The organism is Pseudomonas sp. GW822-FHT06D10 (assembly GCF_058799535.1).
This window is the reverse complement of the sequence record NZ_JBXALN010000013.1, coordinates 1-56,456: the sequence shown is the minus strand read 5'-3', so window position 1 is coordinate 56,456 and position 56,456 is coordinate 1. Positions and strand designations below refer to the sequence as shown.

Genomic DNA, 56,456 nt, shown 5'->3' with positions numbered 1-56,456 from the left:
GGTGATCGAGCAAGACCCGCGAGCCTATATCCCGATGATTGAAACCGCCGAGATCGTCGCCCAACGCTACGGTATCTCGCGCCAGGCCCAGGATGCCTACAGCCTGGAGAGCCAACTGCGCACCGCCCGTGCCCAGGAGGCCGGGCGTTTCGATCGGGAGCTGGCGCCGATGAGCAGCCGCAAGGCGATCTTCGACAAGGCCAGCGGCGAAACCCGTTACGAAACCCTGACCCTGCAGCGTGACGAGTGCAATCGCAGCGACACCAGCCTGGCCAGCCTCAGCGCCCTGGAGCCGGTGTGGGGCGGTGGCGAGTGGTCCGGGCCCGGAAGCTTCATCACCGCCGGTAACGCTTCGCAGTTGTCCGACGGCGCTTCGGCCTCGGTGCTGATGAGTGCGCGGATGGCCGAGCGCCGCGGGCTGGAGCCCCTGGGTATCTACCGGGGGTTGGCGGTGGCCGGCTGCCACGCCGATGAAATGGGCATTGGCCCGATCTACGCGATTCCCAAGTTGCTCAAGCGTCACGGCCTGACGGTGGATCACATCGGCCTGTGGGAGTTGAACGAGGCCTTTGCCTGCCAGGTACTGCATTGCCGCGACACCCTGGGCATTCCCATGGAACGCCTGAACGTCAACGGCGGCGCCATTGCCCTGGGGCACCCGTTCGGCATGTCCGGGGCGCGCATGGTGGGTCACGCCCTGATCGAGGGCCAGCGCCGTGGCGTGCGTTATGTGGTGGTCAGCATGTGCATTGGTGGTGGCATGGGGGCCGCCGCCCTGTTCGAAGTGGTCTAGGAGGCAGTAATGATCAGTAGCGAACGAATCCAGGCGATCATGGCCGGCTACGTGCAAAAGGTGGATGCCGGCGACATCGAGGCGATTGTCGCGCTCTACGCCGAGGACGCCGTGGTGGAAGACCCGGTGGGCCAGCCAGCGTTGCGCGGCCTGGCTGCCATTGGCGACTTCTATCGCCAGGGGCTGGGCCAGATCAAGGTCGCAGCGACTCTCACCGGCCCGGTGCGGGCCACCCTCAATGGCTGCGGGGCAATGGCTTTTCGCGTCGATATGCTCTGGCAGGGCGAGCCCTGCTCGTTGCAGGTGATCGATGTCATGGAGTTCGACGAGCAGGGCCTGATCCGCTCGATGAAGGCGTACTGGGGCCCCGTCAACATCCAGCCGCAGGGCTGAAGGCCAGGGCGGCGGGGCGCCGTGTGCCTGCCTCGCCGCAACCTGCTACTTGAAGTCCGGATTCTGGGTGCGCCCGGTCTCGTAGAACGCCTTGAGATTCTCGGCGATCTGCCTCACTACCTGGTTCATGGCTTTGCCCAGCAAGCGTTCCACCAGGCGGCCGCCGTGCATCTGGTAATGCAGGCTGGTGATGACCCGGGTCGCGGGCCCGTCGCCCAGCAACTGATAGTGGAAGCATGCCTGGCGAAAGGGAAAGGGCGCACCGGCCTGTTCCCGGTGCAGACGCAGGGCAAAACCCTGGCCCTCCTGCCACTGCACCACGCTTTCATCCAGCCATTGCCCGCCTTTGCGAAATACCCGGCGGCTGGCGCCCACCTGCTGTTCCGGCCCCGGGTGCAGGCGGCAGCCGGTCAGCCCTGGAACATAATGCGGGGCCAGGCGCAGATCGCGCAGGATGGCCCAGGCAGTGGCGCTGTCGAGGTTGAGCAGGACACTGTGGCTGGCAATTGCGGACATTGATGCCTCCTGGAAACGTTGAGCGATCTGCCGCCAGCGGCGGCAGCGTTTGGCATACGGGGTTCAGGCCCGGGCCTGGGCCGCATCGAGAAAGGCCGGCCGCTCGCCGCCGCCATGCACCAGCAGATCGCTGCCGCTGACATAGCGGGCCAGGGGCGAGGCCAGGTACAGGCAGGCATCCCCGATGTCTTCGGGGCGGGCCAGGCGTTGCAGGGGAATGCCGGCGGCGACCCGTGCCAGGCTGGCGGCGTCGCCATAGTGCAAGGCTGCCTGCTCGGTGAGAATCAACCCGGCACTGAGGCTGTTGAGGCGCACCTTGGGGGCCCACTCCACCGCCAGTGAACGAGTCAGGCTCAACAGCCCCGCCTTGGCTGCGCCGTAGGCGGCGGTGCCGGGGGAGGGGCGACTGGCGCTGACACTGGCGATATTGATGATGCAGCCGCCTTCGGCCTGGGCCTGCATCACCCGATTGGCCTGCTGGCAGAGGTTCAATGGTGCCAGCAGGTTGAGGCGGATGATCGCCTCGCTGAAGCGCGGCGAGGCGCTGGCGGCCTCGGCATGAGGCGCACCCCCGGCATTGTTGACCAGCACATCGAGCCGGCCACAGCGCTCCAGCACCTGGTCGATCAGCGCCTGGGACTGCTCTGCCTGTCGCAGGTCGCAGGTGATGAACAGGGCCTTGCGTGCGGCGCAGGCGGGCACCTGCTCCGGAGCCTGGCGCCCGCAGATCAGCACCGTGGCGCCACAGTCCAGAAAGCGCTGGCTGATGCCGCGCCCAACGCCCTTGCCGCCGCCGGTGACCAGCACCACGCGGCCCTTGAAATCCATCGGATCGTGCATGCCTGCCTCGTTCTGGGCTGTTGTCGAGGCGTTGATCCTAGAGCGCGTGCCCTGGCCCTCCAACGTCCAAAGGGACTAGGTGGGCTAGTCCTGTCGGACGATGTTGCAGGCCCGTGGGCTGCCCACAATCGGCCCACTACAACAGGCCGGAGGACCGGAGATGAAGGCTTCAGCACAGGGGCGGACAGTGACGCTGCCTAACGGTATGCAACTGCATTACCAGGACATGGGCAGCGGCGATCCGGTGGTGTTCATCCACGGTAGCGGCCCGGGTGCCAGCGGCCATAGCAACTTCAAGGGCAACTACCCGGCGTTCGCCGCCGCCGGCTATCGCTGCATCGTTCCCGACCTGCCGGGCTACGGCGCCTCGGACAAACCGCTGGCCCAGTACACCCTGGACTTTTTCGTCGAGGCCCTGAGTGGCTTGCTCGATGCCCTGGACATTGGCCGCTGCGTGCTGATCGGCAACTCCCTGGGTGGCGCGATTGCCCTGCAACTGGCGCTGGACCAGCCACGGCGGGTCAGCCGCCTGGTGCTGATGGCCCCCGGTGGGTTGATGGACAAGGAGCAGTACTACCTGCGCATGGCCGGTATCCAGCAGATGGCCGCAGCGTTTGCCCAGGGGGAGTTGCGGAACGCCGCCGGCATGCGTCGCCTGCTGAGCCTGCAACTGTTCGACCCGAGCCTGATCAGCGACGAAACGGTCGCCGAGCGGGTCGCGGTGGTGCAGGAGCAACCCCAGGAGGTGCTGTCCACCATGCAGGTGCCGAACCTGACGGCGCGCCTGGCCGAGCTGAGTTGTCCGATCCTCGGTTTCTGGGGCGTCAACGATCAGTTCTGCCCGGCCTCCGGGGCGCAGACGTTGATGGAGCATTGCCGGCAGATCCGCATGCTGCTGCTCAGCGAATGCGGGCACTGGGTGATGGTTGAATACCGCCAGCTGTTCAACCGCCAGTGCCTGGACTTTCTTGCGGAGCCGCAGCCATGAGCCAGACCCTGCAACAGCAGTACGGCGAAGAGCTGTACCAGGCCCTGCGCCAGGGCCGGACCCTGGCACCGCTGACTGAACGCTGGCCGGCCATCAGCATCGAGGACGCCTACCAGATCTCGTTGTACGGCATCCAGCGGCGGGTGGCGGACGGCGATCGTATCGTCGGCAAGAAGATCGGCGTGACCTCGGCGGCGGTGCAACAGATGCTCGGCGTGCACCAGCCGGATTTCGGCTTTATCACCCAGGGCATGGCATTTGCCGACGGCGCGAGCATTTCCCTGTCGGGCAACCGCCTGATCCAGCCCCGGGCCGAGGGCGAGATCGCCTTCAAGCTCAAGCACGACCTGCTGGGCCCCGGCGTCACCGAGGCCCAGGTGCTGGCCGCCACCGAATGGGTGGCGCCGTGCTTTGAAATCGTCGATTCGCGGATTCACGACTGGCGCATCCGCATCCAGGACACCGTGGCCGACAACGCTTCCTGCGGGGTTTTCGTGCTCGGGGAGGAGCGGGCCGACCCACACCACCTGGACCTGCCCAACCTGCGCATGCAGGTGTTCAAGAACCGGTGCCTGATCAGCGAGGGGCTGGGTTCGGCAGTGCAGGGCAACCCCCTGACCGCGGTGGCCTGGCTGGCCAACACCCTGGGCGCTTTCGGGATTGCCTTCAAGGCCGGGGAAATCATTCTCTCCGGGTCCCTGGTGCCCCTGGAACCGGCCCGGGCCGGCGATCACTTTTCCTTGACCATCGATGGCCTGGGCAGTGCCCGGGTGTCGTTCTGCGCCTGACCCAAGGGGGTATGTGAATGAGCAAGAAACTCAAGGCGGCCATTATCGGCCCGGGCAATATCGGTACCGACCTGTTGCTCAAGATGTGCCGTTCAGAATGGATCGAACCGGTGTGGATGGTGGGTGTCGACCCGCAGTCCGCGGGCCTCGAACGCGCCCGGGAGCTGGGCATCAAGACCACCTCGGACGGGGTGGCCGGTTTGCTGCCTCATGTCCTGGACGACGATATTCGCATCGCCTTCGACGCCACCTCGGCCTATGTCCACGCCGAGAACAGCCGCCAGCTCAATGCCCTGGGGGTGATCATGATTGACTTGACCCCGGCGGCCATCGGCCCGTTCTGCGTGCCGCCGGTGAACCTGCAGCAACACGCCCAGAGCCTGGCGCTGAACGTCAATATGGTCACCTGTGGCGGCCAGGCGACCATCCCCATGGTGGCCGCGGTGGCCCAGGTGCAGCCGGTCAGCTACGGCGAGATTGTCGCCACCGTGTCTTCGGCCTCGGTGGGCCCGGGCACCCGGCAGAACATCGACGAATTCACTCGCACCACCGCCGAGGCTGTGCAGCGCATCGGTGGTGCCCGGCACGGCAAGGCGATCATCGTCATCAACCCGGCCGAACCTGCACTGATGATGCGCGACACCATCCACTGCCTGACCGACCAGGAGCCCGACCAGGCGGCGATCCGCGCCTCGGTGCTGCGCATGGTCAAGGAAGTGCAGCGCTATGTGCCGGGCTACAAACTGATCAACGGCCCGGTGTTCGACGGCAACCAAGTGAGCATCTACATCGAGGTCGAGGGGCTGGGGGATTTCCTTCCCAAGTCCGCCGGCAACCTCGACATCATGACCGCCGCCGGCTTGCGCACCGCCGAGATGTTTGCCGAAGAAGCCCACCGGGGCGCCCTGCAACTGCCTGTTCGTTGACCGGAGAATTGCCATGAATCTGCAAGGTAGAAGCGTTGTTCTGCACGACATGAGCTTGCGTGACGGCATGCACGCCAAGCGCCACCAGATCAGCCTGGAACAGATGATCTCGGTGGCCACCGGGCTCGACGCGGCGGGGGTGCCGCTGATCGAGATCACCCACGGCGACGGCCTTGGCGGCGCGTCGCTGAACTATGGCCTGCCGGCTCACAGCGACGAGGAGTATTTCGCCGCGGTGATTCCGCAGCTCAGACAGGCCAGGGTCTCGGCACTGCTGCTGCCGGGCATCGGCACCCTCGACCACTTGCGCATGGCCCACGAGCACGGGGTGAGCACGGTGCGGGTGGCGACCCACTGCACCGAGGCCGATGTCTCCAGCCAGCACATCGGCATGGCGGCGAAGATGGGCCTGGATACGGTGGGGTTCCTGATGATGGCGCACATGCTCAGCGCCGAGAAACTCCTGCAGCAGGCGCAACTGATGCAGAGCTACGGCGCCAACTGCATCTACTGCACCGACTCGGCGGGCTACATGCTGCCCGATGAAGTCAGCGAGAAGATCGGCGTGCTGCGCCAGGGGCTCAACCCCGGGACCGAGGTCGGTTTCCACGGCCACCACAACCTGGGCCTGGCGATCGCCAACTCCCTGGCGGCGATCGAGGCCGGGGCGGCGCGCATCGATGGTTCGGTGGCGGGGCTCGGTGCCGGGGCGGGCAATACGCCGTTGGAGGTGTTTGTGGCGGTGCTGGAGCGCATGGGTGTCAGCAGCGGGGTGGATCTGTACGCGATCATGGATGTCGCCGAAGACCGGGTGGTGCCCATGCTCGACCAGCCGATCCGGCTCGACCGTGATGCGCTGACGCTGGGGTACGCCGGGGTCTACAGCTCGTTTTTGCTGTTCGCCAAGCGTGCCGAGCGCAAGTACGGCATCTCGGCTCGCGAGCTGTTGGTGGAGCTGGGCCGGCGCGGCACCGTCGGTGGCCAGGAAGACATGATCGAAGACCTGGCGCTGACTCTGTCCCGGGCCCGTGGCGTACTGCCCACCTGATGCACAGGGCGCACCCTGGACGCCCACACCGGGGGTTCAGGGCAGCAGGCCGCGTACCTGGGGCGGATAGCAGGGATTGGCGGCGCACTGGCTGAGCATGCTGGCGGCACGGTAGGCCGGTTTCTTGAAGACCTGATAGGCGCCGGCACTGGTGCCGATGATGATGAACAGCAGCAGGCAAAGGGTGGATTTGCGCATGGCGAGCCTCCACGGCGGTGTTGTTCTTGTAGGTCGACCTTATGTCGTAGCCCTGGGTCCGGCCTCGTCCGATTGGACTAGCCGGCGGGACGCGAGCCGAGTGGTGCAGCGTCAGCCGGCGAACCTTCTTCGGGCGCTCAGCCCAAGGTGGCCACACTGCGCAGGATCAGGCGCACCAGCATGGTCTGGCGGGTGACTCCGGTCTTGGAGAAGGTCGAGCGCAGGTGGGCGCGGGAGGTGTTGCGGCTGATGCCCAGCTCCTGGGAGGCTTCGTCCAGGGTCAGGCCGTTGGCCAGGAGCATGGCCAGTTGGGTTTCGGCCGGCGTGAAGTCGAAGAGCACCCGGACGATCTCCTGGGGCGCGCAGGACTGCTGCTCCGGGTCGCTGATGAAGATCACTACCGTGGGGCAGCGCTTGCCTTCGCTCCAGGCAGAGAGCGGTACCGAGCGTACGATGATGCCCAGGTCGGCGCGCCCCGAGGGCCGTTGCACCCGCAGCGCCTCGACCACCGAAGGGTTGCTGCGTTTATGCGACAGCAGCGACTGTTTCACCAGGCGGCGAAATTCCTGGGTGTCGCGGGCGGTACCGACCTGCAGGCCGTCGTTGACCAGTTTGATGCCGTCCTTTTCCTGGATCAGCCGCTCGGCCACCTGGTTGGTCTGCAACACCTTGCCGGTCTCGTCGAGGATGATGGTGCCGACCGCCATCTGGTCTACGGCGCCAGCATAGAGATTGCGCTCGGTTTCGATGCGGTTGAGCTTCATGTGCATCTTGATCGAGCGTTCCAGGTGCGGCACGAACTGCGCCAGCAGCTCCTTTTCCTGCTGGTCGAATGGCTGGTCGTCGCGTCCGCGGCTGATGCGCAGGCGACACTGGGCGCCTTCACTGGTGTTGATGTCGGCGCCCAGGATATGGAACACCCCCACCGGCTCCAGGAAGTTGCGGTAGAACTCCGATTGCAACCAGTCGTCGTTGGAGACGAACTCCGCCAGGGTCACCACCTGGCGGTTGGGCAGGTCGACGAACGGATCGAGGCTGAAGAAGTGAGTGTTGTAGGAGGTGGTGACCTCGCTGGAGCTGCCGGTGGTGTTGACCATCAGCCCATCCACCTGGGCGCTGGGCGGGCGCAGGATAAAGGTCACGTATTTGCTGTTCAGATGGAGGTTGAGCTGGTTGAGGAAGGTGGCCCATGGAATGTTTTCCATGGGCCCCTGGTAGAGATTGCCGATCAGGTCACTGAACGTCTCAAGGCTGAGGTTCTTCTGCATGGCGAAAACCGTTTTTATTATTGTTTGGGTAGTAGCGGTGGCCGAGAGTAGGGTCGGCATCGCTGGCGCGCAATGGTTCTTGCAAGGCATCTGATCGGCAGCTCTCCGGGGCGGATCAGGGGTGAAAAAGGTCCTGTGTCAGAGGTTCTGGCCCTCGCGTACGATGAAGTCCCGTGCCTCCTGGGTGCTGGCCGGCAAGGCTTCGATATCGGTGTAGAACTGCTCGTACCATTTGCGCAACTGGTACACCGGGCCGTCACCGTCGCACAGCAGCGGATTGTCCACTCGGGTCTTGCTGTGCCAGATCGCCACGTCCTCGTAGAAGGCTTCCTGGGCCTGTTGCACATAGGCCTTGGCCATCGCTTGGTTCTGTTCTTCGCTGAGGCCGGGGATCTTCTTCACCAGCACTCCGTAGCGCAGGGTGAAACTGTCCAGGTCGATGGGTACGTGGCAGTTGAGCAGGATCGAATGGATCGGCTGGCCGTTCATCGCGCCGGTCATTTCGGTGATCTGGTAGGCCGGGCCGAAGTAGGTGGCGGTGGTGCTCAGCTCGCTGTCGCCGGACAGGCGTTCGCTGCGGGCGCGCATTTCCTGGGTGGCCAGATGGCCTTCGAAGCGGTTGCTGAAGGCCTGCACCGGGGCACCATGGACTGTGCCGAAGTGCGCCATGTCGGCGACGTTGTCGATCAGTTCACGGCAGTTGGTCTCGATCTTCAGCTCCGCCACTTCCCAGTTGGCCCATTGTTCGTCGAAGCAGGCGTCGATCCGCGGTATGCGCTGCTGCTCGATGGGCGGGTTGCCTTGGGGGTCATTCCAGACAAACAACAGTTGGTTTTCCTCCATCAGCGGCCAGCTCTTGATTCGTGCGCGTGGCGGAATCCGCTTGGCGTAGGGAATGTCGTCGCAGACGCCGTCGGCGCCCCAGCGCCAGGCATGAAAGGGGCAGCGCAGCGCGTTGCCTTCGATGCAGCCGGTGCTCAGGTCAGCGCCCATGTGCGGGCAGTAGCCGTCAAGAATGTGCAACTGGCGGTCTTCGCCCTCGAACGCCACCAGCCGGGTGCCGAACACATCCAGGCGGTGGGCCTTGCCGTCGCGGTACTGGGCCGCCAGCCCCAGGCAATGCCAGCCTCTGGCGTAGCGTGATTGCAGGGGTTGAGTCTCGATTCGGTGCAGGGTGTTCATCTCTTGTTCTTCTCCGGGTCACGGTGGGGCCGCCGTGGCCTCAGGCCGAAGCCCGGCGGTGCTTGCACTCCTGATCGATTCTGCCGCCCCTGTGCCTTGGGGCATCGTCTGAATGGACGATGGCCAGTGCCGGCCAGCCGGCTCTACTGAGGCCTTTGACCACCGCAGGAGTTTTCGATGAGCAGTCAAACAGGGCAGGTAGCAGTGATTACCGGCGCCGCCAGCGGGATTGGCCGGGGCCTGGCCGAAGAGGCCGCACGGCGTGGCATGCGCCTGGTGCTGGCGGACCTGGATGCCCCCGGGCTGGCTCGGGTCTGTGACGCCTTGCGGGCCAACGCAACCGAGGTGGTGAGCCGGGTTACCGATGTTGGGCAACTGGCCCAGGTCGAGGCCTTGCGCGATTGCGCCGTCGAGTCTTTTGGTGGCGTCGACCTGCTGTTCAACAATGCCGGGGTGATGCAGACCGGCTACAGCTGGGAGATCAGCCAGGCCCAGTGGCAGCGCATGCTCGACATCAACCTCAACGGAGTGATCCACGGCATCCGCAGTTTCCTGCCGCTGCTGCTGCGCCAGGGCCGTGGTGGCCATGTGATCAACACCGCGTCCCTGGCCGGCTTGCTCAGCAGCCCGTTGCTGGCGCCTTACAACGTCACCAAGCAGGCGGTGGTGGCGCTTTCGGAAACCCTGCATTACGAACTGGCGCTGCTGGGCGCGCCCATCGCGGTTTCGGTGATCTGCCCGGGCCCCGTGGCCAGCGCCATCATGGGTTCGAACCAGCACAGCGATGCCGCTGGCGATGGCTTGAGCCAGTTGCTTGATGGACGCATTCGCGAGGGCATGAGCCCCGCCGAACTGGCCACGCTGGTGTTCGATGCCATCGATGCCAAGCGTTTCTGGGTTTTGCCCCACAAGGATTTCAAGGAGGCCCTGCAGCGCCGGGTGCGCAGCATCCTCGACGAAACCAATCCGCAGTTCCGTATGCCTGACACCGAGGGGGCCGACCATGTCTCTTGATCCGCAGATCGCCGCTGTACTGCAATCTCTGGAGGGCTTGGCGCCGCCGGACTTCAGCCAGCTGGACGCGACCCAGTACCGGCAGTTCGCCGATAACCTGATGGCCATGCCCCCTGGCGCGGCCGTGCATGAAGTGCGCGAGTTGCGCGTGGCTGGCGATGCCGGCGAACTGGATGCCCGGCTCTATCGTCCGCTGGATCAGGAGCGCCTGCCGCTGCTGGTGTTCTTTCATGGTGGCGGTTTCATCATGGGCACCCTCGATACCCACGATTACCTGTGCCGGGCCCTGGCCAGCCAGACCGGGGCCGTGGTGGTGTCGGTGGCTTATCGGCTGGCACCGGAGGCGGCTTTCCCGGCCGCGCCGCTCGATTGCTACGCGGCCACGTGCTGGCTGGTGGAGCACGCGGCCGAGCTGGGTATCGACGGCTCACGCCTGGCGCTTGCCGGGGACAGTGCCGGTGGCAACCTGGCCTTGGCAGTCAGCCGCCTGGCATCGCAGCGCCAGGGACCGAAGATCCGCCACCAATGCCTGTTCTATCCGGTACTCGACGCCGCGTGCGACAGTCCTTCCTACCGCGACTTTGCCGAAGGCTACATGCTGACGGCCGCGATGATGAGGTGGTTCTGGAGCCTGTACGGTGCCGGAGCCTCCTTGGTCGATGAACCGCTGGCCTCACCGTTGCGCGCGCAAGATCTGGGCGACCTGCCGCCCACGACCTTGATCACCGCCGGGTTCGACCCGCTGCGCGATGAGGGCGAAGCCTTCGCCAGGCGCTTGCAGGCAAGCGCTGTACCGGTTCGGTTGCAGCGCTGCGAGGGGATGATCCACGGCTTCATCAGCCTGTCGCCCTTTGTCGAACGCGCCGCCCAGGTGCTGGCACAAGCAACGGCAGAGCTGCGCAAGGCGCTCGGCTGAAGCGACAGCGTCGGCCTTTGGGTGGCGAAGCCCGATACCAAAGCCCGACGCCTGGCGTCGGGCTTTGGCGTTGCGCAAAAGTGCCCGGCCAGGCGTCAGAATCGATATTGGCTGGTGGGTAGTACATCGATCTTGTCGAAGTCGATAAAGCGCGCACAGCTTTGCATCATGGCCGCCAGGTTTTTCTCGAACCGTGCTTCGTCTCCCGTTGCGTCGAAGAAGGCCTGGGGGTCGGTCATCGCCGCGGGCGGGAAGCATTCCTCGACAATGGCGTCGATGGGCGGCGCGTCCGGGGTCAGGGCCGCCACCACCAGGTTCTGCACGTACTGGAAGTTGGCCTGGGTGACGATGGCAACCTCTGTGTGCTGGTTGCGCCATATCTCCAGCCAGGTCTGCGGGGTCAGGCGCGGCGGGCGTGTCAGCAGGGCCACCTGGGCGAAGCCGTAAGTCCGCTCACCAGGTGAGGGGGGGAAACGGGTGTTGCGGATCGCTTCGGACTCGCACACCAGATAGGCCGCCAGGCGGGTCGTGGCCTGTGCCAATACCCGGTCGAAAGGCGCCCGGGGAGCGGCGTTGGCGCTGTCCAGCCACAGCGACAGGCAGGCATCCGGCAGCCGTGGCCGGTTCTCCTGGCGCAGGGCCGCAGCGGGAGCGACTTCGCTATCCGCCAGGTTCAACTGCAGGCCCTGGGCGCCCAGGGCTTGCAGTTGCCCTATGACCTCGTGGCGCACGTGCCGGGCGAATGTTTCATCGGTGCTGCTGGGGTCACGCCAGAGCAGATAGATGACTTTTTCCATGGCGGGCAGATTCCTCTGTTGATGGTCGACGGCAGGTGGGTCCTGCGAAGGACAGGGTCGGGCCTGAGCCACTTTGCCGAATCCACCAAACGGACTAGTGCCCGTGGGGCAACCGCTTCGTGAGTGGGGTCGAGCGCCAGGGGCTAGTCCCAACAGACGATCAGCCGGCGCCGACCGGTCGATACACTTCCTGGCATGTGCGGCTGGTGAATAAGCACGCACGATGACCGCCACCCGGCGTCGATCCACGATGATTGCGAGGCCTGTGCCATGATTCTTGAACAACGTATTGCCCGCCTGGAGGCGCTAGAAGCGATCCGCCAGTTGAAGCATCGCTACTTGAATGCTTGTGACTTGAAGCAGGTGGAGGTGATCCGCGACTGCTTTGCTGAGGGCGAGATACTGATCGACTACGGCCCACTGGGCAGCTTTCGCGATCGCGACAGCTTTCTCGCGCTGTATCAGGAACTGGCTTGCCAGCCACGAGTGATCGACATCCACCATGGCGCCAACCCGGAGATTGAATTGCTCGGCGAGGATCAGGCCCGGGGGCGCTGGGCGCTGTACTACTTCAACCTGGATGCCGAGAGTGGCGCCACGCGCCAGTTGGGGGGGATCTACCAGGACCGCTACCGGTGTATTGCCGGGCAATGGAAGCTGGTCGAATGCTGTTTCAGCGCGCACTCGATGGTGGCAGGGCAAGTACCAGCCTGAGCCTGAAGCGCCGCAGGCAGGCGATTTTGCAGCCTGCCGGGCATGGCTGGCGGGCTGGCCCGCCAGCCGGCGCGATAGCCAGCCCGGGAGTGTGAACCGCCCGGGCCAGCCGGGTTCAGCGGGTACCGAGCTTGCGCAGGTTGCCCGGGGTGAAGTCGTCATCGACAAAGTTGCTGGCATTGAGCTTGGCCGGTTTCTGGTCCACCAGCAGTCGGTCGACCAGGTAGGAGCCGGCGATCAGGTCCTGGTAGATCCCCAGGCGCGCCTGGTAGCGCTGCATCTCATAGGCGTAGACCGAGGTTTGCATGTTGGTGCGCCACAGCTGGCCACGGCTGTCGTAGTTGTCGGCCAGGGTGGCGGCCCAGGTGTCCTCGTCAAGGTAGAGCACGCGCTTGGCATAGATATGCCGTGCACCTTCCTTGAGGGTCGCCTGCAGGACCCAGACCCGGTGCTTCTCGTAGCGCATGTACTGCGGGTTGACGTGGCCGGTGGTGGCGAGAATCTGCGCAAGATTCACGCTGGAATCGTCGATCCGGTAGTTGTGATAGGGAATGTAGATCTCTCGTTTGCCGATGATGGTCCAGTCGTAGCGGTCCGGAGCTCCGTTGAACAGACGGTCCTCGTCCTGCACGCGAAAGCCTCCGGCGCCGGTGGGCGAGTCATAGGCAACCGTTGGTGCGCGTCGCACCCGGCGTTGCCCGGGGCTGTACTGCCAGGCCTGGCGCGGCGCGGCGGTGGGGGTGATGAACTCGCGACCGACGATGATCTCGCCCTTCTTGCGGATCGGCTCCAGGGTGGTCAGAAGAAAGTTGGTGAGCACGCCGTTGGCGCTTTCCGGGGTCTTGTCCGGGGCCGACCAGATCGAATAGATCTTGTAGTTGACCTGCTCCAGCACCTGCTCCTTGTTGGAGTACACCACCGCCTGCTGGTAGTTGGCCTCCTCGGTGTAAGCGCGGCCGGCCAGGGTGTGGTTGAACATCAGTTCACTGCCGTTTTTGGGGATCGGGAACGGCGAGGCGGCCCAAGCGTTGCGGGTGTCGTTGCCGTCGTTGATCAGCTCGGCGTTGACGGCGTTTTTCCTGATGGCGTCATACAGCCGCTGGTCGAGGCGAAAGTCCCGGTGGCTGGGGTATACCGGCATGGTGAAGGTCTGCGGGTAGCGTTTGAACAGCGCCTTCTGCCCATCGGTGAGGTTGGCGGCGTACTGCTGCATGTTCGCCGCGGTGATCACGAACAGCGGTTTATCCGCCGCATAAGGATCGGGGTAGGGGCTGCCGGGGCCGTCGTACTTGAGCTGAGGGGGCAGGCCCAGCCACTTTCCCGACCATGCAGGAATGCTGCCGTCGGCGTTGCCGGCCCGCTCCGCACCCATGGGGGTCAGGTCCCGGTCTAGCCGGGCGGCTTCCTCGGGGCTGACCTTGGCCTGGGTTGCCAGGCTTGCGGCCAGCAAGCTGGCGGCCAGGGTCGTGCGCAACAACTGAGTGTAGATAGTGCTCGACATGCTGTGCTCCTTGGGGCAGGGAATCAGAACCGGTACTTGAAGTTGAGGGCGAGGTTGTCGCGGTCCGCCAGCGGGCTGTTGTTGGCGTTGCCCAGGTAGGCGTTGTAGCGGGCCTCGATGGTGAAGTTGCCGAGGTAGCGCCAGGAGCTGCCGATGCTTGCGCGGTCGTCGCCCTGGCCCGAGTTGATCGAGCCCACCAGGGAGCTGTCGTTGTGCGCGGCGGTGCTGAAGGTGATCGGGACCGAGAGGTCCCAGCCGGTGAACACGTCGTTGTAGTCAAAGCTGGCCTGCACTGTGTAGCCCCAGGCTGAGCGGTCGTAGAGCAGCTTGTCGGTACCCGGAAGGCTGAACCCCGGGGCCAGCTGGGTCGGCTGCGAGCTGTCGTTGCTCAGCACCTGGTTGTACACCAGCTCGCCAGTCAGGGTGGTGTTGTCGGCCCAGGAAGTGGGCCCCAGCACTTCGATCACCGAAACCTGGGCTTGCAGGGTCTTGGCTCGCACCGGGCTGGCGAAACCGTTGTCCACCATCACCGGCTGGCCGTCGCGGTAGCTGACCTCGCCGGCGATGCTGGTGTCGCCAAGCACCGTGGAGAAGCTCGCTCCGTACTGATCGATGTTGTCGAAGTAGATTGCCCGGTAGCTGCCCAGCTGGCTCTGGAAGTCCAGGGACGGGGTCTTGTCGTGGTAGCGCGAGTAGTACAGGCCGAACTCGGTGTTGTTCAGCGATTCGGCGGCGTAGGTGAAGGCCAGGCCGTATTGGCCGCTGTTGCTCGGGGTGTCGTTCTTCAGGCGGTGGACAAAGCCTGTGGCGTCGTTTTCCCCTCCGCGATCGATGTAGTCGGTGGTGGAGAAAAAGCTGCCCACGCCGAACAGGTCGGTCTTCTGCCACTGGTACTGGTAGTAGGCCTGGACGTCCAGGCTGTCGCTCAGGCTGAACTGGGTGAACAGCTGGCCCACCGGCAGCAGCACTTCCTTGACCTCGACCCCGGGGGTGGTCGACTTGGTGGCGTCCACCGGGCTCTGGGCCGCGGAGATCCCCGGGTAGAACAGGCTTTCGCCCCAGCTCACCACCTGCTTGCCCAGGCGTACGTTGAGGTTGTGCCCGGACAGGTTCCAGGTGCCATAGGCATAAGCGTCCAGCAGGCGCAGGTCGTTGCGGTGCTGGTCGATGGTGTCCTGGGAAAAACGGTCGGGACGGCTGCAGTTGCCGCCGGCAAAGCAGTTGGAGGTGCCACTGGGGTTGTCGTTGTCGCGGTCGTAGACGTTGTCGTAGAAGCCGTCGGCGCGAATGAAAAAGCCGTAGTCGTCACGCCAGCGCAGGTTGGCTTCGGTAAGAAAGCCGCTGCGATTGTTGATCAGGCTGCCCCTGGCGAAAGCGTTGTCGCCATCGTTGCCGTTGGCATTGGCCACCAGCTTGTGGCTCCGGGATTCGGTACGCCAGGCCAGGCTGTAGGTCAGGGTGGTGTCCCAGTCGACAGTCAGATCCTCGTTGGGTTGGAAGGTCATGGCGCTGGCCGGTCCGCCCAGCCCGCCGGCAAGTATCAGCAGGGCAGTGTGCAGTCGGGGGAGTAGCGATGGTGGGGCGATTATTGTTTTTGTCATCTCGTCCTCGTGCCCAGGTCAGGCCCGCCCGACCTGCGATGTAAGGGGGGGGAAGTGCAGCAGGAGCGACTATGGAAGCAGCGGCCCGCCCGGACATCGTCCAACCAGACTAAGTGTTTTGGCCGTGGCGGGCGCTAGTCCCATTGGACGATGCCCGGGCCTTGAGGCTGCCGAACAATCCCGGGACCGACTGCGCCGGAGTCCGGGCCGGTGGCGGCGGCTTCCTGCCTGTAGGCGCCTTGCGGAGATGCGCGGATGAAACACGCCAAGATCAAATGGGATGAGTGCTGCGATGTATTGGTGATAGGTTCCGGCGCAGGAGGCATGACCGCCGCGCTGCGGGCCCATGACCTGGGGTTGAACACGTTGCTGATCGAGAAGAGTGGCGAATACGGCGGCACCTCGGCGGTGTCCGGCGGTGGCATCTGGATTCCCGACAACCACCGGATCCAGGCCCTGGGCGGTAGCGATTCGGTGGCCGAAGGGATCGCCTATGTCCGCGCGGTGACCCACGGTGAGATCGACGACGGGCGCATCGAAGCCTATGTCGAGCAGGGCCGGGACATGGTCCGCTACCTGGAGGCGCAGACCCGGGTGCGCTTCGAGGCCCAGCCCGCTTACTCCGACTACTACCCGCAGGTGCCCGGCGGCAAGCCCGGCTATCGCTCCATGGACCCGCAACCCTTCGATGCCGCCGAGCTGGGCGAGGAGTTCCTGCGCATGCGTGCGCCTTCCCCCGGCACGCTGATGATGGGGCGCATGGCGATGACCATGAAGGAGGCGCAGGTGCTGCTGTGTCGTGGCCCCGGCTGGCTGCGCCTGACCCTGCGAGTGATGTGGCGCTACTGGCGTGATCGCGAGGGGCGGCGGCTGTCGCGTCGCGACCGTTTCCTGACCCTGGGCAATGCCCTGGTGGGCGCCTTGCGCTGTTCGCTGCAGGATCGCCAGCGGCCGCTGTGGCTCAACTGCGCCTTGCAGGAACTGCTGATTGTCGGTGAGCGAGTCGGCGGCGCGCGGGTCTGCCGCGACGGCCAGACCCTGAACATCAAGGCGCGCCACGGGGTGATCATCGCCGCCGGTGGCTTCGAGCGTAACCAGGCCATGCGCGAGCAGTACCTGCCGCAGCCGTCCCAGGCCCAGTGGAGTGCCACGCCACCGCACAACACCGGCGACGGTATTCGTGCCGGCCAGGTGATTGGCGCCCGTACTGCCTTGATGGACCACGGCTGGTGGGCGCCCACTACCCGGGTTGCAGGTGAGGAAAAGCAGCGTGCGCTGTTCGTCGAGCGCACCTTGCCTGGCTGCGTACTGGTGAACTCGGCAGGGCAACGCTTCGTCAACGAGGCGGCGCCCTATACCGATATTGTCTATGCGATGTATGAGAACAATCGGGCCGAAGCGGTCAGCGTGCCGTGCTGGATGATCTTCGACGCCGAGTTCCGCCGCAAATACCCCTGCGGCGCGCTGTTGCCCGGTTATGCCCAGCCCGACTGGCGGCTGCCCGAACACCTGCAGGACTACTTCTACAAGGCCGCCAGCCTGCCGGACCTGGCGGCGCAGATCGGCATCGACGGCCCGGGCCTGATGCGTAGCATCGAGCGTTTCAACATCATGGCCCGGGAGGGCCGGGACCAGGATTTCAACAAGGGCGAGTCGCTGTTCGATCGCTACTACGGCGACCCCCACGTCGGCCCCAACCCTTGCCTGGCGCCCTTGCTCAAGGCGCCGTTCTACGCGGTGCGGGTGGATGCCGGGGACATTGGCACCAAGGGCGGCCTGCTGACCGATGCCAACGCCCGGGTGTTGCACGAGGACGGCCATCCGATCCTCGGCCTTTACGCAATCGGCAACAGCGCCGCATCGATGATGGGGCGCACGTATCCGGGAGCCGGCTCGACCATTGGCCCGGCGATGACTTTCGGCTATATCGCCGCCAATCACATCAAGGCGCAAAGCCTGCGCCAGTCGCAGCCGGCGTCCTTTCTGGCAAGGAGCAGTCAATGAAGAGCAAGCAACCCCAGGTGGCCCTGGTCACCGGTGCCAGTCGCGGCGTGGGCCGTGGCATCGCCCTGGCCCTCGGGGCACAGGGCATGACCGTCTACGTGACCGGGCGTGCGCCGGAAAAGGCCGGGGCACGGCTTTATGAACAGGCGCTGCAAGGTTCATTGGCGGACACCGCGGCAGCCATTACCGCCGCCGGTGGCCGGGGCATCCCGGTGGTCTGCGAGCATGCCGACGACGCCCAGGTGCAGGCACTGTTTGCGCGGATCGCCGAGGAGGCCGGCCACCTCGATCTGCTGGTCAATAACGTGGCCGCCATCCATGAGCGCTTGATCGAGCCCGGGCCGTTCTGGAACAAGCCCCTGGAGTTGGTGGATATCCTCGATGTCGGCTTGCGTTCGGCCTACATCGCCAGTTACTACGCCGCGCCGTTGTTGCTGCGCAGTGCCCAGGGGCTGGTCTGTTTCACTTCGTCGTTCGGCGCCGGCTGCTACATGCACGGCCCCGCCTACGGAGCGCAGAAGGCCGGTTGCGACAAGCTGGCGGCGGACATGGCAATCGATTTTGAAGGGCGTGGCGTGGCGGCGCTGTCCCTGTGGCTGGGGCCGCAGTTGACCGAGCGCACGCGGATTGTCGGCGAGCACCACGGCGAGCAGTACCAGGCTTTTCTCGCGGACGCCGAGACCCCGCAGTTCAACGGCCGGGTCATTCATGCGCTGCTCAATGACCCCGGGCTGATGAGCCTGTCCGGGCAGACCCTGATCACCGCGGAAATCGCCCCGGGCTATGGCATCAGCGAGGATCAGGGGCGCCAGCCGCCGTCCCATCGCTCATTGCTGGGCGAGCCCCGGCGCCAGCATCCGGCGCGGGTGATATAAACCCCGGCGCAACGAGCGCAAATTAGCCGGTGGCTAGGGAGCTTGCTCCCGCGGGGGGCGGAGCCGCCCCAATGCCAGCCACCGGGTTTCGGCACTCGCACATTGATTCAGGCGTTCCACAGGCACCGCGCAAAGCGGCGGCAAAAACGCGGCAGTCAGGCTCCGCAGGCTGGCCCGTCCCCAGGAGGGACGCGCCTCGCCAGCCGCACTTGGCACCCTGTGCCAGCCTCAATTGCGGCTTTCGGCCCACTGGCGCAACACCTGCTTGGTCACCTTGCCCGCCGCGTTCAGCGGCATGGCTTCCAGTACCTGGAATCGTCGCGGCACCTTGTAGTTGGCCATCTGTTCCCGGCACCAGCCCAGCAGTGCTGTCGATTCCAGGAGTTGTCCCGGCGTGGCCAGGACAAAGGCCATGGCCACTTCGCCGAGGCGCTCGTCCGGTATACCTATTACCGCCGCCTGGGCCACCCCGGGAAACTTCAGCAGGCACTGCTCGATTTCCGCCGGATAGACGTTGAAACCGCCGGTAATGAACATGTCCTTGAGGCGGTCGGTGATACGCAGGTAGCCCTGCTCGTCGAGGACCCCGACGTCACCGGTATTGAGCCAGCCATCGGCGTCCAGCACTTCCTGGCTGGCTTGCGGGTCGTTGAGGTAGCCCTGCATCAGGTTGTAGCCGCGAATCTGTATTTCCCCGGGGACATTGGGCGGTTGGCACTGGCCGTCGGCGGCGACGATCCGCACCTCTACCCCGGGCATCGCCCGGCCGCTGGTCTGGGCGACTCGCAGCGGATCGTCGCCGGGGCGGCAAATGGTGGCGAAACCGCAGACTTCGGTCAGGCCGTAGGCCGTGACGATGGTGGCAAAGCCCAGCTCGTCGCGCATGCGTCCGATCATGTCCACCGGGATTACCGCGGCACCGGTCACCGCCACCCGTAGTGAGGACAGATCGTAGGCATCGCGCCGGGGGTGAGCCAGTAGCGACTGATAAAGCGTCGGCGGGCCGGGCAGCACGCTGATGCGCTGGCGCTGCACGCATTCGAGCACCGCGTCGACGTCGAACACCTGCTGGGGAATGATGGTCGCACCGCGCATCAGCGCCGCCAGCCATCCCGCCTTGTAGCCGAAGGAGTGGAAGAACGGGTTGACGATCAGGTAGCGATCGCCTTCGCCCAGGCCGACCACGTCGCTCCAGTCGCGCACTATCCGCAGATTCTGCCCATGGCTGGTCATCACGCCCTTGGGCTTGCCGGTGGTGCCGGAGGTGAACAGTACATCGGACAGGGTTTGCGGGCCGAGCTGTTCCTGACGCAGGCGCAGGCTGCTGCCGGGCACTCGGCCGGCCAGGGCCATGAAACTGTCCCAGTCCAGGGCCGCCGGCGAGGGCGAGCGCAGGCTGATGATCTGGCGCAGTTCAGGCAGGCTTTCGCCGGCGAGCATCTGCGGATAGTCGACGCCGAGGAACTCACCGATGGCGAACAGCACGCAGGCGCCGCTCTGGCGCAGGATATAGCCGGCCTCGTTGCCCTTCATCCGGGTGTTGAGCGGCACCAGGGCGGCGCCGACGCTGTGCAGGGCGCCGGCGGCGACAATCCACTCCCAGGTATTGGGGGCCCAGATCGCCACCCGGTCCCCGGCCTTGACCTCCAGGGCCAGCAAGGCCCGGGCGGCCTGCTGGCGCAGGCGGTCGAGCTGCAGGTAACTGATGCTGCCGGCGTCCTCGATGGCCGGGCGGTCGCCGTAGGCCAGGGCTGCCCGGGCGAACAGATGAGCGATGGTGGGAGCGTTAAGCGCAGACGGCATGGTGCCTCCTCAGGCAGAGGATTGTTGAACGAAGGGGGAGGCGGCCTGGCAGAGAGCCAGGCCGCTAAGAACCTGTTCACGATCTGCTGCGCTTAGCTCATGCGGCGTTAAAAATGCCTGAGCGTCGCTCGCTAGATCGTGAACAGGCTCTAACCACTCAGGCTGGCGGTGGCGCGAAGCGGCGGCCGGCAGAGAAGCCGCCGTCCACGGCGATCATCTGGCCGCTGACGAAAGAGGCCTCGTCGGAGGCCAGAAACAGCGCCACGGCGGCCACTTCTTCCGGTTGCCCGGAACGGTTGAGCATGTGCTGGGAAGCGAAGTAGGCGTGGAATTCGGCCTGTTCGCGGACCATGCTGGTCATCGGCGTTTCGATCAGCCCCGGGCACAGGCCATTGACGCGGATGTTGGCGTAACCGTAGTCCACCGCCATGGAGCGGGTCAGCTGGTTGATACCGCCCTTGGACACGTTGTAGGCGACATTGCCGTCGCAGCCTTGCAGGCCGAAGATCGAGCCAATGTTGATGATCGAGCCGCCGCGTTGCGCCTCCATGGCCCCCAGCAGGTACTTGCTGGTGAGCATGCTGCCGGTCAGGTTGATGTCCAGCACCCGTTGCCAGTTGGCGGTGCTGGTCTGGGTCACGCTGCCCTGGTCGGCGACGCCCGCGGCATTGACCAGCACATCGACCCGGCGATAGTGGCCGATGATTTCTTCCATCACCTGCTCGACCTGGGCCTCGTCGCGCACGTCGAGGGTCATGAAGCGCCCGGGAAAGTCCGCCGGTGCGTTGCCGATGTCCAGCCCCACCACCTGGGCACCCTCCGCGGCGAAGCGCCGGACGCAGGCCAGACCGATACCTGAAGCCGCGCCGGTGACCACCGCGACCTTGTTTTGCAACCGAGCCATGCATACACCTCTTTTATTGTTGTAGGCCAATCCTGGCGGTCGAGTCTAATCGTTGCCCGGCGCTGCCGGGTCGTCCGTTGAGACTAGAGGCGCAGGCGCCCCTAATCCGGAAAGCGCACCCGCACCACCGGCGTGTCGGGGTGGCTCTGGCAGGCCAGCGTCCAGCCATCGGCCAGCTCCTGGGCACTGAGCACGGCGTTGTGGGCCAGCCGTGTGCGGCCCTGTTCCACCCGGCACATGCAGGCGCCGCAGATGCCTTCCTCGCAAGACGCCGGCACCTCCAGCCCGGCGGCCCGGCAGCTTTGCAGCAGAGTCTGCCCCGGGTGCCACGCCAGGCTGTGGGCCTGGCCGTCGAGTTCGACGGTCAGGCCCTGGCAGGACTGCCCGGCGGCGTGCTCGACCTGCTGCTGTGCCTGGGGTTGCGGGTCGGGCGGCGACAGGAAACGCTCGACATGGATCGCCTGGCGTGGCTCACCCAGGTCTAGCAGGGTGCTTTCCACAGTGTCCATGAAGGGCGCCGGGCCGCAGATGAAATACTCGCCGCCCCGGCGCGCATGCAGCAGTTGGCGAACCTGGGCCGCAGTGACGAAACCCTGAACCGAGTCCAGCAGGTGCAGGACTTCCAGACGCGGCTCGTGGGTCCGGGCCAGCTGTTGCAGTTCGTCCTTGAAGATCACCGAGGCTTCGTCGCGGTTGGCGTAGACCAGGGTCACCGGCCGGCGCCCGGCGTGCAGCACTGACTTGAGGATGGAGAATACCGGGGTGATGCCCGAGCCGCCGCCGAACAGCACCAGCGGACGCTGCTCGTCGCTATCGGCATTGCTCTCCAGGCAGAAGTGCCCGGCCGGGGGCAGCACCTCCAGCCAGTCACCGACCTGCACCTGCTGGTTCATCCAGTTCGATACCCGGCCCCCGGCCACACGCTTGATCGTGACCTTGGGCTGTGGATCGCACAGGGGCGAGCTGGCCATGGAATAGCAGCGGATCAGCAACTGGCCCGCGCAGGGCACGCGAAAGCTCAGGAACTGCCCCGGTTTGTAGCGAAAACGCTCACGCAACTCGCTGGGGACATCGAGCACCAGGGAGCGGGCGTCGGCGGTTTCCTCGATCACCGCGGCCACCTGCAGGCGATAGCTGCCAGCGGCCGATGCGGCGCTGTCCGATACGCTGGCGTTGAACATTGGCGTGCCCATCTTCACCTCGGCTCATAGATCCCGCTGATCAGTTGCGCGTTGTCGACGAGTATCTCCGCGCCATTGACGAAGCGCGATTCGTCGCTGGCCAGGAACAGCACCGCGTTGGCCACATCACGCGGCGCGCACATGCGGTTCATCGGGTCCTGGTCGAGGGTTTCCTGGGGCACCGACTGGCCGCCGATGAGGGCCTGGGTCATCGGTGTGTTGATGCCGTCCGGGTGCACGCTGTTGCAGCGGATGCGGTAGCCCTGCAGCTTGCAGTGCACGGCCACGGAGCGAGTCAATGCCGCCACCGCGCCCTTGGAGGCGGAGTAGGCGCAGAACAGCGGCAGACCGCCCAGGGCCGCCACCGAGGACATGTTGATGATCGAACCGCCGCCGCTGTGCTTCATCGCTGCGATGGCGTACTTGCAGCCCAGGAAATAGCCGTCGCTGTTGACGGTCAGCACCTTGCGCCACAGCTCCAGCGACGTGTCCTCGATATTGGCCATGGCCAGGATCGCCGCATTGTTGACCAGCACATCGAGGCGACCGAAGTGCTGCACGGTGGTTTCCACCACCCGCTGCCAGTCGTCTTCGCGGGTGATGTCGTGGGCCAGGAACAGGGCGTTTTCGCCGATCTGCGCAGCCACTTGGTGGCCGGCTTCCTGGTTCACGTCGGTCAGTACGACCTTGGCGCCCTGGCTGGCCAGCAGCAGGGCGTCCTCACGGCCGACACCGCTGGCGGCGCCGGTGACGATGCAGACTTTGCCTTCTACACGTTGCATGGTGATTCTCCTGATGGTGCGGGTTGAGCCGCGGTTTGCCCGGCCACATGACGGGCGGCCCGGCGCGCGGAATAGATGCAGTCGGCCAGAGACAGGCCCGACACATAGAGGTTGGAAGCGACGCCCACGGCGTTGCGCCCGGCGCTGTAGAGGCCGGCGATCGGTGTGCCCTGGGCATCCAGCACCTGGCTGCTTCGTTCGCAGACCCTGAGGCCGCCGAGGGTGATCACCGGGCAAGGGAACAGGCGGCTGGCAAAGGACAGGTCGAGGACATACCAGGGGCCCTGTTCCAAGGAGGCGAGCATGGCCGCGGACTTGCCAAACGGATCGGCGCATTCGCCCCGGGCGCTCTGGTTGTAGCGCTCGACGCTATCTTTCAAGGCCTGCTCCGGCAGGCCGCAGCGCCGGGCCAGGGTTGCCAGGTCGTTGCTCCGTCGGGCGTTGAACAGCAGGTTGAGCAGCACTGGCAGGCGCTGGAACTGCCAGACCTGGCCCGGGCCTATCTGTTTCAGGGCCTGGCGCACCAGTGTCCGGTTGAGCACCAGCAATGCACGCCCCTGCTGCTGTTCGACCATCGCCTGGCCAAGGGTGGCGCCATATTGCTCTTCGTTGGCGTAGCGCTGGCCCTGGCCATTGACGATCAAGCCCCGGGCCCACGCCAGGGGCGGATTGATGAAACGCCAAGCGCTGACCTTGTCCATCCGCGCGACAGCGGCGCCCACGCTCTGGCCCAGGGCGATGCCGCTGCCGTCGCAACCACCGGCGCCCAGGGGCAGGCCGGCAAGGTAGCGCGGCGCATGCTCGGCCACCCAGAGGCGGTTGAGAATGAAACCGCCGGCGCTCAGCAGGACGCCTTTTCTGGCGCTGATCAGCCGGCGTTCGGCGCTGCCGGCTTCGATGCGTTGTTGCTGTTTGCGCAGGTGGCGGGCCAGGGCCGGAACATACATGTGCAGGGCCTGGGCCCAGCGCTCGAGGCGTGCATGGCGGCGCGCGGCGCGGCTATCGGGAGCCAGGCGCCAGGCTTCGACGCCGACCACCCGCTGTTGATCGTCGACCACCAGGCGGCGTACCGCGCATTGGCTCTGCAGGCGCACGCCCTTGGCCAGGGCGCTGTCCTTGAGCGCCTGGAACAGGTGCGCACCGGACAGGCCCGGGCCTTTGCAGCGATGGCCTCGGGGAGCGGGGGCCGCCAGCGCTGCATAGCGCGGCAGGGCTTCGTTGCCCGAGTAATAAAGATAGAAGCGGTCGCTGGGGTAGGAGGTCTTGTGCGGTGGCACGCTGGCTTCAAAAGCCACGCCCTGGCGTTCCAGCCATTGCAGTTGCCCGGGACTGGCGGCGCAGAAGTCGGCCAGGGTGCGCTGGCCGACGGCATCGCCGACTTCCTCGCGCAGGTAGTCGAACATCGCCTCGTGGCTGTCGTTGTAGCCGGCCTGGCGCTGGTAGGGCGTGCCGCCGCCGGCATAGATCACTCCGCCGCTGAGAGCGCTGGCGCCACCGCCGGCAAAGCGGTCCAGGGCCAGCACCTGCAGGCCCTGCTCGGCGGCCTCGATGGCGGCGCAGGCTCCGGCGGCACCGAAGCCCACCACCAGCCAGTCACAGGCGTCGTCCCAGTGGGGCGGGGCGTGAGTGTCGATGCGCAGCGGCGCGCGGCAGTCCATGTCCCGAATCAACCGGCGCAGGCCTGGGTTTGGGCCGGCTGGGCGGTGGTGGTGTAGCGGCCGTCGAGGTAGACCAGCGGGGTGATACTGGGGCTGGTATGGATGCGCACGATACGCCCGATGAACACAGTATGGGTGCCGTAGCTGAAGTGCCCGTCCTGGCGGCACAGAATCGCTGATTGGGCGTCCCCCAGGTAGGGAATGCCTTCGTCGCTGGTCAGCCAGTTGCCGCTGCTGAAGCGTGCCTCGCCCTTGATTGCGCCGCTGCACAGGTGGGCCAGGGCCTGCTGCTCCAGGCCGAGGATGTTCACGCAGAACCCGGCACCGGTGGCCAGGGCTGCGTGGGAGGAGGCGCTCTTGTTGATGCAGATCAGCAGCGATGGCGGCTCGGTGCTCAGGGAGTCCACCGCGGTGGCGGCCATGGCAAAGCGCTCGGCGCCGTTGCTGGTACTGATGATGGTGACCGACTTGGCCAGGCGGCGCATGGCCTGGAGCATGTCTGCTTGCAGATTGACGTCTTTCATCGCACAGCCCTCGTTCGTGGTGCATGGAGTGCGATGAATTCTGGCAACGGGGCAGGGGGCCAACATCGTCCAAGGGGACTAGGGCCTGTCGTCAAACAGCAACAGGCCCTGACCCCGGAGGAAATCCGGAAGCCCGGGCATATGGTCCGTTTGAGGGATGCCGGGTGGGCGGACGGTTGTTTGAATGCGCCGCAACAGGCGGTTGCCCGCCGTAGCACGCGCGCCCCGGCGGACGGGGTTCCCAAGGAGAACGACCTGATGCTCAACCACGATGTGCTTCGCCAGCGCCTCTACCAACAGGCCGAGGAACTGGTGCCGGTCCTGCGCGAACGAGCGGCCGAGGCCGAGCGGCTCGGCCGCTTGCCGGACCAGACCCTGAACGATTTTCAGCAGGCCGGGTTCTTTCGCATTCTGCAACCGGCACGCTGGGGCGGTTACGAACTGGAGCCGAATGATTTCTTCCGAGTGCAGATGACCCTCGCTGAGGGCTGCATGTCGTCTGCCTGGGTGCTGGGGGTGGTCGCGATCCACAACTGGCAACTGGCGCTGTTCGATGACCGCGCGGCCCGGGACGTGTGGAGCGAGAACAGCAGCGTGCTGATTTCCTCTTCCTATATGCCGGTGGGACGGGTGGCGCGTACCGAGGGTGGTTTCACCCTGAGCGGCCGCTGGGGCTTCTCATCGGGCTGCAAGCACTGTGACTGGGTGTTCCTCGGCGCCATGGTGCCGGCCGCGGAACCCGGCGGCGCGCCGGACTACCGGACCTTCCTGGTGCCGCGCCAGGACTACCAGATTCTCGACAACTGGGACGTCATGGGACTTGCGGCCACCGGTTCCCACGACATCCTGGTGGAGAACGCCTTCGTTCCCGAGTACCGCACCCATCGTGCCCTCGACGGGTTCATGCAGGACAGCCCGGGCAACGCGGTCAACGATGCTCCGCTGTACCGCCTGCCGTTCGGGCAGATCTTCGTGCGCGCAGTGTCGTCCTCGGCCATCGGAGCCCTGCAAGGAGCGGTCGCGCAGTTCATTGCCCATAACCGGGCTCGGGTGGGGGTCAATGACGGTCGCAAGATGGTCCAGGACCCAGCGGCCCAGTCGGCCCTGGCCAACGCCATGGTATGTGTCGACGAATGCCGGACGGTGCTGCTGAGCAACTTCGAGTTGATGCTGCAACGGGCCCGGGAGGGTACGCCACTGGGCATGCAGGAGCGGGTAAAGATGCGCTACGACTCATCGCTGGTGGTGCAAAAGTGCGCCACGGCGGTGACCGACCTGATGTTCAACAGCGGCGCCTCGACGATCTTTCGCGGGCACGGCATCAACCGCGCCTTCCGTGACATCCATACCGGCCGTGCCCACGTCGCCAACCATCCGGCGAAGTACGCCTGGAACCTGGGCAGCGTCGCCATGGGCCAGGACAGCAGCGACTTTTTCCTCTAGGCGGCAGGCCTCGACAGCCCTAGTCCGTTTGCGTGATTCCGCCGGCCGGGCTTTGCCCGAGCATGCAGGCCAAGGCACGAGCAGCACGCCGAGCCTGCTTTTTACGACCACAAGGATCGAGCATGAAATTTTCCCTGATTTATGAAGCCCAGACCCTGGACGCCAGCCGTGCCGGCGATCGGCAGGTCTTCGAAGAAACCGTCGAGCAGGCCGTGCTCGCCGACCAGTTGGGGTTCGACACGTTCTGGTGTGTCGAGCACACGGCGCTGACCAACTATTCGCACATGTCCGCCCCGGAAACCGTGCTGGCCTTTGTCGCCGGCAAGACCGAGCGCATCGGCATCGGTCACGGCGTGGTCTGCCTGCCGCCGGCGATGAACCACCCGGTCAAGGTCGCCGAGCGCATCGCCACCCTCGACCTGCTGTCCAAGGGCCGGGTGCATTTTGGCGTGGGCAAGGGCGGCACCCAGCAGGAGGCCGGGACCTTCGGCTACGACCTGGCGACCCTGCAACCGCAGATCGACGAGGCCATGTACCTGATCCCGAAAATCTTCGTCCAGGACGAAATCGAGCACCACGGCGACTTTGTGCAGATCCCCAAGCGGCCGATCCACCCCAAGCCCTACCAGGACCCGCACCCACCGATGTACCTGGCCTGCACAAACACCGAATCGCTGAAGAACGCCGGCGGCCGGGGCATGGGCGCCCTGGTGCTGGGCTTTGGTGGCCCCGAGGAAATCGCCAAGAAGGTCGAGGTCTATCACCAGGCCTGGGACAGCCGCGACCCTCGCCAGCAGGTGGGCTTCCGGCCCAACCGGCACATCGCCGCGCTGTGCCCGGCGATCGTCCTCGATGACAACCTGGAGGCGCGGCGCATTGGCATTCGCGGCCAGCGCTATTTCATGGAATCCCTGGGCTACTGGTACGGCGGCGGCGAGCGCCCGGACCCGGCGAAGTGGCAGGACGATACCTACGTCGACGGCAGTGGCCAGAGCGTGATCAAGTCGCGTTTTGCCTCCGAGGAGGTCAGCGTGGATTTCTCCGATCCGACCATGGCCATGATGAACCCCAACCACGCCTACGGCACCGTGGATGACTGCATCGGCTATGTGCAGCGCCTGGTGGATGCCGGCGCCGACGAGATCCTGTTCATCTGCCAGATGGGCACCGTGCCGCAATGGGCGCAGTTGGAGACCCTGCGCAATATCGGCGAGAAGGTCATTCCGCATTTTCGCAAGGCCTGACTCTTAGCGCTGCAAGCTTTTGGCCACGCCGCTTTGCCGTAAGGGCAAAGCGGTTTTTTTGTTTTTGCGCCGGGGCATTTACGGCCGCTTTCGGCACACAGATGCGCTAGTCCCATTGGACGATGCCGGGGCCGCGCTCAGGCGATTAAATCCTGCTGCATAAGGCCTCCTTGCCAGGAGGACGGGTTGAGCTGAACGAGGAGTGCTTGCATGGATATTCGCGGGTTGGGCTACGTCACCTTGCGGTCACGGGACCTGTCGCAGTGGCGCCATTACGCCAGCCAGGTGCTGGGGATGATGGTCGTGCCGGGGGCTGATGAGCAGCACTTGTACCTGAAGATGGACGACCGGCCCTACCGGATCCTGGTCCAGCACAGCAACGAGGACGGCTTCGGCGCCTGCGGCTGGGAAGTGGCCGGAAAGGATGCCTTCGAGCAGGCCCTGGCGCAGCTGCAACAGCACGGGGTGACAGCGCACCGTGGCAGCGCCGCGCAGGCCGAGGAGCGCAAGGTCCAGGAGCTGGCGCATTTTCTCGACCCCGATGGCAACCGTCATGAAGTGTTCTGGGGACCGCGCCAGGATTTCGCCCGGTTCGTCTCGCCGGTGGGGCTCAAGGGGTTTGTCACCAACGACCTGGGCATGGGCCATGTGGTGCTGCCGGCGCCGAGCTTCGAGCGCTGCCGCGAGTTCTATGAGCAGGTCATGGGGTTTGGTCTCTCCGACCTGATGAAGGTGCGTTTCACCCCCGACCCGGCCGAGCCGCAAAAGGCTTTGCACTTTCTGCACTGCAACAACGCCCGCCACCATTCCCTGGCGATCTTCGAATGCCCCATGCCCCATGGCTGCGTGCACCTGATGGTGGAGGTCCAGGGGCTGGACGAAGTCGGTCGCGCCCTGGATCGGGTCCACGCCCACGGGGTGAAGCTTTCCGCGACCCTGGGCCAGCACACCAACGATCAGATGATTTCCTTCTACATCAAGACCCCATCGGGCTTTGACCTGGAATACGGCTGCGACGGCCTGGTGGTGGACTGGCAGCAACACACGCCGTTCGAGAGCACGGTGGTCAGCCATTGGGGCCATGACTTCAGCGTCGGCCGGGAGCAAGCACAATGAGCCAGGACAAGACCCTGAGCACCGCGCAGATGGTCGCTCAGTTGCGCGATGGCATGACCCTGGGCATCGGCGGCTGGGGGCCGCGGCGCAAGCCCATGGCACTGATCCGCGAGATCCTGCGTTCGGACCTCAAGGACCTGACGGTGGTCGCCTATGGCGGCGCCGACGTCGGCATGCTGTGCGCCGCCGGCAAGATCCGCAAGCTGGTGTTCGCCTTTGTCTCCCTGGATTTCATTGCGCTGGAGCCTTACTTCCGCAAGGCTCGCCAGCAGGGCGAGTTGCAGGTCATGGAAATCGACGAAGGCATGCTTCTGCTGGGGCTGCGGGCGGCAGCGATGCGCGTGCCGTTCCTGCCCACGGCGGCGGGCCTGGGCACTGATGTGTTGCGCCACAACCCCGAGATCAAGCTGATCGCCTCGCCCTACGCCGACGCCCGGGACTGGGTGGCGATGCCGGCGCTGAAGCTGGATGCGGCGCTGATCCATGTCGACCGTGCCGACAGCCGAGGGCTGTGCCAGATCGGCGGACCGGACCACTACATGGATGACCTGCTGGTGCGTGCTGCGGCCCGTACCTACGTGACCTGCGACGAGCTGCTGGAGCGCGACACCCTGCACAGCGATCCGGGGCAGGCCCGGCAGGTGTTCTGGGAGCCCAACCTGACCAGCGCCGTGGCCCATGTGCCCGGTGGTGCGCACCCGTCTTCCTGTGCACCGCTGTATGGCTTCGATGTCGCGCATTTCAATACCTACAACGCCTCTGCGCAGCGTGCCGATGGCTGGCAGGAGTACCGCCGCGAGTACGTCGACTGCAGCCATCAGGACTACCTGGACAAGGTCGGCGGCCTGAAGGCCATCCGCCAACTGCCGTTGCCGATTTTCTAAGGAAGCCTCGCCATGAACAGCAGCACTTACAGTCTCGCCGAACTGATGATCTGCGCGGCCTCTGAAGCCTTCGCCGAGGACGGTGACGTCCTCGCCACCGGGATCGGGGTGATCCCGCGGCTGGCCGCTTCCCTGGCCATGCTCAGTTGCAACCGCCAGTTGCTGATGACCGACTCCGAAGCCTGGCTGGTGGCCGAGCCGGTGCCCCTTGGCCCGCGTGATGGTTACCAGCCCAAGCGCGATGCCTGGATGGGCTTTTCGCGGATCTTCGACAACCTCTGGGGCGGGCGGCGCCATGCCATGGTCGGCCCGTCGCAGATCGATCGTTTCGGCCAGGGCAATATTTCCTGCATTGGCGACTACGCCCGGCCCAAGGCACAGATGCTCGGGGTGCGCGGTTTTCCCGGCAACTCCATCAGCCATGCCAACTCGTTTTGCGTGACCAGCCACAGCCGTCGGGTGTTCGTCGAAGGCGAGGTGGATGTGGTGGCTTCGGTCGGCTACAACCCGGCGCGCCTGGCCCGGGGCTGGTCCCTGGACGACATCGACCTGCGCCTGATCGTCAGCGACCTCTGCGTCCTCGATTTCCAGGGCCCGCAACGGCAGATGCGCGTGCGTTCGCTGCACCCCGGGGTGAGCCTTGCCCAGGTGCAGGACAACACCGGCTTTGCCCTGCATGTGCCGCAGCATTGCCCGACCACGGCGGCACCGACCCTTGAGCAGTTGCAACTGATCCAGCGCCTTGATCCGCACAACCTGCGGGCCCTGCAACTCAAAGACAACCCGCCGGGGCTGCGCAGCGTCGGCTGAGCGGACCCCGTTTCGGAGAGCCAAGCAATGCCTGAACACAACGATAAGAACCCAGAGCCTGTGGTGCTGTACGAAGTGCGCGAGGGAGTGGCCCTGGTCACCCTGAACCGCCCGGAGTACCACAACGCGCAGAATTCGCGCATGACCTACGCCCTGGACGCAGCCTTTCGCCGGGCCTGTGACGACGACGGGGTCAAGGTCATCGTGCTGCGCGGCGCCGGCAAGCATTTCTCCAGCGGCCACGACATCGGCACCCCGGGCCGCGACGTCGACCAGAGCTTCGAGCGTGCCAGCCTGTGGTACGACCATGTCGACAAGCCCGGTGGCGAGTTTCTCTATGCCCGGGAGCAGGAGGTCTACCTGGGCATGTGCCGGCGCTGGCGGGAGATGCCCAAGCCGACCATCGCCATGGTCCAGGGGGCGTGCATTGCCGGCGGATTGATGCTGGCCTGGGTCTGCGACCTGATCATCGCCAGCGACGACGCCTACTTCGCCGACCCGGTGGTGCGCATGGGCATTCCCGGGGTCGAGTATTTCGCCCATGTGCATGAACTCAATGCCCGCATCGCCAAGGAGTTCCTGTTCCTCGGCGAACGCATGCCAGCGGCTCGGGCGCTGCAGATGGGCATGCTCAACCGAGTGGTGCCGCGTGCCGAGCTGGAGCGGGAAACACTGGACATTGCCGGGCGCATCGCGCAGATGCCGCGCCTGGGCCTGCAACTGAGCAAACAGGCGGTGAACAACGCCGAGGACCTGATGGGCAAGCGCTCCAGCATGGACATGGCTTTCGGCCTGCATCACTTTGCCCATGCCCACAACGAACTGGTCTCCGGCGACCGGCTGGGGGGTTACGACGCTCGGGCCATGGCCCGTTCCCAGCGCCGCGAGGGTGCCTGAACATGGCGATTGCCCTCGATACGCCGCTGACCGAACTGCTCGGTTGTCGCTACCCGATCATCCAGACCGCCATGGGCTGGGTCGCCGACCCCAGGTTGGTGGCGGCCACCGGCAATGCTGGCGGCTTCGGCTTTCTCGCCGGGGCCACCATCGAGCCGCAGCAGATGGAGGCGGCAATCCTCGAAACCCGGCGTCTGACGGCGCAGCCGTTCGGGGTCAACTTCCATCTGTACCAGGCCAATGCACCGCAGATTGTCGAACTGGTGCTCAAGCACCGGGTGCGCGCGGTGAGCTACAGCCGTTCGCCGGGCCAGCAGATGATTGCCCGGCTCAAGGACGCCGGGGTGGTCTGCATTCCCACGGTGGGCGCGCTCAAGCACGCGCAGAAGGCGGTGGCCATGGGCGCCGACGCGGTAGTGGTGCAAGGCGCCGAGGGCGGCGGGCACACCGGCACGGTGCCGACCTCGCAGTTGCTGAGTCAGGTACTGGCCGCGGTGCCGGTGCCGGTGGTGGCGGCTGGAGGGTTCAAGGACGGCGCCGGCTTGGTGGCCGCCCTGGCCCAGGGGGCGGCGGGCATCGCCATGGGCACGCGCTTTCTGATGAGCGCCGACAGCCCGGTGCCCGCGGCGACCCTGGCGCGTTACCTGGCGGTCAGCGACCCGGCGCAGATCATCGTCAGCCGGGCCGTCGACGGCATGCCGCAGCGGATGATCCGCAACGAATTGCTCCAGCGCCTGGAAACCGGTGGAGCCTTGCGCCGCCTGTGGCTGGCCCTGGGAAGCGGGCTGGCCTACCGCCGGCACAGTGGTCTGAGCCTGGTCCAACTGTTGCTGGCGGCCTTGAACCAGCAGCGGAGCGGCGGGCTGACCCTGGCCCAGAGCCTGATGGCCGCCAATGCACCGATGGTGATCCAGAAAGCCATGGTTGAAGGCCTTCCGGCCGAAGGTGTGCTGCCTGCCGGTCAGGTTGCCGCCAGCATCGACAACCTGCCCGGCTGCGCCGAATTGATCGAGCAGATCGTCCAGGACGCGCAAGCGCGCCTGGAGGACCTGTGCCGCCGTCTCTCGTGAAGGAGCCCCCCATGCAAGCATTCAAAGTGAGTATCGAAAACGGCATCGCCGAGCTGGTGTTCGACCGGCCCCCGGTGAATGCCTTCAACTGCCAGGGCTGGGCCGACATCGCCCGGGAAATCCAGCGGCTGGGCCAGGCCCCTGAAGTCCGGGTGATTCTGATCCGGGCCGAGGGCCGGGGCTTCTGCGCCGGGGTCGACATCAAGGAGCTGGCTGCCGACAGCGACCTGATCGTGGCGGTGAACAAGGGTAACTACGACACCTTCAAGGCCATTCATCGCAACCCCAAGCCGGTGATTGTCGCGGTCCATGGCTTTGTCCTGGGCGGCGGCATCGGCATCTGCGGCGCCGCCGACCTGGTGCTGGCCGCCGACTGCGCGCGCTTCGGCGTGCCGGAGGTGGACCGCGGGGCCATGGGCGGCGGCGCGCACCTGCAACGGTTGTTTCCGTTGCAGAAGGTGCGCCACATGTACTTCACCGGACAGATGATCGATGCCGCCGAGGCCTGGCGCCTGGGGGCGGTGGAGCGGGTGGTCAAGCGCGAGGAGCTGCGCGCGGCGGCCCTGGAGGTGGCCCGGACCATCGCCGCCAAGAGCCCGGCCATGATCGCCCTGGCCAAGGAAGCCTTGAATGCCATCGAGGATGGCGACCTCGAAGACAAATACCGCCGTGAGCAAGGCTTGACCCTCGAAGCCTATCGCTCGCTGGACTCCCAGGAAGCCCGTGACTCGTTCGTCGAGAAGCGCGCTGCTCACTTCAACGGCTGAAGGCACTTGCATGAATCTGAACTACACCCCCGCGCAGCAGGCGCTGCGGGCCGAGGCCCGGGCCTGGCTGGAGGCCAACGTGCCCGACCAGCCGCTGGCTTCCTTCGACACCGAACAGGGCTTTGCCCAGCACCGGGCCTGGGAGGCCAGGCTCAACCAGGGGCGCTGGGGCATGGTCACCTGGCCCCGGGAGATGGGCGGACGCGGCTGCGACCTGATCCAGTGGCTGATCTTCGAAGAGGAGTATTACCGCGCGGGGGCTCCGGCGCGGGTCAACCAGAACGGTATCTTCCTCCTCGGTCCGACCCTGATGGAGTTCGGCACTGAAGAGCAGAAAATGCGCTTCCTGCCGGCCATGGCCACGGGTGAGCAGATCTGGGCCCAGGCCTGGTCCGAACCCGGTGCCGGCTCGGACATGGCGGCGATCCGCTCGCGGGCCGAACGGGTCGGCGACCACTATGTGCTCAACGGCCAGAAAACCTGGTCGACCCGGGCAGTCTGGGCCGACTGGGCGTTCGGGATCTTTCGCACCGACCCCGAGTCCCGGCGCCACCACGGCCTGACGTTCATCCTGGTGCCCCTGGACAGCCCGGGGGTGACCGTGCGGCCGATCCGCCAGCTCAACGGCCTGCCGGGTTTTGCGGACATCTTCTTCGATGACGTCAAGGTGCCGCTGGAGAATGTCCTGGGCGGCGAGGGCCGGGGCTGGCACGTGGCGATGTCCACCGCCGGTTTCGAGCGCGGGCTGCTGCTGCGTTCGCCGGCGCGCTATCAGGAAAGCGCGCGCCGCCTGGTGCAGCTGTACCAGGCCAACCGCGCCAGCGCCGACCTCGACCCGAGTATCGGCGAGGCGGTGATGCGCGCCTGGCTCGATGCCGAGGCCTATACCCTGAACACCTACATGACCGCTTCGCAGTTGGTCCAGGGCGGCAAGATTGGCCCGGAATCGTCCACCAACAAGATCTTCTGGTCCGAGCTCGACCAACGCTTGCACGAGATTGCCATGAGCATTCTCGGCCAGCGCGGCGAGTTGCTGTCCGATGCTCCTGCGGCCGGCGACGTCGGCCAGTGGCTGGAGGGCTTCCTGTTCGCCCAGGCCGGTTCGATCTACGCCGGGACCAACGAGATCCAGCGCAACATCATTGCCGAACGCATGCTGGGCATGCCCCGGGCCTGAGGAGCAGACCATGGATTTCAGCTTTACTCCCGATCAATTGCTGTTCCAGGACAACCTGCGCAAGTTCCTGATCAACGAGGTGCCTCCGGAACGCTTGCGCGAGCTGTGGCAAAGCCCCAGCGGCCGTTGCGAGCGGCTCTGGGGCCAGTTGTCGGACCTGGGCCTGAACCTGCTGACGGTGCCCGAACAATACGGTGGCATGGGCCTGCAAATGGTCGATGTGGTGCTGCTGGCCCAGGAGTGTGGTTATGCCGCCCTGGCCGAGCCCTGGGTGGACACGGCGCTGATCGGCGTGCCGCTGCTGGCGGCCCTCGATGAGGCTCGGGCAGCGCTGAAGCAGCACTGGCTGACGCGTATCGCCGAGGGCGGCACGCGGCTGGCGGTGGCGCAGCCGGGGCAGGTTCTGGTCAGCGATGCCCATGTCGCCGACCTGCTGTTACTGGCCCACGGTGATGAGGTGCATGCGCTGGAGCCGGCGGCGGTGCGTCTGGTTCGCAACGAATCGATGGACCCCAGCCGCCAGTTGTTCCAGGTCCACTGGACGCCCAGCGCTGCCACCTGCGTGGCCGACGCTACTCAAGGCCGACAGCTCTGGGCCGAGGCCTTCAATCGTGGCGCTGTGGGGACGGCGGCGCAGTTGCTCGGCCTGGCCCGGCGCATGGTCGACCTGGCGGTGGACTACACCTTCGAGCGCAAGCAGTTCGGCCAGCCGGTGGGGTCGTTCCAGGCGGTCAAGCACCTGATGGCCAATGTCGCGGTGCAGGTCGAGTTCGCCAAGGGCCCGCTGTTTCGCGCGGCCTGGGCCCTGGATCAGGGTGGTCCCGGCCTGGACGCGCACGTCTCTCACGCCAAGCTGGCCTGTGCCGAGGCGGCCTTGCTGGCCGCGAAGAACGCGATCCAGGCCCATGGCGCCATGGGCTACACCTGGGAGGTCGATCTGCAACTGTTCATGAAGCGTGCCTGGGCCCTGGACAAAACCTGGGGCGACCGTTGCTTGCACAAGGCACGGGTGCGCCAGGCGCTGTTCGACCCGCAGGCGCCGCTTGGCGCCGGCCAGACCTTTGAATGTGGAGGCAGACATGCCTGAAGCCTATATCGTTGATGCCCTGCGTACCCCCACCGGACGGCGCAAGGGCGGCCTGAGCCGGGTCCACGCCGCTGACCTGGGGGGCCATGTGCTGCGCGCTCTGGTGGCACGCAACGGCATCCCCGAAGTGGACTACGACGACGTGATCTTCGGTTGCGTCGACACCATTGGCCCCCTGGCCGGGGATATCGCCCGGACCAGCTGGCTGGCTGCCGGGCTGGCCGAGGAGGTGCCCGGCACCACCATTGACCGCCAGTGCGGTTCGTCCCAGCAAGCGGTGCATTTTGCCGCCCAGGCAGTGATGAGCGGTACCCAGGATGTGGTGATCGCCGGTGGTGTGCAGACCATGACCCAGATTCCCATCGCCTCGGCCATGAGCGCCGCCGAACCCCTGGGCTTCAGCGATCCGTTCAGCGGTTCCGAGGGCTGGGTGCGGCGCTACGGCCCGCAGCCGCCGACGCAGTTTCGCGCGGCGCAGATGATTGCCGAGAAGTGGGGGCTGTCCCGGGGGGCGCTCGAGGAGTACGCCCTGGAGTCCCATCGCCGGGCCTTGCAGGCGCAGGAACAGGGGCGCTTTGCTCGGGAGATCCTGCCCCTGGCTGGGGTCGAACAGGACGAGACGCCGCGCCACACCAGCCTGGCGCAAATGGCCGAGCTGGAATTCCTGTTCGGTTGCGACCGGGTGACGGCGGCGGTATCCAGCCAGACCTGCGATGCCGCCAGCGCGCTGCTGATCGTCTCCGAAACCGCGCTCAAGCGTTATGGCCTGACCCCGCGCGCGCGTATCCATCATTTGAGCGTGCGCGCCGCCGACCCGATCTGGATGCTCACCGCGCCGATCCCCGCTACCGCTCATGCCCTGCGCCGCGCCGGCATGCGCCTGGAAGACATCGACCGGGTAGAGATCAACGAAGCCTTCGCATCGGTGGCCCTGGCCTGGCTCAAGGAAACCGGTTATCCCCACGCCCAGACCAACGTCAATGGCGGCGCCATTGCCTTGGGTCATCCCCTGGGCGCCACCGGCACCCGGCTGATGTGCAGCCTGCTGCATGAGCTGGAGCGCAGTGGTGGGCGCTTTGGCCTGCAGACCATGTGCGAAGGCGGCGGCCAGGCCAACGTGACCATCATCGAACGTTTGTAGAACAGCAGCCCGAGGACTCGTAAAGATGAATATCTGTGAAAACCGCGTTGTGATCATCACGGGGGCCGGCGCAGGCCTGGGCCGCTGCTATGCCCTGGCTTTTGCCGAGGCCGGCGCCCGGGTGCTGGTCAATGACATCAATCGCGCAGCGGCCGATGCGGTGGTAACGCAGATCACCGGCCAGGGCGGCAGCGCCGTGGCCAACAGCGACGACATCACCGACTACGAGGCGGCCGGACGGATTGTCCGGCAAGCCCTGGAGTGCTTCGGTGATCTGCATGTGCTGGTGAACAACGCCGGAATTTGTCGCGACCGCATGTTCAGCAGCCTCAGCGAGGCCGACTGGGACCAGGTAGTGGCCGTACATCTCAAGGGCCATTTCTGCATCGCCAGCCACGCCGCGCGCTACTGGCGGGATCGGGCCAAGGCCGGGGTTGCGGTCAGCGGGCGGATCATCAACACCAGTTCCGGGGCCGGCCTGCAGGGCTCCGTCGGCCAGTCCAACTACGCCGCGGCCAAGGGCGGCATCGCCTCCCTGACCCTGGTCCAGGCCGCGGAGTTGCAGCGTTACGGGGTGACCGTGAATGCCTTGGCTCCGGCGGCGCGAACCGGCATGACCGAGCAGGTGTTCGCCGAAGTGATGAAGAAGCCCGAGGCCGGTTTCGATCACTTCGCTCCGGAAAATGTCGCGCCGCTGGTGGTCTGGCTCGGTTCTGAGGAGTCTGCGGGGGTCAGCGGGCAGATGTTCGAGATCGAAGGCGGCAAGCTCGCGCTGGCCGAGGGCTGGCGTTCCGGGCCGAGTCTGGATCGCCAGGCGCGCTGGGAGGTGACGCAGATAGGTGCGGCGGTGGCGCAACTGCTGGAGCAGCGGGCGCCGGCACAGAAGGTCTACGGTAGCTGAGGCCTTTCAGGTGTTGAAATACGCCCGCGGCGTGGTGCCGGTCATGGCCTTGAAGAAGGCGATGAAGATGCTGTCGCTGGCAAAGCCCAGTGCGCAGGCGCTGTAGCCGATGCCGCGGCCTGTGGCGAGCAGTTCGATGGCGCGCATCAGCCGCCACTGCTGGCGCCATTGCTGGTAGCTCAGGCCGGTTTCACGCTGGAAGATCCGGCCGATGGTACGGCTGCTGGCGCCGACCCGGGTGGCCAGTACCTGCAATTGCGGCGGCAGTTGCTCAAGGTCCGCCAGCAGCGGTTGCAGGCGTTTGTCCCGGGGCAGGGGCAGCGACAGGGGCTGGTGCATGGCCTGGCGGATTTCCTCGATGCACAGGCCCAGCAGGTGCGGGTAGCGGCCCTGGCTCCAGTCGCAGTCGAAGGCGGCCTGGGCCATGGGTTCCAGCACCGCCTGGAGTAGCGGGCTGACCTCGATCACCGCCACTTCGGCCGGCAGGCGCCGGCTCAGTTCGGCGCAGAAGTACAGCGAGCGGTAGTCCACGCTCTGCTGCATTTGCGCGCGGTGCGTGACCCCCGGGGGAATCCACGCCGCCCGCGAGGGCGGCAGCAGGCACAGGCGATGGTCCAGGGTGATCCGCGTGCAGCCCTGGCGGGTGTACAGCAGTTGTCCGCGGCGGTGGCGGTGCAGGCCGGAGTCGTGGTCGCCGAGGGTCGCGGCGATGCCCAGCAGGGGGGCGTCGAAGCGGTCGGGGTCGAAGAGTGCCTGTGGTTCGAGCCAGGCCATGATTGGCGTACTTCCGATGTTTGTTGGCAGGGTTGCGATAATACGCCAGGCGCCGCTGCCTAGAATCGCCGGCATGTTTTTTTGCCGAGCACTGCCTGATGAATCCCCGTTCCCTGTTGCCCCTGGCCCTGGCCCTGCTGATGTTCCCGCAGCTCGCCCAGACCCTCTACAGCCCGGCCCTGGCCGATCTTGGCCGGGCCTTTGGCGTGGCCCCCGCGCAAGCGGCCCAGAGCCTTTCGGTGTTTGTCCTGGGGTTTGCCCCGGGGGTGCTGCTGTGGGGGCGCTTGAGCGATCTTTGGGGCCGGCGCCCGGCCTTGCTGGGTGGCCTGACGCTGTACGTCCTGGCCATCGGGCTGCAATTGCAGGTGCAGAGTTTTACCGCGCTGTTGCTGTGCCAGGCCCTCGCCGCCCTGGGCGTGGCGGCGGGCTCGGTGGTGACCCAGACCCTGCTGCGCGACCTGTTTCGCGGCAGTGAACTGGTGCGGGTGTTTTCCCTGGTGGGCATGGTCCTGGCGGCCAGCCCGGCCATTGGCCTGTTCAGTGGGGCCGGGCTGGTGCGGGCCTGGGGCTACCAGGGCGCGCTGGCCGGGTTGCTGGTGCTGGCCATGGCCTTGCTCGGCTGGTGCGCCCGGGCCTTGCCGGAAACCCGTGCGCCGGCGCCGCACCTGGCGCCCCTGGCCGGGACCTTGTGGCAGATGCTCAGGGACCCGGGCATCTGGCGCTCGGCGCTGCTGGTGGCGCTGTTCAATGTGGCCTTGCTCAGCTACTACAGCCTCGGGCCGTTCCTGTTTCGCGACCTGGGGTGGGGCGAGCAGGGCTTTGGTTACAGCGGTGCGGGCCTGGCCCTGGCTTCGGGGCTGGGGGCCTGGCTCAATCGTCGGCTGCTGGGGCGGGGCTGGTCCGGTGACACCCTGCTGCGGCTGGCGGCCCTGGCGGTGACCCTGGGTGGCCTCGGGGTGACAGCGCTTGGGCACAGCCTGTGGTTGCTGCTGCCCATGCTCGGCGTGGTGCTGGGCTTCGGCCTGGCCATCCCCAATATCCTCGGCTCGGCGCTGGCGGCCTACAGCGACCGGCTGGGCAGCGCCGGGGCCGGGTTCGGCCTGTTCTACTACCTGCTGATTGGCGCCGGGTTGCTGCTGGTGGGCTGGGGCCAGGCCCTGGGGCCGACCCTGGGCCTGTGCGGGGTTGCGGCGCTGTTGTTGTGCCTGGTGCGGCGCCGGCAGCAGGGCTGAAGGGCGAGTTTGCGACACACGGTCGCCCCAGCGGCCGCCAAGGGGCCATTGTTTGACCATGATCAAGCCCTTCCTCGGGGTATCCGCGCAGTCTGTCAGCAGACCTGCGGATTCGCGCAGACCCCTTCCCGGCAATGGAGATCGGCAACATGGCCAAGATGAAAGCAGCGGTATTCGTGGAGAAGAACCGCATCGTGCTGGAAGACAAGGACATCCCCGAAATCGGTCCGCTGGACGCCCTGGTGCGGATCACCACCACCACCATCTGCGGCACCGACGTGCACATCCTGCGGGGTGAATACCCGGTGGCCAAGGGCCTGACCATCGGCCACGAGCCGGTGGGGGTGATCGAGCGCCTGGGCTCCCAGGTGCGCGGCTTCCACGAGGGCCAGCGAGTGATCGCCGGGGCCATCACCCCCAGCGGCCAGAGCTACGCCTGCCTCTGCGGCTGCGGCTCCCAGGACGGCCCGGACACCCGCCACGGCTTCCGCGCCACGGGCGGCTGGAAATTCGGCAACACCATCGATGGCTGCCAGGCCGAATACGTGCGGGTGCCGGACGCCCTGGCCAATCTGTGCCCGATCCCCGACGGCCTGAGCGATGAAGAAGTGCTGATGTGCCCGGACATCATGTCCACCGGTTTCTCCGGCGCCGAGCGTGCCGAGGTGAACATCGGCGACAGCGTGGCGGTGTTCGCCCTGGGCCCCATCGGCCTGTGCGCGGTGGCCGGAGCAAGGCTCAAGGGTGCCACCACCATCATTGGCGTCGACACCGTGGCCGCGCGCATGAGCGTGGCGCGCGGGCTGGGGGCGACCCATGTGGTGGACTTCAAGCAGGGCGACGTGGTCAAGCAGATCATGGACCTCACCGACGGTCGCGGGGTCGATGTGTCGATCGAGGCCCTGGGCACCCAGGGCACCTTCGAGTCGGCGCTGCGGGTGCTGCGCCCGGGGGGCAAGCTGTCGAGCCTTGGGGTCTATTCCAGCGACCTGCGCATTCCCCTGGATGCCTATGCCGCCGGCCTGGGCGACCTGAGCATCCTCAGCACCCTGTGCCCGGGCGGCAAGGAACGCATGCGCCGGCTGATGGAGGTGGTCGCCAGTGGCCAGGTGGACCTCAAGCCGCTGGTGACCCACCGCTTCAAGCTCGACGATATCGAGGCCGCCTACGAGCTGTTCGCCAGCCAGCGCGATGGCGTGATGAAGATCGCCATCACCCCATGACCCGTGCCACCGGGCGCCCTTGATACCGATCAAGGCGCCCGGTAGCACGGCATTCCACACTCAAGCTCACGTATCGCCCAAGGAGGAGCACCATGAGCCAGTACCAGCGTCTGTTGCTGATCGCCGATCCACAGCAGCATCAATCCCCCGCGGCGCGCCGTGCCGTTGCCCTGGCCCGGGCCAGCGGCGCGGCGCTGCACGCCCTGGTGTTCGTCGAACCGCCGGCGCGCACCTACCTGTGGGAAGAACACCTGGAAGACAGCGAGCGCGAAGCCTACCTGCAGCGCCACGAGCGCTGGTTGCAGGTGGAAGCGCAGTGGATGGCCGAGGAGGGCGTGCAGGTCACCACCCAGGTGATCTGGAGCACCCAGGTGCTCAAGGACATGCTCGCCTACATCGACGAGTTCCGGCCTGACCTGCTGATCAAGGACGTGACCCTGGAGTCGGCCCTCAAGCGCGTGTTCGTCACCCCGCTGGATTGCCACCTGCTGCGCGAGGCGCCGGTGCCGGTGCACCTGGTCAACGACGCGCCGCACAAACTGCCCCGGCGGATTGTCGCCGCGGTGGACCCGGCCCAGTCCGACACCCAGATCCGCGGGCTCAATACGCAGATCATCCAGACCGCCCACGCCCTGGCCCTGCAATGCGACGCCCAGTTGCACCTGCTGTACGCCTACGACCTGATGCCGATGCTCGATGGCGTGGCGCCGGTGGCGTCCACCGCCTGGAGCGTCAACTGCCTGGACGAGCTGCGCGACTCCCTGCACAAGGAATTCGAACGCCTGGGGGATGAGCACAACGTGCCCCAGGAATTTCGCCACTTCATCATGGGCCCGCCGGTGCCGGGCATCGCCCAGTTCGTCGACGAATACCTGGTGGACGTGGTGGTGATGGGCACGGTGCACCGCACCGGCTTTGGCCGCTTGATCGGCAGCACCACCGAACGCGCCTTGTACTCGATGCCGGGGAGCATCCTGGCGGTGAAGGCGTCTGGCGCGGCCTGACACCCACGCCCGTTTCAGTCCGGATCGGCGCGCTTGCTGCCAGGCAGGTACGGCAGCAAGCGCTCGGTTTCCTTGCGCACCACCCCATAGCACTCGCAGCTGTGCTGTTCCAGCCGCGGCCGGTCAAGCACATTGATCCGGCCGCGGCTGTATTCGATGATGCCCTGGCGCTGCAGTTTGCCCGCGGCTTCGGTCACGCCTTCGCGACGCACCCCGAGCATGTTGGCGATCAGTTCCTGGGTCATCACCAGCTGGTTGCCCGGCAGCCGGTCCAAAGACAGCAGCAGCCAGCGGCACAGTTGCTGGTCGATGGAGTGGTGGCGGTTGCACACCGCGGTCTGGGCCATCTGGGTGATCAGCGACTGGGTGTAGCGCAGCATCAGCAGGAGCATTTCGCCGTGGCGGTTGAACTCGTCCTTGAGGCGCTGGCCGGGCAGGCGCAAGGCGTGCCCGGCGCTCTGCACGATGGCCCGGCTGGTGGTGCTTTCGCCGCCCATGACCAGGGCCACCCCCACCAGCCCTTCGTTGCCCACCACGGCGATTTCCGCCGAGGCGCCGTTTTCCATCAGGTACAGCAACGACACCACTGCATCGGTGGGGAAGTACACGTGGCGCGGTATGTCCCCGGACTCGTAGAGCACCTGGCCCAGGCCCAGGGCCACCGGCTTGAGGTGGGGCAGCAGGCGCTCCTGCACCGCCGCCGGCAGTGCATTGAGCAAGTGATTGGGCCCGTGCCCAAGGTTGTCGAACATCTCAGAACCACCGGATGGCAAGGCGTCAGCGCTCACTCAGGGTAGTCCAGGGTGTGGCCGGGTGTCTGTCATGGTGCCGGCTCCGTATGGGTCGCTGTCGGGGTATGCCCGGCCTGCGCGGGCAGGGCGGCGGGCCAGGTGAGCAGCACCCTGCGCGTACTGCCGTCATCCAGCAGCGGTATGGCCAGCCCCACCAGCGGCCGGCCGTCCAGGCTCAGGCTGAGGGTGGCGCCGGGGTTCTGCCGCACTTCAATACGGTAGAGCGTCTCGCCGAACCGATAGTCCAGGCTGTAGCCCGGCCAATGCGCCGGGATCACCGGTTCGATGTACAGGCTCTGGCCTTCGCGGCGCAGGCCCAGCAGCGACTCGACGATCAGCCGGTAAGTCCAGCCCGCCGAACCGGTGTACCAGCTCCAGCCGCCGCGCCCGGTGTGGGGCGCCACGCCATAGACGTCGGCGGCCATCACGTAGGGCTCGACCCGGTAGGTGGCGACCTGTTCGGCACTGCGCCGGCTTACCGGGTTGATCATGTGCAGCAGCTCCCAGGCCCGGGCACTGTCCCCCAGGCGGGCGAAGGCCATGCTGGCCCAGACCGCGGCATGAGTGTACTGGCCGCCATTTTCCCGCACCCCGGGCACGTAGCCCTTGATGTAGCCCGGGTCCAGGGAGCTGTGGGCGAAAGGTGGGTCGAGCAGCAGCACCACGCCGCTGTCGCGACGCACCAGGTGCTGGTCCAGGGAGGCCATGGCCTGGTGCTGGCGGGCATCGCTGGCGGCGCCGGACAGCACCGACCAGCTCTGGGCGATGGAGTCGATGCGGCACTCCTGGTTGCTGGCGCTGCCCAGGATCTGGCCATCGTCGAACCAGGCGCGGCGATACCACTGGCCGTCCCAGGCCTGGCTGTCGAGGGCGGCGCGCAAGGCCAGGGCCTGGGCGCGGCACTCTCGGGCGAAGTCCGGGTCCTGGTGCTGCTCGGCGGTGACGGCAAAGCGTTGCAGCACTTCATGGCCGAAGAAGCCCAGCCACACGCTTTCCCCCAGGCCGTGTTCACCGACTCGGTTCATGCCGTCGTTCCAGTCCCCGGTGCCCATTAGCGGCAAGCCGTGGACCCCGCGCCGCTGGCCGTGCTCGATGGCGCGCCGGCAGTGCAGGTAGAGGCTTTCCCGCAGCCCGCTGGCCTGGGGCAGGTCGTAGTAGGACTCTTCCCCGGAATTGAGCAGGCGGCCTTCCAGGTAACCCACTTCGACCTCCAGCACGCTGTGGTCGCCGGTGATCTGTACATAGCGGCTGGTGGCCAGGGGCAGCCACAGGAAATCATCGGAGCAGCCGGTGCGCACCCCGCGATTCTGTGGCGGGTGCCACCAGTGCTGGACGTCGCCCTCGGGATACTGGTGGGCGGCGCACAGCAACAGGTGCTCGCGGGCCAGGGCCGGCTCGGCGTGGATCATCGCCATGCTGTCCTGCAACTGGTCGCGAAAGCCGATGGCACCGCCGGACTGGTAGAAACCGCTGCGGGCCCAGAAGCGGCAGGCAATGGTCTGGTACATCAGCCAGCCGTTGGCCATGACGTCGATGGCCGGGTCCGGTGTGCGCACCTGTACCGCGCCGAGGCTGCGCTGCCAATGCTGGTGCACGGCCGCAAGCTCGGCCTGCGCCATCTGGCTGCCGCGGTACTGCAGGACCCGGCGGGTGGCGGCCTTGGCATCCACTTCGGCCCCCAGGCGGAACAGCACCTCCCGGCTCTGGCCGTCCTCCAGTTCCAGGCTCACCTGCATCGCCGCGCAGGGGTCGAAACCGGCACCGGAGCGACCGGACAGGCGCCCCCGAGTCAACGCTGCCGGCGCCGCGAGGCTGCCGTTGCGGCCGATGAACTCACTGCGATCGCCGGTGAAGCTGCTGACCTCGGCGTCCGTATCGAGAAACGCCACGTGCCCGGAAAACTCCATGTTGTAGGGGTTGCGGGCGAACAGTGCGCCGCTCACCGGGTCGCTTTCGCTGACCACGTGCATGGCCGAGCGGCTGCGGGACTCTCCCAGCACCCATTCCACATAGCAGGTGGCCGACAAGCGCCGTGGCCGACCGCTGAGGTTGCGGATCTTCAGCCGCGAGAACTTGATCGGCGCCTGCAGCGCCACATAAACCGTGAGCTCGCTGTGGATGCCGTCCTCTTCATGCTCGAAGACGCTGTAGCCGAAGCCGTGGCGGGTGCGGTAGCTGCCGCTTCCGGGGCAGGGCTGGGGAGTGGGCGACCAGACCCGCCCGCTGTCTTCGTCGCGCAGGTACAGGGCCTCGCCGCTGGGGTCACTGACCGGGTCGTCGTGCCACGGGCTGAGGCGGTATTCGTGGGCGTTCTCACGCCAGCTGTAGGCGCCGCCGGTTTCCGAAATCACCGTGCCGAACAGCGGGTTGGCGAGCACGTTGGCCCAGGGCGCGGGCGTCGGCTGCCCGGGGTTGAGGGTGATCAGGTATTCACGGCCGTCGCTGCTGAAACCGCCGTAGGGGGTTTCCAGGATCAGCTCTGGCGCTGCAGCGGTGCTGGCTCGGCTGGCGGGTGGTGGCAGGCGTACCAGGGGCGCTTCCAGGCGCGGCAGCGAAGGGTCGGCGCGGCGCCGGTGGACTTGTTCGGCGAGGCTGCCGCGGCTGTCGCTGACCACCAGGCGCGCCACCGCCAGCATCAGCGTGCGGTCCTCGCCGGACAGTTGCTGGGCCGGGCGCACGAAGATGCCCCCCGGGCGGTCGATCAGGCTGGCTTCGCTGCCGGAGGTCACCAGGCCCATGATCAGGTCCTGGAGCTGCTGGCGGTAACCCGCCTGGTCCTCGTTCCAGATCACCAGGTCCACCGCCAGGCCTTTTTGCCGCCAGTAGGCGTGGGCCTTGATCAACTGCTGCACCAGGGCAATGTTGGCCAGGTCGCCCACTTGCAGCAGGACGATCGGCAGGTCGCCGGAAATGCCCTGGCCCCAGAGCCCGGACTGGCTGCGCCGGTTGGCCTGCAGCAGGCTGTTGTCGGCGCGCAGGGTGGCGTTGGCGTAGAGCAGCGAGGCCGCCATCTGCTGGAACAGCCGGGCCTCGGCCAGGGATGCGTTGAGCTGGCGCAACAGCACCTGGCTGTGGGTCCAGGCCAGGTCGAAGACCCGGTCCGCCAGGTGCCGGTCGCGGTATTTGTGGATCAGTTGCAGGCAGTGTTCACGGCTTTCGGCGACCCCGGTCACCAGGTCGATGGTGGCGCTCTGGCCGGGGTCGAGGGTGATCCGGCAGCGGATCGCCACGATCGGGTCGAGCACCGGCCCGGCGCTGCCCGAGAGCCGTTCGGTCTGTGGGTCCAGGGCCTGGGGCGCGGCCAGGTCGCGGCCACGGCCGATAAAGCGCGCGCGGTCGGTTTCGTAGGAAATCGCGTCGATGTCCACGCCGTGGGCCGCCAGCAGGTGGCACATCCAGGGCACCGGCTGCTCCTGGGAACGTGGCCGGCGGCTGCAGACGATGGCCTGCCAATCGGGCAGCAGCTCGGTCTCGATGAACAGGTTGCTGAAGGCCGGGTGGGCGGCATCGCTTGGAGCCGGGGCCAGCACCACTTCGGCGTAGCTGGTGAGCTCGATGCTGCGGCGTACCCGGGCGCGGTTGCAGATGTGCAGACGGCGCAGCTCGATGGGGTCTTCGGGGGACACGACGATTTCCGTGTGGCTGTCGAAGTCCTGTTCACGCACGCGGAATTCGGCCCGGGCGTCGGTGAAGATCGCCTCGAAGCTTGAAGGGCGGCCTCGGGTCGGCTGGTAGGCGGCGGACCAGAACGTGCCGCTGGCCACGTCCCGCAGGTAGCAGAACTGGCCCCAGTGATCGCGGGTCGGGTCTTCGTGCCAGCGGGTCACCGCCAGCTCGTTGCAGCGGCTGTAGCCGCCGCCGGCGCTGCTGAGCATGACGTGGTAGTGGCCGTTGGAAAGCAGTTGCACCGCCGGGCGCTTGCGGTCCGGGTCGGCGAACACCCGCAGTTTGTTCTCGTGGGCCCGGGCGGCTTCGTCGGCCGCCGGGGCACCGGCGGCATGCAGGTACTGGGCGGCGGTTTTCGGCACTCGTTCCTGCAACAGCAGAGCGATGGCCTGGAACTGCGGGTCGGATTCGAAGCGCCGCTGCATGGGCTGGTCCAGCAGCAGCCATGCCAGGGACAGCAGGCTCATGCCCTGGTGGTGGGCCATGAACGATTGCACCACGGCATGGTTCTGGCCCCGGGGCAGGCGCGACTCGGTGTAGTCCACGGCTTCATAGAGGCCGAAGCGGCCCTGCAGGCCCAGCTGGGCCAGGCGCTGCAGGTTCTGGCAGGCTGCCTGGGGCGCCACCATCAGCGCCAGGACGCTGGCGTAGGGCGCCACCACCCGTTCCGCGCCGAGGCCACGCTTGAGCCCCAGCCCCGGCACGCCGAACGCCCGGTACTGGTAGTTGAACTGGCTGTCGAGGGTGTTGTAGCCCGACTCGGACACGCCCCAGGGCAGGCCCAGTTGCTGGCCGTGCTCGATCTGCAGGGCCACGGCGGCGTGGCAGGTCTGGTCCAGCAGGGTGCCCTGGTAACTGGGCATCACCAGCATCGGCATCAGGTATTCGAACATCGAACCGGTCCAAGACAGCAGCACCGGGGTACCGGCGCTGCTGGTGAGCAGGCGGCCGAGGGCAAACCAGCTTTCCTGGGGCAACTGCCCCTGGGCGATGGCGACAAAATGGGTCAGGCGCACTTCCGAGGCCAAGAGGTCGTAGTAGCCGGCATCCAGGCGGTGCTCGTCGGCGTTGTAGCCGATCACCAGCAGATGGCGCCGGGTGTCGTAGAGGAAGCCGAAATCCATCTGCGCCATGCCGGTCACCTGCTCCAGCAACTGGTTCACCGCGGTACAGCGTTCCAGCGCCAGTTCCCGTAGCGCGGCGATCCGCCCATGGTGCCGGGGCAGCCAATAGTCGGTGTCCAGCTCGGCCAGCTGGCGCCAACTGAGGAGGCCGAAGCGGCGACCGTCGGCCATGGGCGGTGGGGTGCGCCAGAGCAATTCGTCATGCAGGTCGCGACATTGCGCGGTCAGCGCCTGGTGCCAGAAGGCGCTGTCATCGGATGCCTCGCCGTGGGAGTCGGCGGCGCTCTCGCCAATGCGTTGCAACAGGCCCAGCAGGCCCTCGGCGCTGACCCCGGCATGCAGGCTCAGGTGTTCATGCACGGCGCGGGTTTCCAGGCGCCAGCGCAGCACAGCCGCGGTGTCCTGACCCGCTGCGGTGAGGGCGTCCTGGAGCACGTCGAGGCAGTCCAGCAGGCCGTTGGCGATCTGCACCGGGGACGGCGGGCTGTCCCTCAGGCCCTGCAAGCCCGGGCGCAGGGTCAGCAGCATCCCGGCCAGGTTGCCGCTGTCCACCGTGGACACATAGCGCGGTGGCAAAGGCTCCAGGCTCTGGGTGTCGTACCAGTTGTAGAAGTGCCCGCGATAGCGCTCCAGCCGGCCCATGCTGGCGAGCATCCGTTCCAGGCGCTGCAGCAGCCGGCTGCTGCTCAGGTAGCCGAAGTCATGGGCCGCCAGGTGCGCCAGCAGGGCCAGGCCCAGGTTGGTGGGGGACGTGCGATGGGCTACCCGCTGCTGGGGTTGCTCCTGCAGGTTGTCCGGGGCCAGCCAGTTGTCCTGGGGGCCGACGTACTGGTCGAAAAAGGCCCAGGTGCGGCGGGCCAGGCTCTGCAGGAAACGCCGCTGGCCCGTGTTGGGCACGAAGGCCACCTGGCTGGCGGGGCGGCTCAGCCACAAGGCCAGGGCCGGGCCGGCCAGCCAGGCCAGCAGCAGGGGCACGGCCACCAGCAACTGTGGGCGCGGCCACGACAGCCCGGCCAGGAGCAACGCCAGGGCCGGGCCGACCCACATCCGCCGGTAGAGCTCCAGCAGGCTGTCATCGGGGCCGCGTTCGGCTTCCCGGGACGGTTGCCATTGCAGGCGATACTCCTTGCTGATGCTCATGCGCCATAGCGCGCGGCCCAGGGCACCCAGGCTGTAGGCCACCTCATGGGGCAGCCAGGCCAGGGGCAGCAGCGCCCGGCACAGGTGCTGGCCGGCTGTGCCCAAGGCGGCCACCAGGTGTCGTTGCAGGGGCACATCCGGGGTCTTTTCCAGCAGCTCGCGAAAGGCCGCCGACAGCGGCAGCACCAGCAGCAGAATCAGCACCGCCAGGGTCCAGGCCACGGGGTGGGTGGCCCCCAGCCAGCCCCACAGCAGCATGCCCAGCAGGGCCATGGGCTCGAGGCTGCGGCGCAGGTTGTCGAGGATCTTCCAGCGCGCCAGGGGGCTCAGGCGATTGCTTTCCAGGCCTCCACCGGCCTTGGGCGACCAGGGCAGGAGCCACGGCAGCAGTTGCCAGTCACCGCGGATCCAGCGCTGGCGGCGCTTGACGTCGGCGCTGTAGCGGGCCGGGTATTCCTCGAACAGCTGCACATCGCTGAGCAGCCCGGAGCGGGCGTAGCAGCCCTCGATCAGGTCATGGCTGAGGATCCGGTTGTCGGCGAAGCGCCCGCCCAGGGTCTGCTCGAAGGTGTCTACGGCATAGATGCCCTTGCCGACGAAGGAGCCTTCCTGGAACAGGTCCTGATAGACGTCCGATACGGCGCGGGTATAGGGGTCGATCCCGGCGTCGCTGGCGAACAGCCGGGCATAGGCCGAACGGGCGGTGCTCGACAGACTGATGCCGACCCGCGGCTGGAGAATCCCGTAGCCGCTGACGATGCGCCCGCTCAACGGGTCGGCCAGGGGCCGGTTCAGGGGGTGGTCCATGGCCCCCACGCATTGCTGGGCCACGTCCCGGGGCAACTGGGTGTCGCTGTCCAGGGTGATCACGTAGGTGATTTCAGGCAGTGCCTGGATATCGCCGACGATCAGCGAAAAACGCTCCCGACCCCGGCCGCGCAGCAGGGCATTGAGGTCTTCGAGCTTGCCGCGCTTGCGTTCGTGGCCCATCCAGCAATGTTCCGCCGGGTTCCACAGGCGTGGCCGGTGCAGCAGGTAGAAGCGCTCCACGGCTTCTTCGGGGTACTTCAGGTTCAGCGCCTCGATCCGTTGCCGGGCCAGCATCAGCAGGCTGGCATCGGCGTCCAGGGTTTCGCTGGGGGCGTCGAGAAAGTCGCTGAGCAGGGCGAAATACAGCTGGGCGTCGCGGTTGGCCAGGAAGCGCACTTCCAGCCCTTCCACCAGCTCCTCGACATCCGCCGTGCAGCCGATCAGGCAGGGCACCGCCACCAGGGTCCGGGCTCGGGGAGCAATGCCTTCGCTGTAGTCCAGGCGCGGCAGGATGCCGGGGGCCACGGTCAGGGTCACCAGGCCGTTGATCAGGCCGATGGCCAGCCGGCTGGCGAGCAGCAGCGCCGGCACCGCCAACAGCCCCAGCCAGTAGTGGCCGGAAGTCGCTTCCTGATACAGGGCACTGAGGAAGGGCCAGGCGAACAGGGCCGAGAGCAGGATCACCGGCACCAGGAAAAAGCCCAGGGGCGCCTGGGTCAGCAGGCGGCGGCCACGTTCAGCCAGGGGGACTCGGGCGCCGATCTGCTGTTCCAGGGTGCGCCGGCCAGCGCCGATCAGGTAGTGACCGACGTGGCCGGCCACGGCTTCCGGCGCCTCGGCGCGGTACTGGGCGCGGGCCAGCTCGATGCACTGGCGGGCCACCTGTTCTTCACTGTGGCGGCAGTGCCGGGCCAGGCGTTCGAGCACATGGCGGTAATGGTCGCGGGTGGCGAAATCCATGCGTCGGTAGACCCCCGCGGGGTCCTGTTCCAGTACCTGTTCGACCCGGCTCATCAGCTCGACGAACTCGCGCCAGTTGCTGGCCGAGAGCAGGCGCAGGCTGGAGATGCTGTTGCTGATGGAGACCTGGTCGGCGGCCTGCTGCTGGGCGTCGAGCTGCACCAGGCGCTCGATGTTCAGCCCGGTTTCCCCCAGCAGTTGCTCGATCCACGCCAGGGGCAGCACCAGGGCCGCGTTCTGTCCTTGCAGGCGACGCGCCAGCTCGGCGACGAAGGCGGCGGTCATGGGCGGTGCCGAGCGGGCCATGTCGGCCACCGCCAGCACCACGCTCTTGGCGTCCTGCTCGGCGGTTTCCATCAGGCGGTCGGCCCAGTCGTTGGCCAGGTTGCGTTCGCTCCAGTTGGCCATGACCCGGAAGGCCACCCGGCGCAGGTTCTCGATCAGGGCCAGGCGCAGCATGATGGGGATTGCCCATAGCTCGCCGAGCATCAGCGGGGTGACGCTCTGGTAGCTGTCGACGAAGCGCCCCAGGCTGTCGGTGTCGACCCGGCCGTCGCCGTGGGAAATGGTTTCCAGGGCGATGTCATAGACCCGCGGCAGGCCCGCCGACTGGCCGTTGGCCAGGCGCGGCAACTGCCGGCTGTAGCCCCGGGGCAGGTGGGTGCGGGTGATGCGGATCTGTTCTTCCAGCAGGTAGTAGTTGTCCAGCAGCCATTCCGCGGCGGGGGTGGCCCGGGGTGAGGCGTGGGTGGCGGCGGTCAGGCTCTTGCAGCAACTGGCCAGGGCGCTGGCGTTGTCCGCCAGGCGGGCCAGCAGCCAGTCCGGGGTGCGGCTCGGGCTCAGGCGATGCTGTTGCGCCAGCAGGGTGCCGTGGCGGGCCATCTGTTCAGTGCTGAACAATTCCGAGCGCAGCGGCGCCTGGTATTCGACGCTGTTGCGCGAGGCCTTCCATTGGCCGTATCGGGCGGCGGGCAGCCGCCAGAACCTCAGGAATGCGTGGGTCCAATGACTGTCCATGTTTTCCTTGGCATAACAGAGCCGTCCCTCGGCACGGGGTGCGAGGGAGGGCCGGGAGCGGGGCGTGCGGTCAAATCGAGGCACCGTCGCGACGAGCGTGTCAGGCAAAAATCTGCAACCTTGAGGTTGCCGGGCAGAGGCGAGGGTTGTCTGTGCGCTGGGGCACATAGCCTGGCGATAAGGATGAAGGGTGACGCTGCTTGTAGCCGCTGCCGAGCTTGCGAGGCTGCGACAAGGGCCGCAGGACCTTCAGCGCTCTCAAGAGCGGCGCCTGCTTCGCAGTCGTTCGCAGCCTGCGGCAGCGGCTACAGGGACCGTATGGGCTGGGAGCTGCTTTGAAGGTGAGGCGATGCGCCTTCTTTTTAGTTCTGGTCCGACACTGCACTCTTCGGGAGTCGGCTATAAAGCTTGCCACAACCTCACCGCTGGCAGGCCCATGAGTCTCGCTTGCCCTGCATGGGTGATTTTCCGCCGCTTTTTTCACTGTTAATCTTGCCGCCATGACCCATGCCTCCCCCCATCGCCCCCACATTGCCTGGACGCTGTATTTCTGCGTGCTGTTCAACGTGTTCGTCTGTGGCCTGGGCCACGGGCAGATGGCCGGGCTGGAGCTCAATGGCGTCGGCGGGCAGTTCTGTTCCGCCATGGGCAACCCGGGCCCGGCCCTGGACGGCGACTTCAGCGATCAGGCCGCCGCCGGTGGGTTGAGCACGTTCATGTGCCCATTGTGCTCGGCCGTGAGCCTGGGCATCGCGCTGCTGTTTTGCCTGGGCTGGATGCTGCGCCGCCAACGCCCGCCACGGCTGGGGGGCGAGCAGCGCAGCAAGGCGCCGCCGCGCTCTTGCTGGCCTGCGCTCAATCCCCGGGCACCTCCTCTGGGCTGACTCGCTCCGGCGACCGTCATCAGACGGTCGCGCTTTCTCGTCCTCCGGCACTAGCTGCACGGTCGCTCCGGCGACTGCTGCCGGACGCTGTTCGATGATTTTTTTTCGAGTCCGAGTCCATGAAACACCTCAATCGCTCCCCCCACTGCGCGGCGCTGTGCTGTGCCCTGTCGTTCAATGCCCTGGCCGACTCCCCGCTGGAGTTGCCGCAGATGCGCATCAGCACCGACGAAGAACGCAAGGTCGGCCTGCAACTCGATATCCAGGGCAGCACCGGTTCGCGCCTGGGCCTGACGCCCCGGGAAACCCCGGCTTCGGTCAGTGTGGTCAACCGCCAGCAGATCGAGCAGCGCGGCGCCGCCAATACCCAGGACATCCTGGCCAGCGTGCCGGGGATGAACGCGGCCTCGTCCCCCGGGGTACCGGGCTTCGTGTCCTATCGCGGCTTCTCCGGGGCGCAGATCACCCAATTGTTCAATGGCATCAGCGTGCAGTACGACTCCATCGCCGCGCGCCCGGTGGACAGCTGGATCTACGACCGGGTCGAGGCCGTCGGCGGGCCGTCGAGCTTTCTCTACGGCGCCGGCGCGGTGGGCGGTTCGATCAACTACATCACCAAGCTGCCGTCGCGCACCGAGTCGTTCAATGAAGGGCGGGTCAGCTATGGCTCCTACGACAGCACTGAAACCTCCTTCGGCTTCAACCACGCGCTGAACGAGGGGGCCGGCCCGCGGCATTACGCGCGCCTGGACCTCAGCCACACCACCAGCAACGGTTATGTCGACCGTGAACAGCGCGACGCCTGGACCACGGCCTTCTCCCTGCTGACGGACTTCAACGACCAGCTGTCCCACACCCTGGCCTACGAGTACCAGGACGAGCGCGTCGACAGCCCCTACTGGGGCACCCCGGCGCTGAACCCGTTGGGGGGCAAGATGGAGGTGGACAAGAGCCGGCGCTTCGAGAACTACAACGTCCGTGATGGCCGTTACGAACAGCGGGTGCAGTGGTTGCGCTCGATCATCGACTATCAGGTCGATGAGCGTACTTCGCTGCGCAACACCCTGTACCACTACAACGCCGACCGCGAATACCGCAACCTGGAGACCTACGCCTACAACAGCGACAACAGCCAGGTGGTGCGTTCCGGCATCCTGCTCCAGCGCCACGCCCAGGAACTCAACGGCAACCGCTTCGAGCTGCTGCATCACAACACGCTGTTCGGCCTGGACAGCCAATGGTCGGCCGGCATCGACTACAGCCACAACGTGATGAGCAACTTCCCGCGCTCGGTGTCGGGCTCACTGCCCGGCGTTGATCCGGGCGATTTCGACCCGGGCAGCTTCTGGGACTTGCCCGGCATGCAGCGCGGCTTCGACAAGAACCGCCGCAACCAGGTGGACACCTGGGCCCTGTTCCTGGAAAACCGCCTGCAACTGAGCGAGCGCCTGTCCCTGCTCAGCGGCCTGCGCCACGACCAGATCGACCTGCAAGTGACCAACTACCGCGCCGTCACCGAGGCCAACCCGGCGTTTTTCCAGCGTAAGTACCGCCCGACCACCGGGCGCCTGGGGCTGGTCTACGAGCTGACCCCGGCGGCCAACGTGTACGTGCAATACAGCACCGCCGCCGACCCGCCGGCGGGCATCCTGACCACCGCCAGCTATGGTCAGGTGCGCGACTTCGACCTGAGCACCGGCAACCAGTGGGAGGTCGGCAGCAAGTTCGATTTCCTCGACGGCCGCGGCTCGGCGACCCTGGCCGCCTACCGCATCGAGCGCAAGAACCTGTCCACCGCCGACCCGAGCAACCCCGGCAGCAGCCAGCCGGTGGGGCAGCAGTCTTCCCGGGGCGTGGAACTGGCGGCGTCGCTGCGGGTGACGCCCAGGCTGCTGGCCGAAGGCAACTTCGCCTACGTCGATGCCCAATACGACGAGTTCTATGAAAACGTCGGCGGGCGCCCGGTATCGCGCAAGGGCAACAGGCCTACCAACACCCCGGACAAGGTCGGCAACCTGTGGCTGACCTATGACCTGGCGCCGTCCTGGCAGGTGGGCAGCGACGCCCGCTACGTGTCTTCGCTGTACGCCAATGCGGCCAACAGCCGCTACGCGCCGGCCTACACGATCTTCGGTGCCTTTGTCGGCTATCAGGTGAACGCCGATACGCGGATCACCGGGCGGGTGCGCAACCTCACCGATCAGGTCTACGCCCGCACCACCGCGCCGAGCCAGCTGTACCTGGGGGCGCCGCGGACCTTCGAACTGGCGCTGCAAACGCGCTTTTAACCTGAGCCAGCGGGGCGCCCGGTGGCGCCCCGCGCATCTGCGAGTTGCCCGTGATGAAGCGTTACCTGTACCTCTGGCACCGTTGGCTGGGCATCGTTGCCTGCCTGTTCATGGCCCTGTGGTTTATCTCCGGGGTGGTGATGCTGTATGTCGGCTACCCCAAGCTGACCCCGGCCGAGCACCTGGCCCACCTGCCGGTGCTGCAACTGGAGCCTGCCCCAGCCGACCTGGGGCAGGTGCTGCACGCCGCCGATCCGCACCAGCCGCCCACCCGCATCCGCCTGACCACGGTGGCGGGGCAGCCGCGCTACATCCTTGAATACCCCGGGCCGCGCAAGGTGGCGGTCGACTCCCACAGCGGCCTGCCGGCGGCGCCCCCCGATAGGGTCGAAGCCCTGGCCGCGGCCCGGCAGTTCGCCCCCGAAGCGGTGGCGCGTGATCGTGGCGTAGTGCAGGAAGACATGTGGAGCCTGTCCCGGGCCCTGGATGCCGACCGGCCGCTGCACCGGGTGGCCATTGCCGATGCCGAACGGCGCCTGCTGTATATCTCCGGCACCACCGGCGAGGTGGTGCGTGACGCTACCGCCAGTGAACGCGGCTGGAACTGGATCGGCGCCTGGCTGCACTGGCTGTACCCGCTGCGGGGCATCGGCATCGATGGCGCCTGGGGGCCGATCGTCACCTACCTGTCCCTGGCCGCCACCCTGATGGCGGTGCTCGGCCTGGCGGTGGGCGTGCTGCGCTGGCGCTTCAAGCGCACCTACCGCAACGGCTCGCACTCGCCGTACCAGGGTTTTGCCCGCTGGCATCACCTGGGGGGCATGCTGTTCGGCGTGCTGCTGATCACCTGGATCTTCAGTGGCCTGATGTCGATGAACCCGTGGAAGCTCTTCAGCAGCGCCCAGCCCTTGTCGGTGGCGGCGTACCAGGGTGGTCCACTGGGCGCCCTGGCCTTCCCGCTGAATGCCGGGCAGGTCCTGCAACGCTTTGCCGATGACGGCCTGCAGGCCCGGGAACTGGAGTGGCGGATGATCGCCGGCAAGGGGTATGTGATTGGCTATGACGGCGCCGGGCGTACGCGGATCTTTGACATGGCCGGGGATCGGGTCCAGCGCCGGTTCCACCCCGGCACCTTGCAGCAGGCGGCCTGGGCCATCCGGCCAGGGCAACCGATGCTCGTCGAACAACTTGCCGCCTACGACTTCTATTACTACGCCCGGGAACCGCAAAGCATGATGGGCCACCTGCAGCAGCGCCTGCCGGTGCTGCGGGTGCGTTTCGACGACCCGGCGCACACCTGGCTGCACCTGGACCTGCACACCGGCGCCATCGTCGGCCAACTGGACCAGCCGCGCCGCGCCTCGCGCTGGCTGTTCGCCCTGCTGCACAGTTGGGACTGGCTGCCGCTGCTGGCCAACCGGCCGTTGTGGGATCTGTGGATGATCGCCTTCAGCGCCGGAGGTTTGCTGGTCAGCGCCAGCGGGGTGGTGCTGGGCTGGCGGCGCCTGGGGAGGTCGTCGATGCGGGGCAGGGGGTAGGTGTGCTGGCCTGGATTCCGTCCAGATAATTGGTCTGGGTGAACTTTCAGAAAAGTCCTGCAACCCTGATATGTCGCTCCTTGTTAAGTTGCTGGGTCGTTTTTGTCGAATCGCTCCACAGTCGACGATGTTGTCATCGCTTTGGAAGGCTTCGGCTAATGGACCCCGCTGCAATACGTCAAGGAGCGACTCATGTTCAACCCTGCCGATCAAACCCACTTCAGCCTGGACATCCAAGGCATCCAGCACGACTT

46 protein-coding genes (1 of these 46 running past the window's edge) are annotated in these 56,456 nt (G+C 66.5%); 29 read left to right on the top strand and 17 right to left on the bottom strand.

Translation table 11 applies throughout. The annotated features are described in order from the left end of the window. A protein-coding gene (locus AC1RL5_RS31325) for an acetyl-CoA C-acyltransferase (RefSeq protein WP_342402311.1) crosses the window boundary here: on the top strand, positions 1-793 show its 3' portion. Its footprint begins 410 nt before the window's first position; 793 of the gene's 1,203 nt are visible here — the last part of the coding sequence; its start codon lies off the left edge, out of view; its stop codon occupies positions 791-793. 9 nt (positions 794-802) lie between these two features. Then, complete coding sequence (locus AC1RL5_RS31320; RefSeq protein ID WP_072452523.1) at positions 803-1,186, top strand: steroid Delta-isomerase; 384 nt, start codon at positions 803-805, stop codon at positions 1,184-1,186. Positions 1,187-1,231: 45 nt separating this feature from the next. On the opposite strand, the gene AC1RL5_RS31315 is transcribed toward AC1RL5_RS31320, so the two are convergent. Then, positions 1,232-1,702: an SRPBCC family protein gene (locus AC1RL5_RS31315; protein ID WP_072452526.1), complete on the bottom strand. Its 471-nt coding sequence runs from the start codon at positions 1,700-1,702 to the stop codon at positions 1,232-1,234. A gap of 63 nt (positions 1,703-1,765) precedes the next feature. Next, positions 1,766-2,542, bottom strand: coding sequence for an SDR family oxidoreductase (locus AC1RL5_RS31310; RefSeq protein WP_072452528.1), 777 nt, complete (start codon positions 2,540-2,542; stop codon positions 1,766-1,768). Between the two features lie 160 nt (positions 2,543-2,702). Here AC1RL5_RS31310 and AC1RL5_RS31305 point away from each other — a divergent pair, with 160 nt between their 5' ends. From AC1RL5_RS31305 to dmpG, 4 genes are read left to right on the top strand one after another with little or no spacing between them, the layout of a single operon-like run. After that, positions 2,703-3,530, top strand: a complete 828-nt coding sequence (locus tag AC1RL5_RS31305) for an alpha/beta fold hydrolase (RefSeq protein ID WP_072452530.1) — start codon at positions 2,703-2,705, stop codon at positions 3,528-3,530. After that, the gene (locus tag AC1RL5_RS31300; protein ID WP_072452533.1) at positions 3,527-4,318 is read left to right on the top strand and encodes a fumarylacetoacetate hydrolase family protein; all 792 of its coding nucleotides are present in this window, start codon (positions 3,527-3,529) and stop codon (positions 4,316-4,318) included. Before AC1RL5_RS31305 ends, AC1RL5_RS31300 begins: the two co-directional genes overlap by 4 nt. A 17-nt stretch (positions 4,319-4,335) precedes the next feature. After that, positions 4,336-5,244 (top strand): acetaldehyde dehydrogenase (acetylating), encoded by a 909-nt coding sequence (locus AC1RL5_RS31295; RefSeq protein ID WP_492590190.1) that lies wholly within the window; start codon positions 4,336-4,338, stop codon positions 5,242-5,244. A gap of 13 nt (positions 5,245-5,257) precedes the next feature. After that, positions 5,258-6,292 (top strand): 4-hydroxy-2-oxovalerate aldolase, encoded by a 1,035-nt coding sequence (gene dmpG / locus AC1RL5_RS31290; RefSeq protein ID WP_072452537.1) that lies wholly within the window; start codon positions 5,258-5,260, stop codon positions 6,290-6,292. Between the two features lie 36 nt (positions 6,293-6,328). Here dmpG and AC1RL5_RS31285 read toward each other — a convergent pair whose 3' ends face one another. The 3 genes from AC1RL5_RS31285 to AC1RL5_RS31275 all read right to left on the bottom strand — a co-directional run bounded on the left by AC1RL5_RS31285 (position 6,329) and on the right by AC1RL5_RS31275 (position 8,940). Next, positions 6,329-6,490, bottom strand: a complete 162-nt coding sequence (locus AC1RL5_RS31285) for a hypothetical protein (RefSeq protein ID WP_176876786.1) — start codon at positions 6,488-6,490, stop codon at positions 6,329-6,331. Between the two features lie 137 nt (positions 6,491-6,627). After that, positions 6,628-7,758, bottom strand: a complete 1,131-nt coding sequence (locus tag AC1RL5_RS31280) for a helix-turn-helix transcriptional regulator (RefSeq protein ID WP_072452539.1) — start codon at positions 7,756-7,758, stop codon at positions 6,628-6,630. A gap of 138 nt (positions 7,759-7,896) precedes the next feature. After that, entirely contained in the window at positions 7,897-8,940 is a 1,044-nt protein-coding gene (locus AC1RL5_RS31275; protein WP_262212542.1) for a 3-ketosteroid-9-alpha-monooxygenase, oxygenase component, read from the bottom strand. Between the two features lie 177 nt (positions 8,941-9,117). On the opposite strand from AC1RL5_RS31275, the gene AC1RL5_RS31270 reads away from it, so the two are divergent. Beyond that, entirely contained in the window at positions 9,118-9,954 is an 837-nt protein-coding gene (locus AC1RL5_RS31270; protein ID WP_072452543.1) for an SDR family NAD(P)-dependent oxidoreductase, read from the top strand. Then, complete coding sequence (lipP1, locus tag AC1RL5_RS31265) at positions 9,944-10,870, top strand: LipP1 family hormone-sensitive lipase (protein WP_492590192.1); 927 nt, start codon at positions 9,944-9,946, stop codon at positions 10,868-10,870. The genes AC1RL5_RS31270 and lipP1 overlap by 11 nt, the downstream gene beginning before the upstream one ends. Positions 10,871-10,965: 95 nt before the next feature. Here lipP1 and AC1RL5_RS31260 read toward each other — a convergent pair whose 3' ends face one another. Then, positions 10,966-11,667 carry an EthD domain-containing protein gene (locus tag AC1RL5_RS31260; protein WP_072452546.1) on the bottom strand — a complete coding sequence of 234 codons (702 nt, stop codon included), beginning with the start codon at positions 11,665-11,667 and terminating at the stop codon, positions 10,966-10,968. A 270-nt stretch (positions 11,668-11,937) separates the two neighbouring features. Between AC1RL5_RS31260 and AC1RL5_RS31255 the strand changes: the two genes are divergently transcribed. Continuing rightward, the gene (locus AC1RL5_RS31255; protein WP_492590194.1) at positions 11,938-12,381 is read left to right on the top strand and encodes a nuclear transport factor 2 family protein; all 444 of its coding nucleotides are present in this window, start codon (positions 11,938-11,940) and stop codon (positions 12,379-12,381) included. A 115-nt stretch (positions 12,382-12,496) separates the two neighbouring features. Here AC1RL5_RS31255 and AC1RL5_RS31250 read toward each other — a convergent pair whose 3' ends face one another. Together AC1RL5_RS31250 and AC1RL5_RS31245 are read right to left on the bottom strand one after the other, a co-directional pair. Further along, positions 12,497-13,882: a DUF1329 domain-containing protein gene (locus tag AC1RL5_RS31250; RefSeq protein ID WP_492590196.1), complete on the bottom strand. Its 1,386-nt coding sequence runs from the start codon at positions 13,880-13,882 to the stop codon at positions 12,497-12,499. 23 nt (positions 13,883-13,905) lie between these two features. Beyond that, entirely contained in the window at positions 13,906-15,483 is a 1,578-nt protein-coding gene (locus AC1RL5_RS31245; protein ID WP_072452552.1) for a DUF1302 domain-containing protein, read from the bottom strand. Positions 15,484-15,738: 255 nt separating this feature from the next. On the opposite strand from AC1RL5_RS31245, the gene AC1RL5_RS31240 reads away from it, so the two are divergent. Both AC1RL5_RS31240 and AC1RL5_RS31235 read left to right on the top strand, forming a co-directional pair. Further along, positions 15,739-17,487 carry an FAD-dependent oxidoreductase gene (locus AC1RL5_RS31240; protein WP_072452554.1) on the top strand — a complete coding sequence of 583 codons (1,749 nt, stop codon included), beginning with the start codon at positions 15,739-15,741 and terminating at the stop codon, positions 17,485-17,487. Beyond that, the gene (locus AC1RL5_RS31235) at positions 17,484-18,362 is read left to right on the top strand and encodes an SDR family NAD(P)-dependent oxidoreductase (RefSeq protein ID WP_072452556.1); all 879 of its coding nucleotides are present in this window, start codon (positions 17,484-17,486) and stop codon (positions 18,360-18,362) included. Before AC1RL5_RS31240 ends, AC1RL5_RS31235 begins: the two co-directional genes overlap by 4 nt. Positions 18,363-18,590: 228 nt before the next feature. Here the strand turns inward: AC1RL5_RS31235 and AC1RL5_RS31230 are convergent, their stop codons facing one another. The 6 genes from AC1RL5_RS31230 to AC1RL5_RS31205 form a co-directional block, all read right to left on the bottom strand. Then, on the bottom strand, positions 18,591-20,165 hold the full coding sequence (locus AC1RL5_RS31230) for a FadD3 family acyl-CoA ligase (protein ID WP_072452558.1): 1,575 nt from the start codon (positions 20,163-20,165) through the stop codon (positions 18,591-18,593). A gap of 157 nt (positions 20,166-20,322) precedes the next feature. Next, positions 20,323-21,069 carry an SDR family NAD(P)-dependent oxidoreductase gene (locus AC1RL5_RS31225; protein ID WP_072452559.1) on the bottom strand — a complete coding sequence of 249 codons (747 nt, stop codon included), beginning with the start codon at positions 21,067-21,069 and terminating at the stop codon, positions 20,323-20,325. Positions 21,070-21,170: 101 nt separating this feature from the next. Then, on the bottom strand, positions 21,171-22,262 hold the full coding sequence (locus AC1RL5_RS31220; RefSeq protein WP_083533746.1) for a ferredoxin--NADP reductase: 1,092 nt from the start codon (positions 22,260-22,262) through the stop codon (positions 21,171-21,173). Positions 22,263-22,264: 2 nt separating this feature from the next. Beyond that, positions 22,265-23,032 carry a glucose 1-dehydrogenase gene (locus AC1RL5_RS31215; RefSeq protein ID WP_072452561.1) on the bottom strand — a complete coding sequence of 256 codons (768 nt, stop codon included), beginning with the start codon at positions 23,030-23,032 and terminating at the stop codon, positions 22,265-22,267. Continuing rightward, on the bottom strand, positions 23,020-24,690 hold the full coding sequence (locus tag AC1RL5_RS31210; RefSeq protein WP_072452562.1) for an FAD-binding protein: 1,671 nt from the start codon (positions 24,688-24,690) through the stop codon (positions 23,020-23,022). The genes AC1RL5_RS31215 and AC1RL5_RS31210 overlap by 13 nt, the downstream gene beginning before the upstream one ends. An 8-nt stretch (positions 24,691-24,698) precedes the next feature. Beyond that, the gene (locus tag AC1RL5_RS31205; protein WP_072452564.1) at positions 24,699-25,214 is read right to left on the bottom strand and encodes a flavin reductase family protein; all 516 of its coding nucleotides are present in this window, start codon (positions 25,212-25,214) and stop codon (positions 24,699-24,701) included. A 258-nt stretch (positions 25,215-25,472) separates the two neighbouring features. Between AC1RL5_RS31205 and AC1RL5_RS31200 the strand changes: the two genes are divergently transcribed. The 12 genes from AC1RL5_RS31200 to AC1RL5_RS31145 all read left to right on the top strand — a co-directional run bounded on the left by AC1RL5_RS31200 (position 25,473) and on the right by AC1RL5_RS31145 (position 37,751). Next, positions 25,473-26,657: an acyl-CoA dehydrogenase family protein gene (locus AC1RL5_RS31200; protein ID WP_072452566.1), complete on the top strand. Its 1,185-nt coding sequence runs from the start codon at positions 25,473-25,475 to the stop codon at positions 26,655-26,657. Positions 26,658-26,779: 122 nt separating this feature from the next. After that, complete coding sequence (locus AC1RL5_RS31195; RefSeq protein WP_072452567.1) at positions 26,780-27,901, top strand: LLM class flavin-dependent oxidoreductase; 1,122 nt, start codon at positions 26,780-26,782, stop codon at positions 27,899-27,901. 210 nt (positions 27,902-28,111) lie between these two features. Next, complete coding sequence (locus tag AC1RL5_RS31190; RefSeq protein WP_072452569.1) at positions 28,112-29,017, top strand: VOC family protein; 906 nt, start codon at positions 28,112-28,114, stop codon at positions 29,015-29,017. Then, positions 29,014-29,901 carry a CoA transferase subunit A gene (locus AC1RL5_RS31185; protein ID WP_072452570.1) on the top strand — a complete coding sequence of 296 codons (888 nt, stop codon included), beginning with the start codon at positions 29,014-29,016 and terminating at the stop codon, positions 29,899-29,901. Before AC1RL5_RS31190 ends, AC1RL5_RS31185 begins: the two co-directional genes overlap by 4 nt. Before the next feature lie 12 nt (positions 29,902-29,913). After that, positions 29,914-30,711 carry a CoA-transferase subunit beta gene (locus tag AC1RL5_RS31180; RefSeq protein WP_072452572.1) on the top strand — a complete coding sequence of 266 codons (798 nt, stop codon included), beginning with the start codon at positions 29,914-29,916 and terminating at the stop codon, positions 30,709-30,711. 27 nt (positions 30,712-30,738) lie between these two features. Next, entirely contained in the window at positions 30,739-31,608 is an 870-nt protein-coding gene (locus AC1RL5_RS31175; protein ID WP_072452574.1) for an enoyl-CoA hydratase, read from the top strand. A gap of 2 nt (positions 31,609-31,610) precedes the next feature. Then, entirely contained in the window at positions 31,611-32,678 is a 1,068-nt protein-coding gene (locus tag AC1RL5_RS31170; protein ID WP_072452576.1) for an NAD(P)H-dependent flavin oxidoreductase, read from the top strand. Between the two features lie 11 nt (positions 32,679-32,689). Next, positions 32,690-33,445 carry an enoyl-CoA hydratase family protein gene (locus AC1RL5_RS31165; protein WP_072452578.1) on the top strand — a complete coding sequence of 252 codons (756 nt, stop codon included), beginning with the start codon at positions 32,690-32,692 and terminating at the stop codon, positions 33,443-33,445. 10 nt (positions 33,446-33,455) lie between these two features. After that, complete coding sequence (locus AC1RL5_RS31160) at positions 33,456-34,622, top strand: acyl-CoA dehydrogenase family protein (protein WP_072452580.1); 1,167 nt, start codon at positions 33,456-33,458, stop codon at positions 34,620-34,622. A gap of 10 nt (positions 34,623-34,632) precedes the next feature. Further along, a complete protein-coding gene (locus tag AC1RL5_RS31155; protein WP_072452582.1) occupies positions 34,633-35,709 on the top strand; it encodes an acyl-CoA dehydrogenase family protein in 1,077 nt (358 codons plus the stop codon). After that, positions 35,702-36,850 carry an acetyl-CoA C-acetyltransferase gene (locus AC1RL5_RS31150; protein ID WP_072452584.1) on the top strand — a complete coding sequence of 383 codons (1,149 nt, stop codon included), beginning with the start codon at positions 35,702-35,704 and terminating at the stop codon, positions 36,848-36,850. The genes AC1RL5_RS31155 and AC1RL5_RS31150 overlap by 8 nt, the downstream gene beginning before the upstream one ends. 25 nt (positions 36,851-36,875) lie before the next feature. Beyond that, positions 36,876-37,751 (top strand): SDR family oxidoreductase, encoded by an 876-nt coding sequence (locus tag AC1RL5_RS31145; RefSeq protein ID WP_262212517.1) that lies wholly within the window; start codon positions 36,876-36,878, stop codon positions 37,749-37,751. 6 nt (positions 37,752-37,757) lie between these two features. Here the strand turns inward: AC1RL5_RS31145 and AC1RL5_RS31140 are convergent, their stop codons facing one another. Continuing rightward, entirely contained in the window at positions 37,758-38,525 is a 768-nt protein-coding gene (locus AC1RL5_RS31140) for an AraC family transcriptional regulator (protein ID WP_492590199.1), read from the bottom strand. 98 nt (positions 38,526-38,623) lie between these two features. On the opposite strand from AC1RL5_RS31140, the gene AC1RL5_RS31135 reads away from it, so the two are divergent. The 3 genes from AC1RL5_RS31135 (at position 38,624) to AC1RL5_RS31125 (ending at position 41,984) form a co-directional block, all read left to right on the top strand. Then, the gene (locus AC1RL5_RS31135) at positions 38,624-39,757 is read left to right on the top strand and encodes an MFS transporter (RefSeq protein ID WP_123577742.1); all 1,134 of its coding nucleotides are present in this window, start codon (positions 38,624-38,626) and stop codon (positions 39,755-39,757) included. Positions 39,758-39,906: 149 nt separating this feature from the next. Next, the gene (locus AC1RL5_RS31130; protein ID WP_053152835.1) at positions 39,907-40,980 is read left to right on the top strand and encodes an NAD(P)-dependent alcohol dehydrogenase; all 1,074 of its coding nucleotides are present in this window, start codon (positions 39,907-39,909) and stop codon (positions 40,978-40,980) included. A 92-nt stretch (positions 40,981-41,072) separates the two neighbouring features. Continuing rightward, positions 41,073-41,984, top strand: coding sequence for a universal stress protein (locus tag AC1RL5_RS31125; protein ID WP_011062349.1), 912 nt, complete (start codon positions 41,073-41,075; stop codon positions 41,982-41,984). 14 nt (positions 41,985-41,998) lie between these two features. Here AC1RL5_RS31125 and AC1RL5_RS31120 read toward each other — a convergent pair whose 3' ends face one another. Both AC1RL5_RS31120 and AC1RL5_RS31115 read right to left on the bottom strand, forming a co-directional pair. Then, a complete protein-coding gene (locus tag AC1RL5_RS31120) occupies positions 41,999-42,736 on the bottom strand; it encodes a Crp/Fnr family transcriptional regulator (RefSeq protein ID WP_053159563.1) in 738 nt (245 codons plus the stop codon). Between the two features lie 68 nt (positions 42,737-42,804). Continuing rightward, on the bottom strand, positions 42,805-51,492 hold the full coding sequence (locus AC1RL5_RS31115) for a glycoside hydrolase family 94 protein (RefSeq protein ID WP_492590201.1): 8,688 nt from the start codon (positions 51,490-51,492) through the stop codon (positions 42,805-42,807). Between the two features lie 500 nt (positions 51,493-51,992). Here AC1RL5_RS31115 and AC1RL5_RS31110 point away from each other — a divergent pair, with 500 nt between their 5' ends. From AC1RL5_RS31110 to AC1RL5_RS31100, 3 genes are all read left to right on the top strand, one after another. Continuing rightward, positions 51,993-52,376 (top strand): DUF2946 family protein, encoded by a 384-nt coding sequence (locus tag AC1RL5_RS31110; RefSeq protein WP_053152829.1) that lies wholly within the window; start codon positions 51,993-51,995, stop codon positions 52,374-52,376. Between the two features lie 119 nt (positions 52,377-52,495). Beyond that, positions 52,496-54,664, top strand: a complete 2,169-nt coding sequence (locus AC1RL5_RS31105; protein WP_492590203.1) for a TonB-dependent receptor — start codon at positions 52,496-52,498, stop codon at positions 54,662-54,664. Between the two features lie 53 nt (positions 54,665-54,717). Then, positions 54,718-56,202 (top strand): PepSY domain-containing protein, encoded by a 1,485-nt coding sequence (locus AC1RL5_RS31100; protein ID WP_093409516.1) that lies wholly within the window; start codon positions 54,718-54,720, stop codon positions 56,200-56,202. Positions 56,203-56,456: the final 254 nt, after the last annotated feature.

What these genes read in the sequence shown, in the direction of transcription:
- AC1RL5_RS31180 (WP_072452572.1), top strand. Translation starts at nt 29,914, where the DNA reads ATGAACAGCAGCACTTACAGTCTCGCCGAACTGATGATCTGCGCGGCC.
- AC1RL5_RS31145 (WP_262212517.1), top strand. Translation starts at nt 36,876, where the DNA reads ATGAATATCTGTGAAAACCGCGTTGTGATCATCACGGGGGCCGGCGCA.
- AC1RL5_RS31310 (WP_072452528.1), bottom strand. Translation starts at nt 2,542, where the DNA reads ATGCACGATCCGATGGATTTCAAGGGCCGCGTGGTGCTGGTCACCGGC.
- AC1RL5_RS31235 (WP_072452556.1), top strand. Translation starts at nt 17,484, where the DNA reads ATGAAGAGCAAGCAACCCCAGGTGGCCCTGGTCACCGGTGCCAGTCGC.
- AC1RL5_RS31105 (WP_492590203.1), top strand. Translation starts at nt 52,496, where the DNA reads ATGAAACACCTCAATCGCTCCCCCCACTGCGCGGCGCTGTGCTGTGCC.
- AC1RL5_RS31175 (WP_072452574.1), top strand. Translation starts at nt 30,739, where the DNA reads ATGCCTGAACACAACGATAAGAACCCAGAGCCTGTGGTGCTGTACGAA.
- AC1RL5_RS31125 (WP_011062349.1), top strand. Translation starts at nt 41,073, where the DNA reads ATGAGCCAGTACCAGCGTCTGTTGCTGATCGCCGATCCACAGCAGCAT.
- AC1RL5_RS31160 (WP_072452580.1), top strand. Translation starts at nt 33,456, where the DNA reads ATGAATCTGAACTACACCCCCGCGCAGCAGGCGCTGCGGGCCGAGGCC.
- AC1RL5_RS31100 (WP_093409516.1), top strand. Translation starts at nt 54,718, where the DNA reads ATGAAGCGTTACCTGTACCTCTGGCACCGTTGGCTGGGCATCGTTGCC.
- AC1RL5_RS31245 (WP_072452552.1), bottom strand. Translation starts at nt 15,483, where the DNA reads ATGACAAAAACAATAATCGCCCCACCATCGCTACTCCCCCGACTGCAC.
- AC1RL5_RS31140 (WP_492590199.1), bottom strand. Translation starts at nt 38,525, where the DNA reads ATGGCCTGGCTCGAACCACAGGCACTCTTCGACCCCGACCGCTTCGAC.
- AC1RL5_RS31215 (WP_072452561.1), bottom strand. Translation starts at nt 23,032, where the DNA reads ATGCAACGTGTAGAAGGCAAAGTCTGCATCGTCACCGGCGCCGCCAGC.
- AC1RL5_RS31220 (WP_083533746.1), bottom strand. Translation starts at nt 22,262, where the DNA reads ATGGGCACGCCAATGTTCAACGCCAGCGTATCGGACAGCGCCGCATCG.
- AC1RL5_RS31210 (WP_072452562.1), bottom strand. Translation starts at nt 24,690, where the DNA reads ATGGACTGCCGCGCGCCGCTGCGCATCGACACTCACGCCCCGCCCCAC.
- AC1RL5_RS31240 (WP_072452554.1), top strand. Translation starts at nt 15,739, where the DNA reads ATGAAACACGCCAAGATCAAATGGGATGAGTGCTGCGATGTATTGGTG.
- AC1RL5_RS31250 (WP_492590196.1), bottom strand. Translation starts at nt 13,882, where the DNA reads ATGTCGAGCACTATCTACACTCAGTTGTTGCGCACGACCCTGGCCGCC.
- AC1RL5_RS31230 (WP_072452558.1), bottom strand. Translation starts at nt 20,165, where the DNA reads ATGCCGTCTGCGCTTAACGCTCCCACCATCGCTCATCTGTTCGCCCGG.
- AC1RL5_RS31185 (WP_072452570.1), top strand. Translation starts at nt 29,014, where the DNA reads ATGAGCCAGGACAAGACCCTGAGCACCGCGCAGATGGTCGCTCAGTTG.
- AC1RL5_RS31165 (WP_072452578.1), top strand. Translation starts at nt 32,690, where the DNA reads ATGCAAGCATTCAAAGTGAGTATCGAAAACGGCATCGCCGAGCTGGTG.
- AC1RL5_RS31200 (WP_072452566.1), top strand. Translation starts at nt 25,473, where the DNA reads ATGCTCAACCACGATGTGCTTCGCCAGCGCCTCTACCAACAGGCCGAG.
- AC1RL5_RS31255 (WP_492590194.1), top strand. Translation starts at nt 11,938, where the DNA reads ATGATTCTTGAACAACGTATTGCCCGCCTGGAGGCGCTAGAAGCGATC.
- AC1RL5_RS31295 (WP_492590190.1), top strand. Translation starts at nt 4,336, where the DNA reads ATGAGCAAGAAACTCAAGGCGGCCATTATCGGCCCGGGCAATATCGGT.
- AC1RL5_RS31150 (WP_072452584.1), top strand. Translation starts at nt 35,702, where the DNA reads ATGCCTGAAGCCTATATCGTTGATGCCCTGCGTACCCCCACCGGACGG.
- AC1RL5_RS31130 (WP_053152835.1), top strand. Translation starts at nt 39,907, where the DNA reads ATGGCCAAGATGAAAGCAGCGGTATTCGTGGAGAAGAACCGCATCGTG.
- AC1RL5_RS31120 (WP_053159563.1), bottom strand. Translation starts at nt 42,736, where the DNA reads ATGTTCGACAACCTTGGGCACGGGCCCAATCACTTGCTCAATGCACTG.
- dmpG (WP_072452537.1), top strand. Translation starts at nt 5,258, where the DNA reads ATGAATCTGCAAGGTAGAAGCGTTGTTCTGCACGACATGAGCTTGCGT.
- AC1RL5_RS31190 (WP_072452569.1), top strand. Translation starts at nt 28,112, where the DNA reads ATGGATATTCGCGGGTTGGGCTACGTCACCTTGCGGTCACGGGACCTG.
- AC1RL5_RS31270 (WP_072452543.1), top strand. Translation starts at nt 9,118, where the DNA reads ATGAGCAGTCAAACAGGGCAGGTAGCAGTGATTACCGGCGCCGCCAGC.
- AC1RL5_RS31320 (WP_072452523.1), top strand. Translation starts at nt 803, where the DNA reads ATGATCAGTAGCGAACGAATCCAGGCGATCATGGCCGGCTACGTGCAA.
- AC1RL5_RS31110 (WP_053152829.1), top strand. Translation starts at nt 51,993, where the DNA reads ATGACCCATGCCTCCCCCCATCGCCCCCACATTGCCTGGACGCTGTAT.
- AC1RL5_RS31155 (WP_072452582.1), top strand. Translation starts at nt 34,633, where the DNA reads ATGGATTTCAGCTTTACTCCCGATCAATTGCTGTTCCAGGACAACCTG.
- AC1RL5_RS31115 (WP_492590201.1), bottom strand. Translation starts at nt 51,492, where the DNA reads ATGGACAGTCATTGGACCCACGCATTCCTGAGGTTCTGGCGGCTGCCC.
- AC1RL5_RS31285 (WP_176876786.1), bottom strand. Translation starts at nt 6,490, where the DNA reads ATGCGCAAATCCACCCTTTGCCTGCTGCTGTTCATCATCATCGGCACC.
- AC1RL5_RS31135 (WP_123577742.1), top strand. Translation starts at nt 38,624, where the DNA reads ATGAATCCCCGTTCCCTGTTGCCCCTGGCCCTGGCCCTGCTGATGTTC.
- AC1RL5_RS31315 (WP_072452526.1), bottom strand. Translation starts at nt 1,702, where the DNA reads ATGTCCGCAATTGCCAGCCACAGTGTCCTGCTCAACCTCGACAGCGCC.
- AC1RL5_RS31280 (WP_072452539.1), bottom strand. Translation starts at nt 7,758, where the DNA reads ATGCAGAAGAACCTCAGCCTTGAGACGTTCAGTGACCTGATCGGCAAT.
- AC1RL5_RS31170 (WP_072452576.1), top strand. Translation starts at nt 31,611, where the DNA reads ATGGCGATTGCCCTCGATACGCCGCTGACCGAACTGCTCGGTTGTCGC.
- AC1RL5_RS31195 (WP_072452567.1), top strand. Translation starts at nt 26,780, where the DNA reads ATGAAATTTTCCCTGATTTATGAAGCCCAGACCCTGGACGCCAGCCGT.
- AC1RL5_RS31300 (WP_072452533.1), top strand. Translation starts at nt 3,527, where the DNA reads ATGAGCCAGACCCTGCAACAGCAGTACGGCGAAGAGCTGTACCAGGCC.
- AC1RL5_RS31260 (WP_072452546.1), bottom strand. Translation starts at nt 11,667, where the DNA reads ATGGAAAAAGTCATCTATCTGCTCTGGCGTGACCCCAGCAGCACCGAT.
- lipP1 (WP_492590192.1), top strand. Translation starts at nt 9,944, where the DNA reads ATGTCTCTTGATCCGCAGATCGCCGCTGTACTGCAATCTCTGGAGGGC.
- AC1RL5_RS31225 (WP_072452559.1), bottom strand. Translation starts at nt 21,069, where the DNA reads ATGGCTCGGTTGCAAAACAAGGTCGCGGTGGTCACCGGCGCGGCTTCA.
- AC1RL5_RS31275 (WP_262212542.1), bottom strand. Translation starts at nt 8,940, where the DNA reads ATGAACACCCTGCACCGAATCGAGACTCAACCCCTGCAATCACGCTAC.
- AC1RL5_RS31305 (WP_072452530.1), top strand. Translation starts at nt 2,703, where the DNA reads ATGAAGGCTTCAGCACAGGGGCGGACAGTGACGCTGCCTAACGGTATG.
- AC1RL5_RS31205 (WP_072452564.1), bottom strand. Translation starts at nt 25,214, where the DNA reads ATGAAAGACGTCAATCTGCAAGCAGACATGCTCCAGGCCATGCGCCGC.